The following is a 53,705-nucleotide window of genomic DNA, read 5'->3' on the forward strand; positions in this document are numbered from 1 at the left end:
TGAGGAGCCGCGGCCCGCGGGGCCGCGGGTGCCGGCGTGGCCGGCGCGGCGGTGGCGGCCGAGGGCCCGCTCACGTCGGCCTTGGTGGCCTTGGCCGGCGCCGCACCGTCAGTGCCAGGCCGGTAGTCGGCGAAAAAGTCCCACCAGGCACGGTCGACGGAGTTCGGGTCCTGGAGGTACTGCTGGTAGATCTCGTCGACGAGCCATTCGTTTGCACCGAAGCCGGCGGCAGGGTTCTTCTCTGCTGCTTGGTCGGTGTCGACGCTGGGGGTGTTCGGAGACTGTGGCGACACGGCGGCAACCGCCCTCTTCCGCTTCGCAAGGTGATTGGACAGCGGAAAACAAGGCTACGCCCCCGGGGCCGATCAGCGCAGTCCTGGCAGCTCAGACGTGGCCTACGCCACATTCCGAAGGGGGTTTCAGGGGCTGAATCCCCGGGAACGGCACCAAGTTCAGCTCAAAGAGGCAACGAAAAGGCAATGCCTGACCGCGACGACGCGGCGGCCGGCCGGACCCCTGGCCCGAGCTGCGTCGATCCCGGCGCGCGGCGCCCGGAGAACACGGGCAGCCGCCAGCGCCGGAGCAACCGGCGGAGCGATTCCAGACCGACCTTACGTCAACTGTTTGCCTTCGCGTTACCTGGAATGGTGAGCCGGATGCGACAACCGCGTCTCGATTCGGCCACGGCGATGGTCCCGCCGTGCAGATCCACCGCCCACCGGGCGATGGCGAGACCGAGCCCGGTGCCACCGTCGTGCGGGGTGACCCCGTCGATGGTGCCCCGGCCGAAGCGCTCGAAGACCAGCTCGCGCTGCTCGGGCGGGATGCCGGGGCCCTCGTCGAGCACCTCGATGACCAGGCCGCCCGGCAGCTGCCCTGGGCGGGCCACCACCGTGACCTGTCCGCCGTGCGGGCTGTGCTTCACGGCGTTGTCCACCAGGTTGGTGACCACCTGGTCGAGCCGCTCGCGATCCGCGTAGGCCCGCAGGGCCACCGGAGTGACGTCCAGCCGCAGCCGCACGTCGGTCCTGCCGTTGCCGCGCTTCTGTGCCACCGACGCGTCGCCGAGCACCGCCGAGAGATACGGCTCCACCTGGAAGAACCCGGCCTGTAGCGGCACCACGCCGTTCTCGAGACGCGACAGGTCGAGCAGCTGCTCCACCAGACGCCCGAGCCGCTCCGTCTGCCGCAGCGCGGTCGCCATGGTCCGCGGATCCGCCTCGGAGACGCCGTCCACCACGTTCTCCAGCACGGCGCGCAGCCCCGCGATGGGGGTGCGCAGCTCGTGGGAGACGTTGGCGACCAGCTCCTTGCGGTGCCGGTCGGCGGCCTGGAGGTCGGCGGCCATCCGGTTGAAGGCGTGCGCCAGGTCACCCAGCTCGTCCCGCCGGCTGACCGCGACCCGCCGGCCGTACTCGCCGCGCGCCATGGCCCGCGACGCGGACGTCATCTCCAGCACCGGCGTCGCCAGGCTGTGCGCCACGAACTGCGTGACCAGCAGCGAGGCGATGATCGCGAAGACGGCGATCAGCTGGAGCCCCACGTCCGAGCGGTAGGCCACCAGGATTATCAGGGTCGTGATGGTGACCGAGATGGTCACCAGCCAGCCGAGCGCCGCCTTCACGGAGCGCATCGGGTCGATCGGGCGCATCAGCCGCCAGACGGCGGGCCAGACCCGACGCCAGACCGGACCCCTGACCAGCTCTGACAGGGCGGACACCCGGCTCAGAGCTCGGACCCGCCCTGGCCCCTGGCCGCCGGTTCGCCCGCGAATCCTGGCGGGGTCTCCAGCGCGTAGCCGACGCCGTGCACCGTGCGGATCCGCTCGGCGCCGATCTTCCGGCGCAGCGCCTTGACGTGGCTGTCCACCGTGCGGGTGCCGGAGGCGTCCGCCCAGTCCCAGACCTCGGCCAGCAGCTGCTCGCGGGTGAGGACCGCGCGCGGCGAGCGGGCCAGGCACATCAGCAGGTCGAACTCGGTCGGTGTCAGGTGGATGTCCTTGCCGGCCGCGCGGACCCGCCGCTGGGTGCGGTCGATCTCCAGGTCGCCCAGGCGCACGCTCCCTGGCCTGGGCGTGGTGGCGGCGACCGCGGCCCGCTCGATGCGGCGGAGCAGCACGTGGGATCTCGCGACCAGCTCGCGCATCGAGAACGGCTTGGTCATGTAGTCGTCGGCGCCGACCCCGAGGCCGACGAGCATGTCGGTCTCGTCGTCTCTCGCGGTGAGCATCAGCACCGGCACCGGACGCTGGGCCTGGACCCGCCGGCAGACCTCGAGGCCGTCGAAGCCGGGCAGCATCACGTCGAGGATGAGGAGGTCGGGGTGCCAGGCGGCGGCGGTCTCCACGGCCGCCGGGCCGTCCGCCGCGGTCTGCACGAGGAAGCCCTCGGCGCGGAGCCTGGCGGCGATCGCCTCGACGATCGTCGGGTCGTCCTCGACCACCAGCACGCGGCGCTGTGCGCCCGGCGTGGTGGCCGTGGGGGTGTGGTGCCCGGCGCGTTCGGGTTCGGCGGCGGTGTGGCCGCCGAGGCCGTTGAGTTTGTGTGTCTTCTCCTGATGGGTGTGGTCCATCGGCTGAGTCCTGGTGTCCGTCTGATTCATCTATCCCGCCCCCGGGATCGTGGGTGCCAGTCGGCTGGCCGTGCTCTTTGCTGAGTTCTTCGCTGTGTACGGAGGTGCGTTCTTCGCGGTGTGCTTCGAAGTCATGTGGTGGACCACGCTCGGGGCGGTCCGTGGCTGTGCTGATTGCACAGAGCCTGTGAAGGTGCTGGTAAGCACTGGGCAGCAGCGTAGAGCGGATTGGAAGGCCCCGGCTACGCGGACTGACTGGCGAGATGATGGCTGGCGAGAAACAGCACGTCGGGAACGCCTCGGGCAACGGGCACTTCTCTGGTGCCAACTCCGGTGAATCCGGCCTTCCGCAGATTCTCCACGAAACGCTCGGAACCCCGCGCCGACCAGACCGCCAGGATCCCGCCGGGGCGCAGCGCGGCGCGGCAGGCCGCGAGGCCGGCGGGGGAGTAGAGGCCCTCGTTGTCCTCGGTGACCGTCCAGTCGGGGCCGTTGTCCACGTCCAGGCAGAGCGCGTCGTACCCGGCCTCGACCTCGTGGAGGTGGGCGAGCAGGTCGCCGTGGACCAGGCGCACCCTGGGGTCGGCCAGCGCGGCGGCGGTCAACTCGCCGAGCGGTCCTGCCCGGTGCCAGTCGATGATCGCGGACTCCCGCTCCAGCACCGTGATGCCGCCCCAGCCCGGCTCGGCCGCCGCGGCGACCAGCGAGAACCCGACGCCGAGGCCGCCGATCAGCACCTCGGGCGACGCCGTCGGCGTCGGTCGCGTCGCCGGCGGTCCTTCGGCCAGGGCCGCGAACGCCTCGGTGACGAGCAGCCGTTCCGAGCGGCCGTCCGAGGTGTCCATCAGGAAGCAGCCGTTGGCGATGATCTGGAGCAGCGCGCCGTGGCGGCGCAACACCACCTCGCCGTACGGCCCCTCGCCGCGGGCGAGGACGACGGGACGGTCGTCCTCCGCCGGGGCGGCGGAGTGGGGGAACGGAGCGGAGGCCATGCGCCCATCATCGCGCATGGCCTCGATTCGCTCGTTCGCGGTCCTTCGCTCCCCGCGGCGGTCAGCCGTTGGCGAGCGCCTGGAGCCGGTCGATGGCGCCGTTGAACACGTTGTGGTCGCCCACGGTCGGACCGGTGGAGGTGTACTGCCAGAAGGTGTAGAAGCCCCAGCCGGCCGGCAGGGTGCCGGGCGACGACGCGTAGCGGGCGACCCACAGCGGGTTGGTGGACCCGAAGGCGGCGGAGTTGCCGGTGCAGGTGGTCCACCAGCTGGTGGAGGTGTAGATCACGGCGTCGCGGCCGGTGCGGGCCCGGTAGGTGTTGGCGAAGTCCCGGATCCAGTTGACCATGGCGGACTGGCTCAGCCCGTAGCAGGTGGCGCCGTAGGGGTTGTACTCCATGTCGACCACGCCCGGCAGGGTCCTGCCGTCCCTGGACCAGCCGCCGCCGTGGTCGGCGAAGTAGTTGGCCTGGGCCGCGCCGCTCGAGGTGTTGGGCGTCGCGAAGTGGTAGGCGCCGCGGATCATGCCCACGTTGTAGGAGCCGTTGTACTGCTGGGCGAAGTACGGGTTCTGGTACGTGGTGCCCTCGGTCGCCTTCACGTAGGCGAAGCGGTTGCCGGCGTTCCAGAGGGTGCTCCAGGCGACGTTGCCCTGGTGGCTGGAGACGTCGACGCCCTCGACGGTGGCGAGCGGCGTGACGATCTCGTCCGCGGTGACGCGGGCGCCGCCCTCGTGGCGGCGGATCTCGGAACCCAGCGAGGCCGAGCCGAACGCGGGGGTGTCGTCGGCGCGGTGGTCGGCCGCGGTCGCGGTGTTCGGGGTGGCGATCAGCAGCGCCAGGGTGGCGAAGACCGTGCCGATCAGGGCGGGGATGCCGCGCCGGCGGACGCCGGGTCGCGGTCGTGCCTTACCGGAACCAAACATGGTCGGGCCTTTCGAGCCTGTGTGGGGGGATGAGCCTGCGGCTCGGCGCGCTCACATGGTGTGATCACGTCAAACGTGAAGGTAATGCGCGTGCCTGGTGAGGCGGAAGAGGGAGCCCGGCCTGCCGTTGGTCTACCCCGGTGGCGATCGCGAACGGGTCTGCCCCCGAGGTTGGTCCGACCACAACTTTCACGCCTGAAAGTCGGATCTACGCGCGGAGCGCGCCGCCCGACCCCCCGTCGGGCGGCGGTTCAGAGCTCCGCGAGCACCACCGACGCGTCGTCATGGGTCTTGCCGCGCGGGTGCTTCGCACCCTCCGGGTCGGCGGCCTCCGCCGCCCGCACCTCGTCGATGGCGGCCTGCGGCCCCTCGGCGATCAGCGACGCGAACAGGTCGGGCCAGCCGCCGAACCCGAACGTGTCGACCCAGCGGCCGAGCCCGTCGCTGAGCGCCACCAGCGAGCGCACCTCGGCCCGCGGCCGGGTGCCGGCGACGGCCAGCGCCGCCACCGCGGGATCGGCGGCCGCCGTGAAGAAGCCGCCAGGCGTGTTCCGCCGGCTCTCGACGAACGCCGCCCGCTCCTCCCGCGGCAACCGGCGGGCGGCCGGCCGGAGATCGTCGAGCCGCGTGTCAAGTACCGGGTGGACCGCGCCCTCCTGGCTCTCGATCAGCAGCACGGAATCGGAAAGCACCAGGTACTCGACGGTGTCGACCCCCCAGCGGGCGCAGACCACGGTGGCCTGCGGGGTGCGCTGGTGAGAAAGGTCACACGTGCCGCGGTGCGCGTCGGCCGTCCGCGCGACGGCCTCGGCCAGGCAGGCGGCGGGCGTCATCTCCGGCCGGCTGGCCAACAGTTCGAGCAGGGCCCCGCCGAGCCGCGCGGAGAACCATGCGACGCTGTGCCGACAGCCGACCGGTTCCGGTGGGGCCGTCACCCCGTCGAGCAACACCAACGCCCCGCCCTCGCCCGAGGCGGGCGTTGCCGCCGCCGCGAAGTCCTCGTTGGGCAGACCCTGGGTGCCTGGTTCGGTGGCCGACTGGATGCGCATGGCGACCAGTCTGCCGTAGGGTGGGATATGTCAGCGATTGTGTGGATAACAGTGGGTAGTTGACACGCGGACAGTGGATCTTGCCAGGAGTCGCGGCGGAATTCCAGTCGAATCCGGCCTGGCGGCAGGCCGGGTTCTGACATCGGCTTGTCCGCCAACTCCCCGGTGAGGTTCACTCCTTCGGGTGGCCGGTCGGGCGACACCGCTCTCCTGCCATGTCGGCGCTGGCAACGTTCGGTGCCTCAGTGACGAGAATGCGAGCACAGGTGCGGAAGAACACACTGCACGACCCCGCCGATCCGTCCCCTTCCGCTCCGTCAGGTTCCCGGACCCGGGCGGCGCGCAGGCGGGCGAGAGTGCGGACGCGGCTGGTGTTCGGCGTGCTCCTCACCGGTGTCGCGGTGCTCGGCGCCGCCTCCCCCGCCGTGCTCGGCGTGATGCAGGACTACGACTCGGCCCGGCTGCTGCACGAGCGCTCCCGGGTCGCCGAGGACGCCGTCGCCCTCGCCCACCTCGTGGCCGACGAACGTGACGCCCTGGTCGCCGCCGTCGCCGCCGGCAACCCCGCGGCGGCCCGCGGCGAGGAGGAGCTGGCCCACGTCGACACGGCCGCCGCCGAGCTGAGCGGCGGCCTCGACCAGCCCGCGCGGGCCGCGCTCGCCGGCCTGCCGGCCGCCCGCGAGTTCGCCCACTCGGAAGAGGCGACCGCCGCCGGCACCTTCGACGCCTACACCGTCATCGTCGAGGCCCTCGACGGCTTCCTGCGGACCACCGTCCTCGACACGCCGGACGAGGCCCGCGAGCCGTCCGCCGAGGCCCTCCCCTACCTGGCCCGCGCCGTCGACGCCTCGTCCGCCACCCGGGGGCTGCTGCTCGCGGCGCTCGCCGGCCCCGGCGAGCAGCGGGAGCTGACCACCCTGGCCCAGCGGCAGCGGGTCCGCGAGGACGCCGCCCTGGCCGACTTCAACGCCACCGCCGGCACCCCCGCGGTCGGCGCCTACGAGCACGCGCTCACCGGCGGCGAGGGCGAGGCCGCCGCCGGGCTGCTCCTCGTCCTCACCGACGCGCCCGTCCTGTCGCCGGAGGACCACGCGCTCGACGAGAGCGCCGTCCACGCCTCGCTGCTCGAACGCACCAGGCTCCAGCGCGGCGTGCTCACCACCCTCGCCGACGAGCACACCGACCAGGTCAGGGCGCTGCGCGACGCCGAGCTGATGAACCTCCAGCTCACCGGCGTCATCGTCCTCGTCGCGCTCGGCCTCGCCATCGGCGTGAGCATCCAGACCGCGCGCTCGCTGACCCGACCGCTGGCCGCCGTCCGGATCGGCACCGGCCGGGTCGCCGCCGACCCCACCGGGCAGGAGCCCGTCAGGTACTCGGGGCGGAACGACGAGTTCGCCGAGGTCGTCGCCTCCGTCAACGCGCTGCACTCCCGCGCCCTCAGCCTGCACCAGCACGCCACCGAGGCCGCCAAGCAGGCCGCCGAGATCGCCCAGGACACCGGCGGGCTGCGCGCCGAGCGCGACCGGCTCCTCACCGAGCAGAACGAGCTGCACGCCCGCCTCGCCGCCCTGCACGGCGCCGTGCACGGCATGTTCGCGCACCACGCCCAGCGCCTGCTGATCCTCACCGGCGAGCAACTCGCCGTCATCGAGGGCCTGGAGTCCCAGGAGGCCGACCCGGACCGGCTCGCGGTGCTCTTCACCGTCGACCACCTGGCCGCCAGGATGCGCAGGCACGGCGAGAACCTGCTGCTCCTCGCCGGCGCCGAGCCGCCACGCCAACTCGGCGAGCCCATGCCGCTGATCGACGTGGCCCGCGCCGCCGTCAGCGAGATAGAGCGGTACGAGCTGGTGGAGACGGCCCCCGCGCCGCCACCGGTGTGGGTCACCGGCTTCGTCGCCCGCGACCTCAGCCACCTGCTCGCCGAACTGCTCGACAACGCCACCGCCTACTCGCCGGCCGGCGCCCGGGTCAGGCTCACCGGCCGCTGGGCGGACGGCGAGCTGCTGATGACCGTCGAGGACGAGGGCCAGGGCCTGACCCCCGAGCGGCTGGCCGAACTCAACGCCAGGATCGCCGACCCGGTGACCCCGCCGCCGGGCGCCGGCTCGGCACCGGGGCCCGACGGCGGCATCGGCATGGGCCTCTACACGGTCGCCAGGCTGGCCGCCAGGCACGGGCTGCGCTGCTGGCTGCGGCACCGGCCGACCGGCGGCACGGTGGCCGAGGTCGCCGTACCTGCCGTCCTGGTCGAGGAGGGCACCGAGCCCTACCCGACGCACGACGCCGGGTACCAGCAGGCCGCCCCCGCGCGGGACCCGCTGCCCGTCCGCGACCCGGCCGGCACCGGTCCCGTGCCCATCCCCGACCCGCGCACCGCCGAGCACGTGCGCACCGCGGAGCACGCCGAGCACGCCCGCACGGCCGACACCGCACCCCGCTTCCAGCCGCAGCCCCCGCCGCCACACGCCATCACGGACAGCGGCCTCCCGCGGCGCACCAGGGGCGTGACCACGCCCTACGACGATACCGGCGGCGGCCGTCCGGCCGTCGACCCCGAGGAGCTGCGCCGTCGGCTCGGCGGCTTCCAGCGTGGCGCGCGCGACGGCCACCGGGACGCCGCCCAGGCCCGTGGCGGCTACCCGAACGACTTCCGCGACTCCGCAGCGACCGGAGAGGAGATGCCGTCATGACCTCGCAGATCCAGGTCCCGCCCGGCGCCAGCCGCAGTGGAGGGCAGGACCTGCGCTGGATGCTCACCCGTCTGGTGGAGGAGGTGCCGGGGGCCGTGTCGGTCGCGGTCGTCTCGGCCGACGGCCTGCCCCTGCTGTCCTCCGAGCCACCCGAGGACCCCAACGCGGGCCCCGGGCGCCGGCGTCGGTCCCTCACCGGCCCGTTGGGCGCCGCGGCCGACCTGGCCACGGTCGTCTCCGGGCTCGGCAGCCTCACCAACGGCGCCGCCGCGCTGATGGAGGGCGGCCAGGTGAAGCAGACCCTGGTGGCCATGGCCGGGGGCAACCTGCTGGTCATGGCCATCAGCGACGGCTCGCTGCTCGGCGTCTTCACCGAACCCGAGGCCGACATGGGCGCGGTGACGTACCACATGGCGCTGTTCGTCGGCCGGGCCGGACACCTGCTCACCCCGGAACTCCGGGCCGAACTGCGGCAGGCGACGCCCAGGCCGCACTGACGGTTGACCCTCACACCGGTGTGAGGGTCTAGGGTCCGTGGCTATGGAGCTGCACGCCGTCCTTCCCGACGCCGACCCCCATAGCCTGACCGTTCTCGCCCAGGAGGCGGAGCGGTTGGGCTACGGCGGCGTCTGGCTGCCCGACCACCTGCTGCCGCCGGTGGCCTACGGCCCGGTCTACGGCGGCGTCGACGACCCCCTGATCACCCTCGCCGCGGTGGCGGCCGTCACCAGCCGGCTGACGCTCGGCACCTCGGTGCTCGTGCTGCCGCTGCGGAACCCGTTCGTGGTCGCGAAGCAGGCCGCGAGCCTCGCCCGCCTCTCGCGCGGCCGGTTCGTGCTGGGGGTGGGCGCGGGCTGGGAGCGCCACGAGTTCGACGCCACCGGCTCCGACTACCGGACCAGGGGCGCCCGCACCACGTCGGCCCTCCGGCTCGTCCGCCACCTCCACACCACGGGCGGCGCGCCGTTCGACGACCCGCACTACGGCTTCGCCGGCGGCGTCTTCGCGCCGGTGCCTGAGCGGCCCGTGCCGCTGCTGGTAGGCGGCGTCTCGGACCCCGCGTTGCGGCGGGCCGCCGAGACGGCCGACTGGTGGCAGGCGGTCCGCCTCGACCCGGCCGCCTTCGCGGCCCACGTGGCCCGGCTGCGGTCCATGACCGACCGGCCGATCGGGGTCGCCAACCGGGCCGACTGGGGCGACGGGCAGCCGGTCGCCGAGATCGTCGAGGAACTCGCCGCCAACGAGGCCGCCGGCGCGGACCAGGTCGCGGTGTCCCTCATCCCCACCTTCGCCGGTCTCGCCCCGGCCCTCGGCCGCCTCCGCCAACTGGCCGCCGAGCCGTCACTGACCCCCTACCTGGCGCCTCCGGCGCGGGTCTAGCGAGGCCGCGGGAGCGGGTTTCGCGGACCGCGCGGGTTGTGGGGCAGCGGTGCGGGCCGGGCTGCGGCCGGCCACCGCGCGGCTCCGCCGGGTCAGGCGGATTCCGGCGCGGGCCCGGGTGACGCCGATGGCCAGGGCCGGGGGCCCGTCGGCCCGGCACGGGTTCCGCAGGCGAGTCCCTGCCGGGGCTGGGCGAGGCCCCGTTTCCGTCCAAGGGGCCGGCCGGGGGCGGTTCCGGCATCCGCTCAGACGGAGACCCGGGCTCGGCCCTCGCTCTCGCGCGTGGGTTGCGGTGCTGGCGATGCGGGCGCGGCCGTGGCTGGCCGCCGCCTGCGGCTCCGCCGGGGCAGACGGGCCCCGGGCGGAGGTTCGGCTCTCTCGGGTGGGTGGCGGCGCTGGCCGCCGGCGGCGCCTCCGATTCGGGTTCGCCCTGCGGCACGGCCGAGTCGGGCGGGTTCCGACCTCGGGGCGTTCCGGCTCACGCGTCGGTACCCGGTACCGGGTACCGACTCCCGTTCCGGCGTCGGCTCCGCGGGATTCCGGCGCCGAGGCGGCAGGCAGGCGCCGGCGTTGCCCCGGCACGGGGCGCGCTTTTCGGATACCGGTTCCGAGGGGGGCCGGCTCAGGCGCCGGGCTCGGGCCCGGCTTCCCGAGCTGCCCCCGGCACGGGTTCCGGCACCGGCGCGGCCGGTACGGCGTCAGGCACCGGGGGCGGCGGTGCCTCCGGCGAGGGGGTTGGCTCCGGCGTGACCTCGGGGGCCGGTTCCCGGGACGCCCCCGGCCAGGGATCCGGCCCGGGGCCCGCCTCGGCTTCCTGGCGGCGGGTGAGTTCGGTCAGTTCGTCGGGGGAGAGGCCGGCCAGCAGGCCGGCCACCTCGTCGAGGCGGCGGTGGACGTCGTCCCGGCGGCGGCGTTCCTCGTCGGCCGCCGCCTGTTCGGCGTCCAACGCGGCGCGGGCCGCCGTGGCCAGTTCGTCGGCCGCGCGTTCGCCGGTGCCCAGCCGGTCGATCTCGGCCGCCTCGGCGGCCGCGACCCGCGCCGCCACCGTCTGGTCGTGGAGCGCCCGCCCCGGGTCCTCGCCGAGCAACATGCTGAGCGCGGCGGGCAGTTGGAGCCCGCCGCCGCGGTACTGGGCGCGGGCCACCGCGCCCGCCGCGTCGCGGGCCGCGGTCAGCTCGGTGCGGGTCGCGGCCAGCCGGTCCTGGACGCGGCGGGTCTCCTCCCGCCGCTCGGCCAGCCGGTCGGCCGCCTCGTGGTACGCCTCGGTCGCCCGCCCGGTCTCCTGGTACAGGGTGCGCAGCTCGGCGAGCAGTGCTGGAATGGACTCGGCCGTATCGGCCCCGGCCGGGCCCGCGGCCAGAGTGGTCGTGGTCGTGGTCAGGGCCACGACGGCCAGGGCCGCCGCCGGCCACCCGCGTCGTCGGGTCACGGTCCCCGAAAAGCGCATGGGCGTACCTCCGTCGTGCTCGCGCGCGTCTCCGCACGCATGGTGTGCACGAACCGGGGCGTCGCGCCCGCCGGGCGGGTGCGAACGGGTGGTCAGTCCCCGGCGTCCGGGTCATAGACGTAGCTCCAGCCGCGCGGCAGCCGCAGCAGCCGGGTGTACCCGGTCGGGGTGAGCCGGTAGACGTAGACCCGGTCGGGCTGCACGTCGTCGCCCGGCACCGGCACCCGGTAGACGGCGGGCGGCTTGCCGGTCGGGCCCACCAGCACCGGAAGCACCCGGCCGTCGAGCGGGCCGCCGACGAAGGGCGTGCGTTCGCTGCGCATCCGTGCCGCTCGCCTACATGCCCGCGGGCGTCATCATCGCGATGGTCCGTTCGAAGAGCCGGTCGATCCGGCCGCCCGGCTCCTCGAACTCGGCCGCGGCGCGCAGGAAGCGCGCGGTGGTCTTGTCCCGCCCCGCGGTGACCACCAGCTGGGCGACGAACTGGTCGACCAGCCAGTCCCGGAGCTCGTCGAGCGGCTGTTCCTTGTCCTCGTCGAGCCAGATCAGCGAGGCGGCCTCCACCGTGGTGATCCAGGTGCGCACCACGAGCCGCAGCGGCGCGCTCGGCTCCGGCACCCGCATGTGCCGCAGCACCTGGGTGGCCGCGGCCCGCCGCACCCGGTCCACGATGGCCGTGGTGCGGTTGGTCTCCACCACGCTGCCGCCCTTGAGCAGCGCGGTGAAGCCCTCGCCGTGCTGGTCCACGAAGGCCAGGTAGCGGTCGAGACCGGCCGCCAGACGGAGGCTCAGCGCGCCCGACTCCGTTACGGCGAAGCAGAGTTCGAGCTGGTCGGCGGCGCTGATCAGCGCCGCCTCGTACAACTGCTGCTTGCCGCCGGGAAAGTAGCGGTAGACCAGCGGCCTGGAGACCCCGGCCTCGCGGGCGACGTCGTCCAGCGAGACCTCCTCCGGCACGCTGCGGGCGAACAACGCCTGCGCCGTGGCGATCAGCTGGCCACGGCGCTCCTCCACGCTCAGTCTGCGGTAGGCCGGACCGGGCGGGACAGGACGGCTGCTCATGCCCCGAAGCGTAACGGTCCTGGCCGGTCCGAGGGGGAACCGGAGCGTCACTGTCCGGATAACCTCGGGCCCTGGCTGCCTCATCCGTGACCGCCGCTGGCCCGATTCACGCCACTTGTTCACTTCACGGCCACGGGTATCGGAGCCGCCGGTAACCACGTGACGGTGTGCTGTGTGGCTATGACGCGTGTGTCGAGGACGCGGCGACGGAGGGAACTGCGGACCCGGCGGCCGGCCGGGTGGCGGATCCTGACCGGCTGGCTGCCGCGCTGGAGCACCATCCGCGGCCGGGTGGCGATCGTCCTTGCCGTGCCCACCTGCCTGCTGCTCGTCCTCACCGGGGTCGCCGTGGCCGACCGGGCCGAGGACTGGTCGGCGGCCAGGGAGAGCGGGGAACGGGTCCAGGTCGCCCTGGACGTGCAGAACCTCGTCCGCGAGCTGCAGCGTGAACACGGCCTCACCAGCGGCCTGCTCGGCGGCGCCGGCCGCTACCGGCCCGAACTGGCCGATACCCGCCGCCGGGTGGACGCGATCCACGCCGAACTCCAGCGCCGAGTGGATCGGACCTTCGAGGAGAACCCAGCGCCGGCGTTCGAGGAGGCGCTCGGCTCGCTCGACCAACTCCCCAGCATCCGGGAGCGGGTGGACGACGAGTCGATCGACCGCGACGAGGCGCTCGGCTTCTTCGCCACCGCCATGGCCGAGCTCAACGACGCCCAGCTGGCCGAGGGTTCGCCCCACGGCGACCAGCGGCTCAGCGACGGGCTCGCCGCGCTCCAGGCGCTGGCCGGCGCCACCGAGGCGCTGGCCGAGGAACGCGGCCTGATGAACGGCGTGTTCGTGGCGGGGCGGTTCGCCGACGGGCAGTACCTGGAGTTCGCCGGCACCCGGGCCGCCCGCGACTCCGCGGTGCGCACCTACGAGCAGCTGGCCACCGGCCCCCAACGGGCCGCGCTCGACACGGCGTTCGAGACCGACGAGGCCGGGCAGGTCGCTGCCTTCGAGCGGCTGGCCGACGGCGGCGCCGACGGTTCGCCGCTCGACGCCACGGCCGACGACTGGTGGACCGCCAGCACCGCGCTCACCGACGGGCTGCACGAGGCGCAGCGGCTGGTGGGCGAGGACGTCACCGAGCGCGCCGACCAACTGAGCGCCGACGCCACCCGGCAGCTCGCCGGCTTCGTCGCCCTCGGCCTGCTGATCCTCGGCGTGGCCGTCGCCCTGGCGATCCTGGCCGCCCGCTCCATCGCCAGGCCGCTCGACGAGCTGACCCGGCAGGCCGAGTCCGTCGCCGGCCACCGGCTCCCCGAGACCGTCCGCTCCATCCAGGAGGCCGAGCCCGAGGAGGCCGAGCAGCTGCTGCCGCCCGAACCCGACCCGGCGCTGGCCAGGGGCGCCGAGGAGGTCACCCGGCTGGCCGCGGCCCTGCACGACGTGGAGCGCACCGCCGTCGGCCTGGCCGCCCAGCAGACGGTGCTGCGCCGCAACGGCACCGAGTCGCTGGCCAACCTGGGCCACCGCAACCAGGGCCTGGTGCGCCGTCAGCTGCGGCTGATCACCGCGCTGGAGAGCAAGGAGCTCGACCCGGACGCGCTCGGCGACCTGTTCGAGCTCGACCATCTGGCCACCCGCATGCGGCGGAACGCCGACTCGCTGCTGATCCTGACCGGTCAGCAGCTGCCGCCCCGGGTCTGGACGGGCACCGCGGAGATCGCCGAGGTGGTCCACTCGGCCGTCTCGGAGGTGGAGGACTACCGCCGGGTCACGCTGGTGGAGGCCGAGCCCTGCTCGGTGCACGGCGGGGCCTTCTACGAACTCTCGCACCTGCTCGCCGAGTTGATCGAGAACGCGCTCACCGCCTCGCCGCCGGCCCGCCCGGTCGAGGTCTACGGCTGGTGGGACGGCGCCGAGTACTGCCTGGCCATCGTGGACCGCGGCAACGGCATGACCGAGGAGGAGCTGGACCTCGCCAACGCCCGGCTGCGCGGCGAGGACTCGTTCCTGGTGGCGCCCACCCGCTTCCTCGGCCACTTCGTCGTCGGCACCATCGCCGCCCGCCTCGGCGTCCAGGTCGAGGTCCGGCACACCCAGAGCGCTCCGACCACGGCGGCCGCCCGCGGCGCCGGCGTCTCCGCCTACGTGGCGCTGCCGCCCCGTCTCGTGCACCCGCGCGCCGGCGGCCAGGCCGAGCACGCCGAGCTCCCCTCGGCCTCCGCCGGGCGGATCCCCCAGCCGCCGGCGCGGATGATCAGCGGCGGCTGAGCCGCTGACGTTCCGTCAGCAGAGGTGGTTGATCTGGAGGACCGTCATGGTCTTGAAGCGGTGTCCGGCGAGCACCACCGCGAACGCCTGCTCGGTCACCACCATCCGCATCACCGGGTCGTCGTGCCCGTAGGGCTCGGTGGCACGCAACGGATCCTCACAGGCCCCGGCCATCCTCAACGTGAGACGCTCGCTGACGTCCGGCGGCAGGGCGTCGTGGACGGCCTCCACCGCTGGGTCGTACCTGAGGCGGTAGGTCACGTCCATGTGGGTCCTCGCGGCGGCGGATGGTGGTGCCTCCCGGCGTGAGCCGGGGGAGTGTCGTCCTGGCGGTCCTGGCGCGTGTCATGCAGCGTAGCTGATCTGGGGCGGAGCGTGACCTGATAGTCCGACCACGGCCCGTGCCGACCGGGGACGACCCGGGCGGCTCACGGAGGAAGTCCTCGACACCGACGCCGACTTCACGATATATCCAGTCAACCGCCGCCCGGTTGCCGGGCCGGGCGCGGCCCGGGGCCCTTCCGGCCTGGACCTTTTCGCGATTCCCCCGGAAGGCGGAATGAACCAACGGCTCCTTCCCGACGTGAATACATTGGGCGCACTCGACCCGGCCGTCGGCCGGCGGTCGTGAAGGAGCTGACGAGATGGACCGCGGTATCCAGGAGGAGCAGCCGGGACCGCCCGAAGTGGGCAGCATGGTCCGGGACGTCGGACGCGGCAGGATCGGTCGCGTCATGGCACTCGACGGTGAGCGCGTCTGGCTCCGCCCCCCGGCGGGTGGCCGCGAGTGGACGGCGCTGCCGTGCGACGTCCGCCCGGTGAGCCTCAGCGAGTCCCTGAGCCCGCTGGTCGCCGAGGTCAACCGTCGCTCGTCCGGCACCCGTTGACGGTCCGTGGCGGGTTCGGCGGGTTCGGCGGGTTCGGCGGGTTCGGCGGGTTCGGCGGGTTCAGCGGGTGAGGTGTCGCCCGCCCGCCACGGAGAGGATCTCGCCGTTCGCGTGGCCGTTGGCGGCCGAGCCGAGATAGGCCACCGCGGAGGCCACGTCCTCGGGGGTGCAGATCCGGCCGGTGGGCGTCTTCGCCCCCTCCGCGTCGACGGCGCGCTGGCCGAGCCAGTCGGCCGTGAGCGCCCGCGGGGTGCGGGTGAACCCGGGGCGGACGACGTTGGTGAGCACACCCTGCGGGGCCTCCCTGACCAGGCCCTGTCCGGGCGATCTTCTTCGGGCCCGCGACGCCAGCTACGGCACCTCGCCGCGTTACCGAATCGCGCGAATACGGCCAAGTATGAGCTGCGATCCGGCGCCTTGCGCGAAGCGAATGGGGGCACCTCCCGGACGAAGTCTGGGGGAGCACCGCATCTGACGCCGCGGGCTGATCCTTGAAGGCCGCCCGGACAGGGCCTCGCACCCTGGCCGCCGTCTCCAGCGCGCCCTTGGCGGCCGGGTAGCCGAGTGACGCCGGTATCGGCTGCTCGACCACGTCGGACGAGACCAGCACCACCCGGCCCCAACCGGCCCGCCGCATCCCGGGCAGCACCGCCTCGACCAGCGCGAGCGTGCCGGCCACGTTGGCGGTGAGCGCCGCGGCGAGCGCCTCCGGGCTCTCGGGGCCGAGTTCCGGCCAGGCCACCGCGTTGCCGACCAGCACCGCGACCGGGCCCAACTCCCACTCGACGGCCCGCACCGCCGCGTCGATCGACGCCGGGTCGCGCTGGTCGATCCGCACCGCGAGGGCCCGGCCGCCCGCCGCGGTGACGTGCTCGACGACCTCTGCGGCCCGCGCCTGCGCGCGATGCCAGCCCACCGCGACCAGCGCGACCCGACCGTTCAACCCCAGATCCATGATCCGTCCTCCAGCGATGCGTATAGTCGGCTATCTGTTAGCCGACTATGCATAGGTGGGATCGGGGCGTGGAAGCCAGTGAGGTCAGACGCGTCAACCGGGCGCTGAACAAGATGAGCCAGCTCTACCGGGCGGCCAAGGCGCGCCGACTCGCGGCCCTCGGGCTGCATCCGGGCCAGGACGTGCTGCTCTGGGTCCTGGCCCAGGAGCCGGCCGGCATGACCGTCTCCCAACTGGCCGCCCGCCTCGGGATCGAGCAGCCGACCGCGACCCGCAGCCTGGCCCGCCTGGAGTCCGGCGGCTGGTTCCGCCGCGAGCCCGTCCCCACCGACCGCCGTCAGGTGCGCGTCGTCGTCACCGAGGCCGGGCACCGGCTGCTCCCCGACATCGAGCGTGCCTGGGCCGAGTTGGCCGAGCTGACCATGGGCGCCGTCGAGCCGGCGCGGCGCGAGCTCGCCATCGCCGCCCTCGAGGAGGCCAACGAGCGGCTGCGCGAACTCGTCGGCGAGGAGCCGCTGACCCAGGGATGACCGCTGGCGGGCGGCGGTGGCAGCCTCGTGGTGCTGCCCAGGCTGCTCGGGCCCGGCCACTGGGCCGCCGAACCGGAGCTCGGCTACCGGCTGCTCAGGGCCGCCTGGGGCCGCGGCTACGCGACCGAGGGCGCGCGGGCCCTCGTCGCGAACCGCGAGGTCGCGTACGCCCTCACCCGCGAGGAACGGGAAGGCGCCCGGGGCTGTGACCCGGGCGCCGGACGTGCTTCGATGGCCGGATGATGTCTACCGACCGGGTGCTCGCCTTCGCGGCCATGTCGTTCCTGCTGATCGTCGTGCCGGGTCCGAGCGTGCTCTTCGTCATCGGCCGGGCGCTGGCCCACGGCCGCCGCATCGCGCTGACCTCGGTGCTCGGCAACACGCTCGGCGCCTACACGCTGGTGCTCGCCGTGGCCCTCGGTGTCGGCTCCGTCGTCGAGCGCTCGGTCCTCGTCTTCACGGCCCTGAAGCTGGCCGGCGCCGCCTACCTCGTCTACCTCGGCGTCCGGGCGGTGCGCGAACGCCGCTCGCTGCGCGCCGAGTTCGCCGGGGACGGCGGCGGCGACGCCGCCGGATCGCACGGCCTGCGCACCCTCTGGGAGGGGTATCTGGTCGGGGTCGCCAACCCCAAGACCATCGTCTTCTTCGCCGCCGTGCTGCCGCAGTTCGTCGACCGCGAGCACGGTCATGTGGTGCTCCAGATGCTGCTGCTCGGCCTGGTGTTCAACGTCATCGCGGTGGCCTCCGACAGCGTCTGGGGCCTGGTCGCCGCCGGCGCCCGCGGCTGGTTCGCCCGTTCCCCGCGCCGGCTGTCCATGATCGGCGGCGTGGGCGGCCTCACCATGATCGGCCTCGGTGTCACGGTGGCCGCCACCGGCCGCTCGGAGTGACGCGGGTTTCTCGGGCCACCAGAGTGCCTCCGTGCGTCCCCCGTGCCTCCCCGTGAGCCAGCCGTGCGCCAGCCAAGGCCGACCAACGACCGCAAGACCGGGGTCCCGGACGGCATGACGTGGTGTCATGGAGACGTCGCGAACGCGACGCCCGCGTAGGACTGTTGTGCGAGCCAGGCGATCGAGCGAGAGTGAAGTTGTTCCCATGGACCCCATGGACGAGGAGCCGTTGTCCGACTGGGCGGACCGGCGCAGCCGGCGCCGCGCCGACCGCTACCGTGTCGTGACGCTCACCCCAGGGCCGGCCTCGGGCAGCCACGTGGACCCGCAGGCCCCTCGTCTGGTGAGCCGCTGGAACGGCTACGAGTGGGAGGCGGTCGCCGTCGTCGCCAACCTGGCCGAGGCCAAGCGGATCCTCTACCCGGAAACCGCCGGCACCGACCCGATGCCGGCGGTGCCGCAGGCGATCAGCCGACGCGCCACGCGGAAGCGCGGCGACGGGAGTTGAGCGCGTGACCCGCCACCGGGACCGGGAGGCGCCGACCGTGCGCGAGCTCGCCGAGCAGGCGCTGTCCTCCGTGGAGCGCGGCTACGACCTGCTCGCCCCGAAGTTCGACCTGACCTCGTACCGGACACCTGACCCGGTGCTCGACGCGCTCACCGAGGCGCTGCGGCCGTACGGCCCGTTCGCCAGCGCCCTCGACGTCTGCTGCGGCACCGGCGCCGGCATCGGCGTGCTCCGGCGGGCCGGCGCGGCGCACGTCGTCGGCGTCGACTTCAGCGCCGGCATGCTCGACCAGGCCCGCGCCGCCTTCCCCGAAGGGGTGGAACTGGTGCGCGCCGACGCCCGCGCGCTGCCGTTCGCGCCCGCCACGTTCGATCTGGCCATCAGCCTCGGCGCGTTCGGCCACTTCCTGCCCCGCGAACGCCCCGCGCTCTTCGCCGGCATCCGCGCCACGCTCGGCCCCGGCGGCCGGTTCGTCTTCCCGATGGCCGCGCCGCCCCGCGTCGGATCCCTGCCCTACTGGGCCCTGTGGGGCTTCGACGCCGCCATGCGGCTGCGGAACGCGGTCTGGCGGCCCCCGTTCGTGATGTACTACCGCACCTTCCGACTACCCGACGTGCGCCGCGAGTTGACCGCCGCCGGCTTCACCGTCCGGATCGAGCCGCTGCCGACCCTGGGCCGCCGCGCCGACGGCACGGTGCGCTGCGCGCTGGTGGTCGCCGAGACGGGCGGGGAGACGCCGGCCTGAACGGCCGTCAGGTGGGCGGCAGTAGCCCCCTCCGCAGGGCCACCACGACGGCGTGGGTGCGGTCGCTGACATCCAACTTGGCGAAGACCCTCAGCAGATGGGTTTTCACGGTGGCCTCCGTGATGAACAGCCGCCTGCCGATCTCGGCGTTGTTGAGCCCGTCGGCCACCCCGCGGAGCACCTCGGTCTCCCGCGCGGTGAGGCTCACCGGCGCGGGCTCCCGCATCCTGGCCACCAGCCGCTGTGCCACCCGGGGCGCGAGCACCGTCTCGCCCCGGGAGGCCGCGTGGATGGCGTCGACCAGCTGCTCGCGGCTGGCGTCCTTCAGCAGGTAGCCCGTGGCGCCGGCCTCCACCGCGCGCTCGATGTCGGCGTCGGTGTCGTAGGTGGTCAGGATCAGCACCCGGGTGCGCCAGGGGCCCGTGACGATCTCCGCCGTGGCGGTCACCCCGTCCAGGACCGGCATCCGCAGGTCGAGCAGTGCCACGTCGGGTTCGACCCTCCGCACCAACTCGACGGCGGCCCGCCCGTTCTCCGCCTCGCCGACGATCTCGATGGTGGGCTCCGAGGACAGCAGGGCCACCAGGCCGGCCCGCATCACGGTGTGATCGTCGACCACGACGATCCGGAGCACGGCTGCCGTCATCTCACACCTGACCGTTCAAGGGCTCGCCGCGGGGAGCAGCGAGGGGAACATCGACGGGAGCGTCGAGGGGAAGGCTGGCCGACACCCGGGTGCCGTCGCCGACGGAGCTGGTGACGGTGAGCACACCGCCGAGCTCGGCGAGGCGCCGGCGCATGCCGTCCAGGCCGAAGCCGTGCGCCTCGGCGACGACGAAGCCGCGCCCGTCATCGGTGATCTCCAACTCCACCCCGTTCGGCCGCCGGCTGAGAACGACGCCGACCGTGGACGCCGCCGCGTGCTTGCGTACGTTGGCCAGAGACTCCTGGGTACAGCGCAGCAGCGCGATCCGGGTCGGTTGGTCGCACTCGACGTCCGGCAGCTCCGCCTCCACGACCAGGCCGGTGTCCTGGTGGAACCGGTCCAGCGTGCGGCGCAGGGTCTGGGCCACGGTGCCGGGCGCCACCCCGCCGCTCGGGGCCGAACCGACCAGGACCCGGGCCTCGGCGAGGTTCTCGCGGGCGGTCCGCTCGATCGACAGCAATTGCCTTCCGCTGCGCCCGGCGTCGGCCGCCAGGCCGGTGCGGGCCGCTTCGGCCAGCACGATGATGGACGCGAAGCCCTGCGCCAGGGTGTCGTGGATCTCGCGGGCCAGCCGTTCACGCTCCTCCGCCGCGCCCTGTCGCTTGAGCGCCTCCGCCAGCCGCCCCTGGGTCTCCGCCAACTCCGCCCGCAGCCGCGCGCGTTCGGCGGCCAGCGCCACCGCCTTCGGTGTCAGCATGGCGATCAGGACGCCGACCGCGTAGACCCCGAGGGAGGAGACGGAGTTGGTGGCCAGCACGTCGGCCGTCCAGCCGAGCCGGACGGCGGCGCCGAGCGTGATCGCCACGGCGCCGAGAGCACCGAGAACGACGGCCCGCCGCGGGCTCCTGGACAGGACGGTGAACTGCGGCAGCATCACGAAGTAGAGGACGCCGAAGCCGTCCCGCAGGGCGGAGAGTCCGAACAGCGCGAGGATCAGCACCACCAGGTAGCGCTCCGGGGTGAGCGCCGGGTTGCCGAGCCGCCCGCGCACCGCCGTGCGGGCCAGCGCGAGCACGGCCATCAGCGCGAGCGACCCGTAGCGCTGGCCGGTGGGGACGTCCCCCACCAGCGTGAGCAGCGCGAGCAGGGCGAGCAGCGCCCAGGAGAAGACATCCCACCAGTGGAGTGCCCACATCCAGATCGGGTCGCCGCGCCGTGGCCGTCGCCTCATGTCCCTCAGCCTACGGACTCGTGAGCGGCCAGGACCCGGGGCCGCCCGGCCGAGGCCCGCCGTGGGCGCCGCGGCCACCAGGCGCGGTCGCCGAGGAGCAGCAGGATCGAAGGCAGCACCATCATCCGGACCACCAGGGCGTCGAGCAGCACGGCCAGCGCCAGACAGAAGCCCATCTGCTTCATCTCCGTGAGGTGCAGGGCGACGAAGGCGGCGAAGACGGTGACCATCACCACGGCCGCGCTGGTGACCACCTTGGCGGAGCGGGAGATGCCGTCGATCACGGCCTCGCGGGCCGTCATCCCGCTGTCCAGGGCCTCCTTGACGCGGCTGATCACGAACACCTGGTAGTCCATCGACAGGCCGAAGAGGATCACGAAGAGGAACAGCGGCACCCGGGAGGCGATGGCGCCCAGCGAGTCGAAGTCGAGCAGCCCCTCGGCCCAGGTGCCCTGGAAGACCAGGACCAGGGCGCCGAGCGCGGAGGCGGCCGACAGCAGGTTGAGCAGGACGCTGATCAGGCCGATGACGACCGAGCGGAACGCCATCCACGTCATGCCGAACGTCAGCAGCAGCAGGGCGCCCACCATCAGCGGCAGCTTGGCGCGCTCGTCGGCCACGTAGTCCTGGCCGCGCGCGACGTCGCCGCTGACGGCCGTCCGCACGTCGGGCAGCGCGCCGACCGTGGCCGGGATGTGGTCCTGACGGAGGTGGGCGAGCGAGGCGATGGCCTCCTGGGCCGGCGCGGGGTGCGGGACGGCCAGTTCCAGGACGCTGGTCCGCCCGTCGTCCGAGGTACGCGGCACGGACGCGATCCCCTGGGCGAACAGCGGGTCGGCCTGGGCGCGGTCGCGCAGCTCGATCAGCGCCTGCCGCACCTCGTCGGCGCGTTCCGGGTCCTCGGTGTGGACCACGACCTCGTGCCTGACCAGGAGTTCGGGAAAGGCGGCGGTCAGCCGGTCGTAGACCTGCATGGCGGGGATGTCGCGGGAGAAGGTGTCCTTGCCCGGGTCGACGAGCCGCATGCCGAGCGCGGGGGCCGCGAGGCCGAGCATCACGAGGACCGACAGACACAGCGTGGCCACCGGGCGCCGGCGGGCGGGCCGGAGCAGCGCCTCGAAGACTCGGCCGTTCTCGGACTTCGCCGGCTTCTCGGTAGCCGGCCGGCCGCACCTGACTCGGCGGGCCGCCTTCCTGGCCGCCCGACGCTCGGACCTGCGGCCGATCGTCACCAGCAGCGCGGGCAGCGCCGTCAGGGAGCTGCACATGGCGACCACCACCACCAGGATGGTGCCCGTGGCGAGGGAGGAGAAGATGACGTCGGTGGCCAGGTAGAGGGTCGCGGTGGAGACGATCACGGCCAGCCCGGAGACCACGATGGCCCGGCCCGCGGTCGCCGAGGCCAACTCGACGATGGCCTCGGAGCTGAGCCGGCCGCCGGCCCGGTCCCGTTCCTCGCGCTCCCGCTTCATGTAGAAGAGGGCGTAGTCGACGCCGACCGCCAAGCCGATCAGCAGGATCATGTTGGTGCCGACCCCGGCGTCCGGGAACAGGTGCGAGGCCACCATGGACAGGCCGAGGGCGGCGGTTATCGAGGAGAGCGCGAGCAGCAGCGGGACGCCGGCCATCATGACCGAGCCGAAGACCACCAGCAGCGTGACGAGGGTGACCGGCAGCGAGATCCGCTCCGACAGGGCGAGGTCCTCCCCGCGCTGGTCGTTGACCCCCTTGCTGATGGCGGGCGAGCCGGTCTCCTCGATGACCAGGTCCGGGTACGCGGCGGCCACCAGCGAGGTCTGCTCCAGCAGCGGGGCGACGTGCTGTCTCCCCTCGAGCTCCGGCCCTTCGAGGACGACGGCGACCCGCAGCATCCGGCCGTCCCGGGAGAGCACGGGGTCGGCCACGTTCTCGACCTCGGGCAGCGCCCGCATCCGCGCGGTGACGTCCTCGGCCGCGACGCGGGCCGCCGCCTCGTCCAGGGGGCCGGACTCGGCATAGATCATGACGTGCTCGGTCGGCTCACGCTCGAGACCGACCTCGGCGGCCATGGCCTCGGCCCGGCCGGCCTCGCCGACCCAGAAGTCCTCGGTGCCGGCCTGGTTGGTGCCGACCGCGAGGCCGGCGGCCAGGCACAGTACGACGCACCCGAGCCAGCCGGCGACGGCACGCCACGGATGCCGGGCGCTCCAGCGCGCCACACGAACAGGGAGGTTTCTCATACCGACGATGCTGGTCGTCGCGGCCCTCCAGGCGGCAGGCCCGACCGGTCGACCCGCGTGTCAACCGATCGGTTGACACGCAGGTCGACCGGTCCACGGCGGCAGGCTTCGAGCAGCGCGCCGTGGACGAGGGCGGCCCTGGCCGGAGCGGGCACGTAACGGACAACCCCGCCCTATGCTGGCCGGTGCGCCGGCTTCACCGTCCGGATCGAGCCGCTCCCGACCCTCGGCCGCCGCGCCGACGGCACCGTGCGCTGCGCGCTGGTGGCGGCCGGGGCCTGAGGGCGCCGCCAGGACGCGGTCACTCGCAGTAGACCCGCACCGTGGCGCTGGGGTCGTCGATGTCGACGTCGATGTCGCCGAGTTGGTCGATGAGGTCCTCGATGTGCTGCGGCTTGAGCTCCTTGAGGTCGACCGGCACGCCCACCCTGTCCAGCTCCGCGTTGACCTTGGTCAGCGCCTGCGGCGGGATCAGCGTGGTCAGCCGGACCCCGGCGCGCAGCAGCTGGAGCGGGACCCGGACGTTGATCCGGCTCGGCCCGTCGTCGAACTCGTCCAGCGAGTTCACCACCACCCGCAGGTACTTGGGGCGGGACTTCGAGCGGGGCGCGGCTCCGGGCGGCGCCTTCGGCTGTTCCCGTTCGAGGGCGTCGATCAGCGACTCCGCCTCGTCCGCGGTGATCCTGCCCTCGGCCAGCAGCTGCAGGATCTGGCGGCGCTGCTCGTTCATCGGTGCGCTCCCTCTCGGATCGTTCGAACTCATCTGACGCTGATCAGGAAGGCCATCCGGCCGTCCTCGATCTCGAACCGGGTGCCGGGCAGCGCCCACAGCACCCGCCCGGCGCCGCGCAGCGCGCCGAGCGGGCTCACCCGGGTGGCGAGGCAGGCGATCACCCCGCCCAGCACGGCGAGCACCAGCAGCGGCGAGAGCAGCAGCGCCGCCGGCAGCACCGGGACGAACAACCGCCGCCAGCGGCCGTCGGACCGGCGCCAGCGCGCCGTCACCAACTGCGGGATCACCGCGACCGCTCCAGCTCGGTCAGCGCCTCCTGGGCGCTGATCTCCCCCCGCCGCAGGCGGTCGATGACGTCGGCGCCGGACGGAGCCGGGTCGGTGTCGACGAAGTCGAGCTGCTCGGCGATCCGGTTCAGCCGGGACTTGATCGTCGGGTAGCTCACCCCGAAGATCCGCTCCATCTCCTTGATCGAGCCGTGCGCCCGCACGAACGCCGCGACGAACACCTGGTCGTCGACGCCGAGCCGAGCCAGCTGCGGCGGCTCGAACTCCCCCTCGATCGCGACACCGCTCTCGGCGAGGCGGACCCGCTCGACCACGAACGGCCGTCCCTGCGTCAGGTCCGTCAGTTCCTGCCAGTCCACCCTCGGCTTCCTCCCGCTCGCCCACGCGCCTGCCGTTTATTTGTACCTTGATTTTCTTAAGCCAGCAACGTGGGGGCCTTAATTTTTTCAATCCCAGGCTTCGGGTGTCACTCCCCGGATCGCGGAAGGTGGCTCCTGGCCTCCTCGTAGCCGCCGCTGCCGGCGGACTCGGCGGGGCCGTAGACCAGGTGGAGCACGCCGGTGGCGAAGGCGCGGGACGAGAGCAGCCGCAGCGGCAGCGTCGTGTCCGCCTCCTCGAACAGCCGCATGCCGTGCCGCACCGCGATCGGGTGCACGAAGAGGTGCAGCTCGTCCAGCAGCCCGTGTGCCAGCAGCTGGCGGACGATCGAGACCGAGCCGCTGAGGGCGATGTCGCCGCCCGGCTCGTTTCTCAGGGCGGTGACGGCCTCGACGAAGTCGCCCTCCAGCCGCTCGGAGTTGCGCCAGCTGAACTCCAGTCGCTGCCGCGACACCACGACCTTGCGGACGTCGCCGAGCCGCCGCGCGAAGTCGGCGTCCTCGCCGCCGGCCGCCTCGCGCTCCGGCCAGGCCCCGGCGAAGCTGTCGTAGGTCTTCCGGCCGAGGAGCACCGTCTCGGCCGCGCCGAGCGTCGCGCCGACGGCGGCGCCCATCTCGTCGTCGAAGTACGGGAAGTGCCACTGGTCGGGGGCCTCGACGACCCCGTCGAGCGAGACGAACAGGCCGGCGCTGGTCTTCCGCATGGTGATCTCCTGGCTGGATGGTCGGTTGGTCGCTTCGCCTCTGGGGACCGCGGCCGGCCGGAGAACTCATCGGTGGTCGAGGGCGCGGCGGCTTCGCCCGTCACCGGCCGGAGCGGTCGGCGCCGCGTCGCGCGGGGTGGGTTGACATGTAATTGACAGGCTGGCCTGATGGGGTTTGGGAGCGCTCCCGCACATTCGGAGTCCCACGGGACGGACCCCCGCGAGGAGTAGCCAGTGAAACTTCGTACGCGCTTAGGCGCCCTGGTATCGGCCGCGTTCGCGGCCCTGTTGGCGTTGGGGCCGGCCGCCCAGGCCGGTGCCGACGCCGTCGACGCGCAGGCCGTCGGCCTGCGGATCAGCAACGGCCGGCTGGTGGAGTCGACCGGCAACGACTTCGTGATGCGCGGGGTGAACCACGCGCACACCTGGTTCAGGACCCAGACCGGTTCGTTCGCGAACATCAAGCGGCTCGGCGCCAACACGGTGCGCGTGGTGCTGTCCACCGGCGACCGGTGGACGCGCAACGACGCCGCCGACGTGACCAACGTGATCAACCTCTGCAAGAGCAACCGGATGATCTGCGTGCTGGAGGCGCACGACACCACCGGGTACGGCGAGCAGTCGGGCGCCGTCTCGCTCAGCCGCGCCGTGGACTACTGGATCAGCGTGCAGAGCGCGCTCGCCGGCCAGGAGAACTACGTCGTCCTCAACATCGGCAACGAGCCCTACGGCAACAACAACGCCGGCGCCTGGACGGCCGACACCAGGAGCGCGATCAGCCGGCTGCGCGACGCCGGCTTCGACCACACGCTGATGGTGGACGCGCCGAACTGGGGCCAGGACTGGTCGGGGACGATGCGGTCCAACGCCCAGGCGGTGTTCAACTCGGACCCGGACCGCAACACGCTGTTCTCGGTGCACATGTACGGCGTGTACGACACGGCCGCCGAGGTGCGGGACTACCTCAACGCCTTCGTCAACGCCCGACTCCCCATCGTGGTGGGCGAGTTCGGGCACAACCACTCGGACGGCAACCCGGACGAGGACGCCATCATGGCGACCGCGCAGCAGTTGGGGGTCGGCTATCTGGGCTGGTCGTGGTCGGGGAACAGCGGCGGGGTCGAGTACCTGGACCTGGTCACCAACTTCAACGCCGGCCAGCTGACCTCGTGGGGGCAGCGGCTCTTCAACGGGGCCAACGGGATCGCCGCCACCTCCCGCGAGGCCGACATCTACTGAGGCCGGCCGGGCAGTTCGCCGCACCGCCGTTCCAGGGCGGCGCGGCGGACTTCCGGGGCGCCCGGGAACGGTGGCGCGGTTGACTTCACGTCGACATGAAGCGACACCGTGGCCGGCATGTCCAAGCAGAGCTCCAGAACGACGGCACAGCCGGACGAGACCGCGGAACTGATCGCCAGGCTCGACGAGGTGGACGCGCTGCCGGCCGCCCGCGCGCTGCGGGCCCGCGGCCACGAACTGCTCGACCTCACGCCCGGCTCGGTGGTCGCCGACGTCGGCTGCGGCAGCGGTCTCGCCGTCGGCGAGCTGGCCGAACGAGGTGCCGCCGCCGTCGGGTTCGACGTCGACGAGCGGATGCTGGCGGCCGCCAGGGCGCGCCGCCCCGACGCCGACCTGCGGCGCGGGGAAGCGGGCGCGCTGCCGTTCGCCGACGGCGCGTTGGCCGGCTACCGCGCCGAGCGGCTGCTGCACGCGCTCCCCGAGCCGGCGCGCGCGGTGCGCGAGGCGCGCCGGGTGCTGGCGCCCGGCGGCCGGATCGTGCTGGTGGGGCAGGACTGGGAGGCGCTGGTGATCGACGCGGCGGACCCCGCGGTGACCCGGCGCGTCGTCCAGGCCAGGGCGGCGACCATCCCCAGCCCGTGCGCCGCCCGCGCGCACCGGCGGCTGCTGCTCGACGCCGGCTTCCGGCTGGTGGCGGTCGAGGCGCACACCCCGCTGTTCACCGGGCAGGGCGCGCTGCCGCTGCTGACCGGGCTGGTCACGGCGGCCCTGGCGAGCGGCGCTGTCGACCCCGCCGAGGCCCACGGCTGGCTGGCCGACCAGCGCGAACGGGCGGCCGCCGACCGGCTGTTGATGGCGGTGCCGCACTTCCTGGCGGCTGGCGTGCGGGACTGAACGGCCGGGGGGCGGTCTCGTCAGGGCGCGGTGGGTGGGCCTTCGAGCCCCGGCAGCAGGCCGCGGACCGCCTCGCGCTGCGCCGGGCCCATGGCCTCGGCGAGGGCGCACGTGACGGTGTCGGCGAGGGCGGTCGACGCCTCGTCGAGCAGCCGCCGGCCCTTCTCCGTGAGCACGACCTCGACGCCACGCCGGTCGCCGCAGACCGACCGCCGGCCGACCAGGCCGGCGTGCTGGAGGCAGGCGATCTGGTAGGTGAGCCGGGTCTTCGGCCGGCCGAGGGCCTCGGCGATCCGGGTCATCCGGAGGGCGCCCTCCGGCTGGTCGGCCAGCAGACAGAGCACCAGGAACTCGTCGTGCGAGACGTTGAGCCTGGCCTTCACCACAGAGCGCAGCCGTTGTTCGACGGCGCCGGTCGCGGCGAGCAGCAGCATCCAGGCCCGGAGCTCGGTGCGCAACGCGCCGCACGCGCCGCCGGGTTCGGCGCCTTCCGGCAGGTCGGCGGCGTGCTCGTCGGGTGAGGCCATGGCCTCCAGTCTATGTGGGACCAGGATTCTTCCGCCGTCGGTTGTCCAAAAATGGAGAAGTTGCTACCGTGGCCCCCGCCTCACTCATCCAAATTTGTACGATCAAATTTGTGCGATCACCTCTCTGGAGCGAGCCCATGACCGTCGCCGTCCGAACCGGAACGTGGCAACTCGACCCGGCCGCCTCCCGCGTGGGCATCAGCCACCGCACGATGTGGGGCCTGGTCAACGTCAAGGGCGCCTTCGCCACCGTCGGCGGGCGCGGCGAGGTCACGGCGGACGGCTCGGCCGCCGGCGTCGTCACCCTGGACGCGGCCTCGCTCGACACCGGGCACGCCAAGCGGGACGAGCACCTGCGGTCGGCCGACTTCTTCGACGCCGAGCAGCACCCCGAGATCACCCTCGCCGTCGACGGCGCCGAGCGCACCGGCGACGACACGGTGCGGGCCACCGGGCAGCTCACCGTGCGCGGCGTCTCCCGGCCGATCACCGTGACGGCCACCCTCGCCGACGTGGCCGACGACGCGCTCACGCTGAACACCGAGTTCATCGTGGACCGTGGCGAGTTCGGGATGGTCTGGAACCAGCTCGGCATGATGCGCGGCCTCACCACGGTGACGGCCGCCCTCCGCTTCACCCGCGCCGCCGGCTGACGTCCGGCGTCGGTGCGGGCGGGCCTCAGCGCCGCTGCTGCCCGCCGTGGTCCGCGGTGACCCGCTCCACGGTGCGGTTGATGTCCGAGGGGGCGACGATGCCGACCGGGTGCCCCTCGTCGTCCAGCACCAGCAGCCGGTGCTCGGGGCCCGGCGTCATCCTGGTGACCGCCTCGGAGAGCGGCTCGTCCGGGCGGCTCACCTGGGTCTGGTCGAGCGGCAGCATGATCTCGCCGACCGTGATCCGCCGCTGGTCGTCCTGGCCCACCCGCTCGGCCCGGTCCATGGTCAGCAGCCCCACCGCGTGGTGGTCGTCGCGCTCCGCCTCGCCGTTCCCGTCGTCCCTGGTGACCGGGAACGCCGAGTGCCGGCCGGCCCGCGCCTCCCCGGAGAGGAAGTCGCCGACCGTCTCCCTGGACGGCACCGTCACCGGGTCGCGGGTCATGGTGTCCCGGACCGCGACGCCGGACAGCAGCTCCCGCAGCCTGGCCTGGCGGCCCTCCTCCGTGGCCGCCAGGACCAGGAACCAGCCGATCAGCGCCAGCCAGAGCGCCGAGAACGCGGCGCTCCAGATGAACGCCCAGATCCCGAAGCCGACCAGCAGCCAACCGAAGACCTGCCCGGCCCGCGCCGCGCCGGTCGTCGCCCGCAGCCGGTCGCCGGTGCGCCACCACAGGAACGAGCGGAGCAGCCGGCCGCCGTCCAGCGGTGCGGCCGGGATCACGTTGAACACGGCGAGCAGCAGGTTGATGGTGGCCAGCCAGGCCGCCGACTCGACGAGCAGCCCGGAGGCCCCGGCCACGTGGAACAGCCACGTCAGCACCACGAAGAGGCCACCGAGCAGCAGGCTGACCAGCGGCCCGACCCCGGCGATCCGCCACTCGGCGCCCGGCGTCGGCGCCTCGGACCGCATCCGCGTCGCCCCGCCGAGCAGCCACAGCACGATGTCCTCCACCTCGACACCGTTGCGCTTGGCCACGACGGCGTGCGCCAGCTCGTGCGCGAGCAGCGACGCGAAGAAGACCAGCGCCGTCCCGATGCCCACCAGGGTGTACAACACCCAGCCGCGCCCCGGGTAGTCGTGCGGCAGCCGACCGGCGGCCAGCACGGCGGCGATCAGCGCGAAGATGACCAGGACGCTCCAGTTGACGCCGATCCGGACACCGGCGATCCGCCCCAGCATGAAGGTCGCGCGCACGGGTCACCACCTCGCCTCGGCCCGCTGTCAGTGCCCACGGTGAGACTGACCGGCGCCGAGTACCCCGCGCCGGCCGAACCATTCCCGTTCGCCCCGTCCTGCCGAAGTCCTGCCGAAACGGGGCGGACGCGGCAGACTGGACGCATGGCTCGGCCGAACGAGGAGGTCGAGGCGCTGCTCCAGGAGTACGCCGACCTCCTCGCCATCAGCGGCGGCGACGCGTTCAAGCAGCGCGCCTACGAGCGGGCCGCGCGCGCGATCGGCGGCTACCCGCAGGACGTCTCCCGGCTGGACGCCAAGGCCCTCAAGGGGATCCCGGGCGTCGGCAAGTCCATCGCCGACAAGATCGCCGAGTATCTGAGCACCGGCCACGTCGCCGCGATCGACGAGCGGCGGTCGACGGTGCCGCCCGGCGTCCGCGAGCTGATGACCATCCCGACGCTCGGCCCCAAGCGGGCGATGCTGCTCTACCGCGAACTCGACGTGGCCTCCGTCGACGACCTCGTCACCGCCGTGCACGAGGACCGGCTCAGCGAGCTCAAGGGCTTCGGCCCCAAGGCGGCCGACAACATCCTGCACGGCGTGGAGCTGATGCGGGCCGCCGGCGGCCGGATCCTGCTCGGCGAGGCGCTGCGGATCGCCGAGGAGACGGTCGCCGGCCTCGTCGCCGCGACCGGCGTCGAACGGTGCGAGTACGCGGGCTCGGTGCGGCGGATGAAGGAGACCATCGGCGACATCGACGTGCTGGTCGCCGCCCGGGACGAGGACGCCGAGGCCATCATGCGGGCCTTCACCGAACTGCCGGGCACGGCCGAGATCATCGTGCACGGCCGGAAGAAGACGTCGGTGCGCACCGCCAAGGGCCTCCAGATCGACCTGCGGGTGCTGCCGCCGGTGTCCTGGGGCGCCGGACTCCAGTACTTCACCGGCGCCCAGCCGCACAACATCCGCACCCGGTCGATCGCGGTGCGGAAGGGGCTCAAGCTCTCCGAGTACGGGATCTTCGACGCCGAGACGGGGGAGCAACTGGACGCCAGTACCGAGGAGGAGGTCTACGGCCGCCTCGACCTGCCGTGGATCCCGCCCACCCTGCGCGAGGACCGCGGCGAGGTGGACGCGGCGCAGCGGGGCGAACTCCCGGACCTGGTGACGCGGGACGACATCCGCGGCGACCTGCACACCCACACCGACCTGACGGACGGCCTCGCCACCCTGGAGCAGATGGTCGAGGCCGCGGCGGCGCGCGGTTACGCGTACTACGCCGTCACGGACCACGCGCCCGAGCTGAAGATGCAGCGGATGACGAGCGAGAAGATGCTCGCCCAACGCGACCGGGTCCGGGCCCTCGCCGACCGCTACGGGCGCCGGCTCCGGCTGCTGCACGGCACGGAACTCAACATCGACCCGGAGGGCGGGGTGGACTGGCCGGCCGACTTCCTGGCCGGCTTCGACGTCTGCGTCGCCTCCGTCCACTCCCACTTCGGCCTCGACCGCGCCGCCCAGACCCGGCGGCTGATCACGGCCATCGAGAACCCGCACGTCAACATCATCGGCCACCCGACGACGCGGAAGCTGGGCAAGCGTGCCGGCATCGACGTCGACCTGGACGCCGTCTTCGCGGCCTGCGCCCGCACCGGCACGGCCGTCGAGGTCAACGGCCACCCGGAGCGGCTCGACCTCCGCGACGAACACATCCTGCTGGCGCGCCGCCACGGGGTGCGCTTCGCGATCGACAGCGACGCGCACGCGGTCTCGGAACTCGGCCACCTGCGGTTCGGGGTGGCGACGGCGCAGCGGGGGTGGTTGACGGCGGACGAGGTCATCAACACGTGGCCGCTGACGCGACTGCGGAAGTTCCTGCGAGGCCCCGGCCGACGCTGACGGGTTTTTTCCCCCTGTTCGCGCCGTATCCGCCTGTCGGTTGGGCCGGCGGGCAACCTCCGGGGGGTCTCGGCGGTCCAACCAGGCGGCCTTCGCCCGCCTCAGTAGGAGGACACATGCCCGCTCGCCGGCTCCTTGTCATGGTTTTCAGTGCGGCCTCTGCCTTGGCCGCCGCCCTCACCGTCTCCGACGTCGCCCCGATCCTCATCGGCGGCGTTCTGATCGGGGCCTGAGCTTCCCAAGCTCCGAGCGCGAGTTCGATTCTCGTCGCCCGCTCCAACGGTTAAGGCCCAGGTCAGGGACATGATCCCGAACCTGGGCCGTTGTGTTGTCCAGACGGAGTCACCGCGCACGTGCCAAATCGCCCGGCAGTGGGTCAGTTCGGCTCCCCATCCGCGGGCAGCCGAAGCGGTTCGTGGTGATGCCACAACAGGTGTTTGTCGTCATGACGCAGTTCCGCGTCGCCCCACTCGAGGCGTACCACACCCCGTTCAATCGAACAGGCGTAGGCGAGGAGAACCAGCCTGGTGTCCGGGCTGATCCGGAGAAGATCCCGGTGAACCTCGGCCTCCTGAAGCTCCTCCAGCCCCAGATCCAACTCCGCCTGCACAGGCTCCGGGCCATGCCGGCGAATCAGGTCGGCCCGGAACCCTGTCGCGCGGCGGAGATGCGCCTCCGTCACGGGCACGTCCTTCTTCGCATATCGGAGGGGGTAGAGGAGATAGCCCGCAACGATCATGACCGTTCGCCCCTGGAGACGGACAGGGGCTGCCTCCGGCAGATTCTCCAGGCCAGCGGTCAACTCTTCGTACTGCGCGGCGTACAGGCCGTGCCCGTATGCCTCCAGAGTCTGTGTCCCCACTCCCTGGTGTCCGTGCTTGGCCCGCTGGTGAGCTCGGACCAGACATCGCGGTATTTCGCGCGCCAGCGGTTCCGTCAAATCGTTGAAGATCTTGCGCGCCCACGTCACAGCAGGGCCTTGGTCCACATCGGCCTTCCCTCCCGCGCATACGACACTGTCAGGGAAATACCACTTCATGTATGACTTTGACGGTCGGCGCCGCCAACGACAAGAGCGTGCCTCTCGACCTCGAAGTAGAGATATGGTTCGGGTACCATAACCATATGGCTCTGAAGAAGACGACCGTCATGGTCGACGAGGAAGATCTCGCGCTGATCAAGGAAGCCGCCGCGCGCGAGGGCCGGCCCGAGTCGGAGTACTTCCGGGAGGCCTTTCACGTCGCGGCCCTGCGTACCCGGCGCTGGGACGACGACTGGGACATCCCCCGCCTGGACTTCGGCGGTCCGGTCACCGACGAGGACATCGACCGAGCGGTCTCGGACGGCGTGGCGGACGCCGAATGATCGTCGTCGGCGACACGTCCGGACTGGTCGCCGCTCTCAACACCTCAGACCCCGAGCACAAGTCGGCCCGCACCGCCTTGCGCCAAGCCGCGCTCACCGTCGTGTCGCCGCTGGTAATCCTGGAGATCGAACACATCACCACGCGCAACGTCGACCGCAAGACAGCGCATACCGTCAACGACTGGTTGTTGGCACAGGAGCGGACCGGCCGGGTTGCCGTTCCCGGGCTGTCCGCCGGCGCCCTACGCAAGGCCCGCAAGGTCCAGAACCGCTACGCGGCCCTGCGACTCGACCTCACCGACGCGGTGAACGTCATCCTGGCCGAGGCTTACGAGACCGAGACCATTCTGACCCTCGACCGCCGCGACTTCAGGGCCATCACCCCGCTCACCGGCAACCACGCCTTCCGGCTGCTGCCCGACGACCTGTAGCTGTCCGGAGCCTCCGTGCCAGACGTGTGCCAGAACATTCAGGGAGCCTCGGTCAATCACGCCACGCCCAAGCCCGCGGAGCGCCTGATTGAGGTCGAGTTTATGCAGGTCAGGTGGTACGCCCGGGCCGTTACGCACCGTGATTCCCACGCTCGGAGCGCGAGTTCGATTCTCGTCGCCCGCTCCAACGGTTAAGGCCCAGTTCAGGGACATGATCCCGAACCTGGGCCGTCGTGTTGCCGGGCGGTCAGAGCGTTTCGAAGATGCTGTGCTCCTCGAAGTCTGATGCGTGCCGTGCGACCACGCGGTAGTCGGCGTCGTCGTGCAGCACGACGAGGCCGTGGTGTGCCGCGGTCGCGGCGATCATCAGGTCCACGGGTGAGGCGCTGCGGTGTTCTCCGGCCTGGGCCATGCGGTGTTGCACCGCACTCACCCAGCGCCCCGCGTTCTTGGGCACCGACGCGTCGGGGTAGAGGTCCGTGAACATCTCCGAGATCTCGTTGTACTCGCGCATGCTCCGAGCGCTGTACAGAAACTCGGTGCGCTGCGGGTAGCACGACGCGACGGTGCCCGCGTCGATCGCGTCGTGCCAGGCCGCCTGCAACTTCGGCTCACGGAGCAACCGGATGAGGCCCGAAGTGTCGAGCAGGTACATCATCGGCTCTGCTTCTCCTCCTCGTGCAGCGTCTCGGCGTCATCGACGGCACCCCACTCGCGCGCCCGCTCGAAGTGCCGGGTGATGCGAGCTGCACGTTCCTGCTGCTCGGCGTAGAAGTGGAGAGCGAGGTTGACCGCCTCCTTCTTCGTTCTCACCTTGGAGAGCGCCATGGCTCGTCGCAGGGCGTCATCGTCGATGTCGATCTGCGTCACGGTCACTGCCGCACCTCCCAGAATGTTGGTGATGTACATTGCATTGTATGCTACCCACATCTCCACCGGGAGCTGGCGCGGTACCGACCGTTCGTGCCCCTGTCTACACGAGAGTGCCCGTGCCAGATGCGTGCCAGAACGGGCGGGGAACCACGGTCGACGACGGATACGCGCTCCAACGGTTCAAGGCAAGGGCCCAAAGGGGGCCTTCGCGTCCGGGGCGTTGCCGGGCCTTGACGCACCTCGACCTTCACCCTGTGGCACGTCCCCGTCGGGGCATGTCGAGGGCGGGGTAATGGGGGAGGGGTCACGAGCATGTGGGATTGAAGAAGACGACCGTCATGGTCGACGAGGAGGATCTCGCGCTGATCAAGGAAGCGGCAGCGCGGGAGGGGCGGCTGGAGTCGGAGTGCTTCCGGGAGGCGTTCCATCTCGTGGCGCTGCGCAGTCGGCGTTGGGGCGAGGAGGGGGACATCCCTCGCCTGGACTTTCGTGGTCCGGTCACCGGCGAGGAGATCGACCGAGCGGTCTCGGAGGGTGTGGCGGACGCCGAGTGATCGTCGTCGGCGACACCTCCGGGCTGGTGGCCGCCCTCAACACCCCGGCCCCGAGCACGAAGCCGCCCGCAGCGCCATGTATCAGGCGGCGTTCACCGTGGTGTCACCGCTGGTGATGCTGGAGATTGAACGCGTCACCACGCGCGACATCGGCCGCAGGGCCGCGCGCGCGGTGACCGACGTGGCGTTCGCGCGGTAGCCCCGCTGCCGGTCGCCCGGGGGCGGGCGGTCAGCCGCCGCCGACGGCGAAGTCGGGGTCGGTCGGTTTCGGGGGGACCGCGAGGCGGAGGCCGGTTTCGATCAGGGCCCAGCCGAGGCGGGTTCGCAGTGTGGGGTAGCGGCGGGGGATGGGGTGGGTGGGCGGGGGAGTCCGCTGGTCGAGGCGGTGGATGGCCAGGTGGATGTCGGGATGCATGGGCCCGCTCCTCTCACGCGTCGCGGAACGGGAAGCCGTACAGGTGGAGGGCCACGCTCTCTCGGCCCTCGGTGTCGCCGGCGTCGACGGCTGCCCGGGCGTGGGCTTCCCAACGGGCGGTCAGCTCTCGCAACTCCTCGCCGAACCGGCGCAGTTCGTCGGGGGTGAGGCGCGGCAGGGACTCCCGGTCGAAGGCGGCCCGCAGCCAGTCCGGGCCCCAGCTCTGCCGCTCGTCGAGGAAGCGCTCCCGCATGCCGGCCTGTTGGTGCGCCATGGTGCGGAGGAGGGCGGCGTGGGCCGCGGCGCTCTCGGGGGCGTCCTCGAAGGTGTCGTGGATGCTGATGTGCTCGGAGACGCGGCGCCACCAGCGCTCGCGCCCGTCGGCGCGAGGGCCGTCGGTCTCCTCGATCAGGCCGTGTGCGGCCAGCTTCCTGAGGTGGTAGCTGACGAGCGAGGCCGCCTCGTCCACCTGCTCGGCGAGTTGTGAGGCCGTGGCGGAGTCGACCACGCAGAGCGCCCGGTAGAGGCGGAGCCGCAGCGGGTGGCCGAAGGCCTTCAGTGCGCCGAGGTCGGTGAGGTAGCGGGTGTCCCGGGATGCCATGCGGCGAGCGTACGATAGGAAAGGAATGTTGTGCAATATTTCTTTCGGAAGAGGGTCCGGGGTACGGCTACCGTCGCAGCACCTCGTTCAGGCGCGCCGCCTGCCGCGTCAGGTGGTCGCGTTCGGCGAGGTTGGGGGCCTGGTGGGCGGCCTCCGCCGCGGCCTCCGCGTAGAGCTGGGCGGCCGTCGTGAGGTCGCCGTCGCGTTCGTGGAGGTGGGCGGCGACCGCCGTGTGGCGGGGGAGGGCCGGGTCCAGGGTGGCGAGGGCGGCCAGGCCGGCGCGGGGGCCGTCGGCTTCGCCGATGGCGACGGCGCGGTTGAGGCGGACGATCGGGCTGTCGGTGAGGCGGACGAGTTCGTCGTACCACTCGACGATCTGCGCCCAGTCGGTCTCGGCGGCGGTGGGCGCGTCGGCGTGGAGCGCGGCGATGGCGGCCTGGGTCTGGTACTCGCCGAGACGGTCGCGGGCGAGGGCGGCCTGGAGGATGTCGACGCCCTCGGCGATCAACGTGGTGTCCCACGGGCCGCGGTCCTGTTCGGCGAGCGGCACCAGGCTGCCGTCGGGCGCGGTGCGGGCGGCGCGCCTGGCGTGGTGGAGCAGCATCAGGGCGAGGAGGCCGGCGGCCTCGGGGTGGTCGACGGCGGCGGCGCGTTCGTAGGTGTCGACGTCGATCACCATCCAGCCGGCGATCAGGTCCTTGGTCTCGGCGAACGGGCCGTCGGTGACGGGCGGGCGGCCCTCGCCGTCGTAGCGGCACGAACGTCCCCTCGGGGGCGAGCGCCTGGCCGTCGACGAACTCGCCGGTCTGCTCAAGACGGTCGGCGAAGTCCCGCATGTACGTCACGTGGGCCGAGATCTCCTCGGGCGTCCACCGGTCCATCGGGACGTTGTTCACCGCGTCCGGTGCGCCGCGGTAGTGCTTGAGCAGCAGGTACTTGGCCATGACGGGTCTCCTCGGGGGCGGTGCGACCTTCCCCCAGCTAACGCTGGGAGGTGCCCCCAGTCGCGCTCACCACGGGGACGGAGCCGGACCCCGGTTCTCGACATCGTCGGCGACATCCACGGGAAAAATCTTCGCGGGGCCTCAGCCGCGCGGGGGGAGGTGGTCGCGGAACCAGTCGCGGGCCAGCTCCGCGACCTCGGAGAGCGCGCCCGGCTCCTCGAAGAGGTGGGTGGCGCCTGGCACCACCGACAGGTGGTTCTCGCAGGTGAGCGACCGTTGGGCGGAGCGGTTGAGGTCGAGGACCTGGGGGTCTGAGCCGCCCACGACGAGGAGGGTGGGGGCGGTGACGTCAGGGAGGCGGGGGCCTGCCAGGTCGGGGCGGCCGCCGCGGGAGACGACGGCGGTGGCGCGGGAGTCGGGTTCGGCGGCCGCCCGGAGGGCGGCGGCCGCGCCGGTGCTGGCGCCGAAGTAGCCGACGGCCAGGTCGCGCGGCACCGCCTCGGTGGCGCGGCGCAGCCGGGTGGCGAGCAGCTCGATGTCGAAGACGTTGGTCCGGTCGGGTTCCTCGGCCGGCGTGAGCAGGTCGAAGAGCAGGGTGCCGAGGCCGGCGGCGTTGAGCGCGTCGGCGACGAAGCGGTTGCGCGGGCTGTGGCGGCCGCTGCCGCTGCCGTGGGCGAAGACGACGACGGCCGCGGTGCCCTCGGGGAGGGTCAGCTCGCCGGGGAGCCGCACGCCCCCGCCGGCGTCGACGGTGACCTCGCGGCGCTCGCCGCCGCGCAGGCAGTCGACCACCTCGGCGTCCTGGGTCTGCTCGAAGGACCGGTAGAACTGGCCGACCGAGAGGAAGTCGGACGGGGTCTCGGGGGCGACGAACTCGTCCGCGTCGGGGCCGATCCGGCGCCGCCAGTCGTGTGGCGCGACCGGGACGGCGAGCACCACCCGTTCCGCGCCGCGGGCCCGCGCGGACCGGCAGGCGGCGCGGGCGGTGGCGCCGGTGGCGATGCCGTCGTCCACCACGACCGCGGTGCGGCCGGCCAACGAGACGCGGCCCCGGTCGCCCCGGTACTCCCTGGCCCGCCGGTCGAGCTCGGTCCGCTCCGCCGCCTCGACCTCCGTCAGCTCGGCCTCCGAGACGTGGACGGTGCGCACCACGTCCTCGTTGAGCACCCGGGCGCCGTCCTCGCCGATGGCGCCCATGGCCAGCTCCGGCTGGAACGGCACGCCCAGCTTGCGGACCACGGCGACGTCCAGCGGGACGCCGAGCGCCCGCGCCACCTCGGCGGCGACCGGCACCCCGCCCCTGGGCAGCCCGAGCACCACGACGTCGCGCTTCCGCAGCCCGGCCAGTTCGCGCGCCAGCCGGCGCCCCGCCGTGATCCGGTCGTCGTACAACATCCCGGGGCCTCCTCCCGGTCGGCGGTCCACCGGAACCATGGAACCGCGATCGGCGGGCGTCGGCATCCGAGCCGGTGGCACGAACATGAAGGGTAACGACTGTTACCCTTATCCGTCGTGGCCCTCACCCGTCCCGTCACCCTGAACGGCACCCCGCTCTCGTACGTCGACTTCGGCGGCCCAGGCGCCCCGCTGCTCGCGCTGCACGGCCACTTCGGCCGGGCCCGCGGCTGGGCCGCGCTCGCCGCCGAGCTGGCCCAGGCCCACCGGGTCATCGCGCTGGAGCAGCGCGCCCACGGCCGGGCCGAGCCGGTCGCCGACGTCCGGCCCGACGCGTACCTCGCGGACGCCGCCGCCTTCCTCGACCATCTGGGGCTCGGCCCGCTGCCGGTGCTCGGCCACTCGATGGGCGGCGCCGTCGCCTACCGGCTGGCCGCCCGCCGCCCCGACCTGGTGACCCGCCTCGTCGTGCTCGACAGCCCGGCCCACAACGCGCCGCCCGTCCTCGACCCGCGGCCCTGGCCGCGCCGGGCCGCCACCCTGGCCGAGCTGAACCGGCTGCTGGCCGAGCGGGTCGGCCCGGTCGCCGGCTACTTCCTGGAGAGCGCCGCCGAACACCCCGACGGCTGGGGGCTGTTGTTCGACGCCGACACCCTGCTGCGCTCCCAGCGGGCGCTGCTCGGCGACTGGTGGCCGGACTGGCTGGGCGGCGCCGCCCGCCCCGCGCTGCTGCTGCACGGCGAGGAGTCGACCGTGCTGCCCACCGCGCGGGCGAGGGAGATGGCCGCGCGCCGGCCGAACACCGAACTCGTCACGTTCCCCGGGCTCGGCCACTGGCTCCACGACGAGAACCCGGCCGGGGTGGCCGGGGCGATCGGCGCCTTCCTCGCCGGGCAGGACGGGACCTAGTGGCCAGGACCGCCGACCCGGCGCGGCGCCGCCGGCTCACGGACGAGATCATCGACCGGCTCGCCGAGACCGGCGTCGCCACCTTCTCGCTGCGCACCCTGGCCGCCGCCCTCGGCCGCTCCACCCGCGTGCTCACCCACCACTTCGCCGACAAGGACGCCCTGCTCCGGGCCGTCCTCGACCGGCTCGACGAGCGGCAGCACCAGGCCCTGGCCGCCACCCCCGGCTGGGCCGACCCGGCCGTCGGCGTCGGCTCGATCGTCCGCGACGCCTGGGACCGGCACCTCAGCGAGGACGAACTCCCCAGAACCCGCCTGGTGCAGGAGATCGAGGGCCTGGCGGCGGCCGGCCGGCTCGCCGGCCACGTGCCGGCGTTCGTCGCCGGCCGGGCCCGCTTCGTCGCCCGGGCCCTGGAACTGCGCGGCCTCGACCCGGCCGACGCCCTGGTCAAGGCCACCCTGCTCAACAACGCCTACGCCGGCCTCCAGGCCGACCGGCTCACCACCGGCGAGGCCGACCGCACCAGGGCCGCGCTCGACGCGCTCTGCCGGCTCGCCGACTCCTGGACCGCCGGGAGGTAGCCGTCCGTTCGGGTGGATCCCCGCGCGTGGTCGCCGGGGCACCACCGGCCGGCCCAACATGCTGGTCCCCATGCCCGACCTGGCCTACGTCGCCCTGACCATCGTCTCCTTCGCCCTGCTGGCGGCGGTCGTCAAGGGGGTGGGGCGCCGGTGAACGTCGAGAACCTGGTCGGCCTCGTCATCGCCGTCGCGCTCGGCGGCTACCTGGTGGTGGCGCTGCTCTTCCCCGAGTGGTTCTCATGAGCGACGCGCTCGCCGGCCTGCTGACCATCGGCGTCCTGGTGCTGGCGCTCGCCGCCGTCCACGTGCCGCTCGGCGACTACCTGGCCCGGGTCTACCGCTCCGAACGCCACCTGCGCGTCGAACGGTTCGTCTACCGGCTGTGCCGCGTCGATCCCGGGGCCCAGCAGCGTTGGACGGTCTACGCTCTCTCGCTGCTCGGCTTCGCCGCCGTCTCGGTGCTGGCGCTCTACGTCCTGCTGCGGCTGCAACGCGTCCTGCCGCTCTCCCTCGGCCACTCGGGCGTGCCGCCGTCCGGCGCCTTCAACACCGCGGTCTCCTTCGTCACCAACACCGACTGGCAGTGGTACGCGGGCGAGGCCGTGATGGGCCAGATCGCCCAACTCGCCGGCCTGGCCGTGCAGAACTTCCTCTCCGCCGCCACCGGCCTCGCCGTCGCCGTCGCCCTGATCCGCGGCTTCGTCCGCGAGGGGACCGACGAGGTCGGCAACTTCTGGGTGGACCTGGTCAGGTCCGTGATCCGGGTGCTGCTGCCGCTCGCCTTCCTGAGCGCGCTGCTGCTCGCCGCCTGCGGCGCGGTGCAGGACTTCGCCGGCGCCCACACCTTCACCACCCTGGAAGGCGGCGACCAGACCATCCTCCGCGGCCCCGTCGCCTCCCAGCAGGCCATCAGCGTGCTCGGCACCAACGGCGGCGGCTACTTCAACGCCAACGCCGCCCACCCGTACGAGAACCCGACGGCGCTCAGCAACCTGCTCCAGATCTTCCTGATGCTGCTGATCCCCTCCGTGCTGCCCCGCACCTTCGGCCGGCTGGTCGGCTCCACCCGGCACGGCTGGGTGCTGTTCGCCGTGATGGCCGTGCTGTGGACCGCCGGACTCACCCTCACCACGGTCTTCGAGACCACGCACCACGGGGCGGTGCCCCGCGAGGTCGGCGCCGCCCTGGAGGGCAAGGAGGTCCGGTTCGGCGTCTGGAACTCGGCGCTGTTCGGGCACTCCGCCACCGCCACCGGGGCCGGCGCGGGCGGCGCGTCCTACGACAGCTTCACCCCGCTCGGCGGCGGCGTGCTCCTCCTCAACATGCTGCTCGGCGAGATCTCGCCCGGCGGCATCGGCGGCGGACTCATCGGGATGCTGGTGCTCGCGGTGCTCGCCGTGTTCATCGCCGGCCTGATGGTCGGCCGCACCCCCGAGTACCTCGGCCGGAAGATCCGGCAGCGCGAGATCACCCTGGTCGCCCTCTACGTGCTGGCCATGCCGTTCGCGGTGCTCGTCGGCGTCGGCCTGGCCCTCGCCTTCCCCGGGCCGCGAGAAGCCATCCTCAACCCCGGGCCGCACGGCCTGACCGAGGTGCTCTACGCCTTCGTCTCCGCCGCCAACAACAACGGCAGCGCCTTCGCCGGCCTCACCTCGGGCACCACCTTCTACAACACCGCCCTCGCCCTCGCCATGCTCTTCGGCCGCTTCCTGCCCATGGTCCTGGTGCTCGCCCTCGCCGGCTCGCTCGCCGCCCAGCAGCGGGTGCCGGTCTCCAGCGGCACCCTCCCCACCCACCAGCCGATGTTCGCCGGGCTGCTCACCGGCGTCGCCGTCATCGTCACCGGGCTGACGTTCTTCCCCGCGCTGGCCCTCGGACCGCTCGCGGAGGGGCTGAAGTGACCGCCCGCCACCCCACGGGACACGGCTTCTCGCCGCGCCAGCTCGCCGCGGCCCTCCCGGACGCGCTGCGCAAGTTCGACCCCCGGCACACCGTCCGCGCGCCCGTCATCTTCGTCGTCTGGATCGGCTCCCTCGTCACCACCGTCTCCGCCGTCGTCAACCCGAGCGTCTTCGGCTTCGCCATCGCCGGCTGGCTGTGGGCCACCGTGCTCTTCGCCAACCTCGCCGAGGCCGTCGCCGAGGGCCGCGGCCGGGCCCAGGCCGAGGCGCTGCGCCGCACCAAGAAGGAGACCGTGGCCCGCCGGCTGCGCTCCGACGGCGGCGAGGAGCAGGTGCCCGGCGCCCAACTCGTCGTCGGCGACCGGGTGGTGGTCGAGGCCGGGCAGCTGATCCCCGGCGACGGCGAGGTGATCGACGGTGTGGCTTCGGTGGACGAGTCCACCATGACCGGCGAGTCCGCGCCCGTGATCCGTGAGTCGGGCGGCGACCGCAGCTCCGTCACCGGCGGCACCACCGTGCTCTCCGACCGGATCGTCGTCCGGATCACCACCTGCCCGGGCGAGGGCTTCCTCGACCGGATGATCTCGCTGGTCGAGGGCGCCAGCCGGCAGAAGACCCCCAACGAGATCGCCCTCAACATCCTGCTGGCCAGCCTCACCATCGTCTTCCTGCTCGCCGTCGCCACCCTCCAGCCGATGGCCGCCTACTCCGGACGCCAGCAGACCCTGATCGTGCTCACCGCGCTGCTGGTCTGCCTCATCCCCACCACCATCGGCGCCCTGCTCTCCGCGATCGGCATCGCCGGCATGGACCGCCTCGTGCAGCGCAACGTCATCGCCGTCTCCGGGCGCGCCGTCGAGGCCGCCGGCGACGTCAACACGCTGCTGCTCGACAAGACCGGCACCATCACCCTCGGCGCCCGGCACGCCACCGAGTTCATCCCCGCCCCCGACGTCGAGGAACGCGAACTCGCCGAGGCCGCCCAGCTGTCCAGCCTCGCCGACGAGACGCCCGAGGGCCGCTCCATCGTGGTGCTCGCCAAGAACGAGTACGGGCTGCGCGGCCGCGAGGAGGGCCGGGTCACCGGCGTCACGTTCGTGCCGTTCACCGCGCACACCAGGATGTCGGGCGTCGACCTCGACGACGGCCGCCGGATCCGCAAGGGCGCCTCCACCGCCGTCATGAAGTGGGTACGCGACCAGGGCAGTCGCCCGGCGGACGACACCGGGCCGTTGGTGGAGGCCATCAGCGGCGAGGGCGGCACCCCGCTGCTGGTCGCCGAGCGGCTGCCCGACCGGCCGGCCAGGGTGCTCGGCGTGATCCGGCTGCGCGACATCGTCAAGGCCGGCATCAGCGAACGCTTCGCCGAGCTGCACCGGATGGGCATCTCCACCGTGATGATCACCGGCGACAACCCGGCCACCGCCGCAGCCATCGCCCGCGAGGCCGGCGTCGACCGCTACCTCGCCGAGGCCACCCCCGAGGACAAGATGGACCTGATCCGCCGCGAGCAGGCCGGCGGCCGGCTGGTCGCCATGACCGGCGACGGCACCAACGACGCCCCGGCCCTCGCGCAGGCCGACGTCGGCGTCGCCATGAACGCCGGCACCATGGCCGCCAAGGAGGCCGGCAACATGGTGGACCTCGACTCCAACCCCACCAAGCTCATCGAGATCGTCGCCATCGGCAAGCAACTGCTCATCACCCGGGGCGCGTTGACCACCTTCTCGATCGCCAACGACGTCGCCAAGTACTTCGCGATCATCCCCGCCATGTTCACCGGCGTCTACCCGCAGCTCGGCCACCTCGACGTGATGAACCTGGGCAGCGCCCAGTCGGCCGTGCTCTCCGCCGTCATCTTCAACGCCGTCGTCATCGTCGCCCTGATCCCCATCGCGCTGCGCGGCGTCCGCTACCGGCCCACCAGCGCCGCCACCATGCTCCGCCGCAACCTCGCCGTCTACGGCCTCGGCGGCCTGGTGACCCCCTTCGTCGGCATCAAGCTGATCGACCTCGTCGTCCACCTGCTGCCTGGGATCCGGTGAGCCGTCGCCATGACAAGACAGCTGCTCAGACAGGCCGCCGCGGGGCTGCGACTGCTGCTGGTCCTCACCGTGCTGCTCGGCGCCCTCTACCCGCTCGCCGTCTGGGGCGTCGCCCAACTCGCCTTCCACCACCGGGCCGAGGGCTCGCTGATCCACCACGAAGGGCGCGTCGTCGGCTCCTCGCTGATCGGCCAGCGCTTCACAGGCCGTGAGTGGTTCCACCCCCGCCCCTCGGCCGCCGGCGCCGAGGGATACGACCCACGCGCCTCGGGCGCCTCCAACCTCGGCCCCGACAACCCGGAACTCCTCGACCAGGTCCGCCGCAGGCGCGACGCCGCGGCCCACGCCGACGGCGTGCCCGCCGCCGAGGTGCCGCCCGACGCGCTCACCGCGTCGGCCAGCGGCCTCGACCCGCACATCTCGCCCGACTACGCCCACCGCCAGGCCGCCCGCGTCGCCGACGCCCGCGGCCTCGACGTCCGGCGGGTCACCCAGCTCGTCGACGACCACCGGGGCGGCCGCGTCCTCGGCTTCGTCGGCGCCGAACGCGTCAACGTCCTCGAACTCAACCTGGCCCTCCTGGCGGCCTCCTGATGGGCCACGGCACCCTCCGCGTCTACCTCGGCGCCGCGCCGGGCGTCGGCAAGACCTACGCCATGCTCGCCGAGGGCCGCCGGCAGCGCCGCCGCGGCGCCGACGTCGTCATCGGCTTCATGGAGGACTACGGCCGCCGGATGACCCGGCTGATGGCCGAGGGCCTGGAGACCGTGCCCCGCCGCCGACTGGTCTACCGCGACACCCCGTTCACCGAGATGGACCTGGACGCCGTCCTCGCCCGCCGCCCCGACATCGCGCTGGTCGACGAGATCGCCCACACCAACATCCCTGGCTCGCGCAACAACAAGCGCTGGCAGGACATCGAGGAGCTGCGGGCCGCCGGCGTCGACGTCCTCACCACCGTCAACATCCAGCACCTGGAGTCGCTCAACGAGGCGGTGGAGCGGATCACCGGCGTCCGGCAGCGCGAGACGGTGCCCGACGGGGTGGTCCGCGCCGCCGACCAGATCGAGGTCGTCGACATGTCGGCCGACGCGCTGCGCCGCCGGATGAGCGACGGCTTCGTCTACGGCCCCGAGAAGGTCGAGGACGCCCTCACCCACTACTTCCGGGTCGGCAACCTCACCGCGCTCCGCGAACTCGCCCTGCTGTGGGCCGCCGACCGGGTCGACGAGGCGCTGCTGCGCTACCGCACCGACGCGCACATCCACCGCCCCTGGGCCGCCAGGGAACGGGTGGTCGTCGCCCTCTCCGGCGGCCCCGAGGGCGAGACCCTGATCCGCCGCGCCGAACGGCTGATCTCGCACGGCGCCGGCGGCGAACTGCTCGCCGTCCACGTCGCCCCCGCCGACGGCCTGGCCGGCGCCGAACCCGAACTGCTGACCCGCCAGCGTGCCCTGGTGGAGCGTGCCGGCGGCCGCTACCACGAGGTGGCGGGCGAGGACCCGGCCGCCGGCGTGCTGGACTTCGCCCGCGCGCACAACGCCACCCAGATCGTCATCGGCGCCACCCGCCGCGGCCGGCTCGGCTCGCTGTTCCACGCCAGCGCCGCCACCGCCATCATCCAGGGCTCGGGCGAGGACTTCGACTGCTACGTGGTGACCCACGAGGAGGCCGCCCACGGCCGGTTCTTCCGCCACCGGGGATCGTCGGACAGGCCCTAGCCGGGCGGGCGCTCGATCCGGACGGCGAGGTCGTTGTCCACCGTGTAGTACGGCCGGCAGGCCGCGCCCGCCACCTCGCACGCCGGGAACGCGAACACGTTCTTCTTGTCCGTCACGTCGTCGAGCAGCCGCGCCACCTTCACCCGGGTCGCCTTGGCCGCCGGGCGCACCGACACGTCCCAGACGGCCGCCAGGTCCGCCGCCGGCGTCTCGGCCACCAGCTCACCGAACGACACCGTGAACGAGAACGCCCCGCCCCCCTCGTCCCGCAGCTCGAACTCCCGGCGCGGCCCCCGCCGGCCGCCACCGCGCAGCTTCACCTGCCCCACGGCGCCCGGCGCCGGCTCGACGCCGAACAGCCGGCCCCGCACCGTCATCGTCCCCTCGCCCGGCGCCACCGTGAGCGCGCCGGCCTCGGCGAGCGCCGGCCGCAGCCAGGCCCGGACCGCGAACCAGCCGTCCCTGGTGCGGTACGGCACCCGCACCGCCAACCCGTCGGCCAGCGCGTCGGGATCGCGGCCGATCAGCGCCCTGGTGTCCCGCACCCCGGGCGCCACCCGCCGCCACTCGTCGTCCGGCGAGGGCCGCAGCTGGACGTCCCACCGGCCCTCACCGAGCGCCGGCTCGGCGGCCAGCACCGCCCGCCAGCGGCCGGCAGGACCCGCGGCGACCAGCCGCAGCGGGCGGACCGCCGCCTCGTCCGGCTCCTCGCCCTTGTTCTTCGGGCGCGGCAGCAACCGGAGTTCGGGCGCGACGGCCGACACCGGCAGCGCCAGCTCCACCGTCAACGCCCCGTCCGCCGCCGCCCGGCAGTCGGCGCGCGGGGTCTCCGTCACCACGTCCGTCAGGGTCTCGCTCATCGCCGCACCTTCCGCAGCCCACGCACCGTGGTGATCGCCGCCGCCATCGCCAGATCCCGCACCGTGTGGACGCCGGCCCGCACCGTGTCCGTCAGCCGGACCGGGGCCGGGGCCCTGAGACGCAGCCGGGAGCGGAGCGACCGCTTCCGCTCGACCAGCTCCGCCATCAGCCGCTCGGCCTGCTCCACCACCGGCACCGGGTCGAAGCGCCGCGAGTTCTCCAACGCCGCCGCGCCCATCGTCCGCCGCAGCTCGTCGTCGCGGATCAGCTCCAACAGGGCCCCGGCCAGCGCGTCCTCGTCGCCGACCGGCACCAGCCGGCCGTCGACGCCGTCCTCGATGATCTCCCGCGGCCCGTACTCGCAGTCCGTGCTGATCACCGGCAGGCCGCTGCGCATGGCCTCCACGATCGTCATCCCGAACGGCTCGAACACCGAGGTCACCGTCGCGATCGACCCCTTGACCCACTCGCCGTCCATCGGCGTCGCCTTCCCCATCAGGAACGCGTTGTTGTAGAGCCCGAGTTCGTGGATCAGGTCGCGCAGCGGCTCCTCCTGGTCGCCGTTGCCGTAGATCCGCAGCTGCCAGTCGGGACGTTCGGCCACCACCCGGGCGAACGCCCTGATCAGCAGCGCGTGCCGCTTGGAGGTGACCAGCCGGCCGGCGGCCACCACGATCCGGCCCGTGGAGTCGGCCGGCGGAATCCCCGGCTCCGGCACGCTGTTGGGCAGTGCCGCCACCCGCACCCCTGGCAGCCGCATCCGCCGCCGGTACTCGTTGGCGTCCGCCTCGCTGACCGTGGTCAGCCCGTCGAGCCGCGGATAGGCGCGGCGCAGCGCGTTGCGGAGCGCCGGCGGGTGGGTCTTGAGCGTCAGGTGCTCCTGGCCGATCCGCACCGCGGAGCGCGGTGCCTGGAGGGCCAGGTGGACGTTGAGTCCGGGGCGGGTGCCGATGATCACGTCGGAGGTGAGCGAGGCCAGGCACTCCTGGATCCGCTCGTCGGTCAACTCGCTGTACTGCGGGTACCGGTACTCGGAGGCGGGGAACACCCTGGCCGGCCGCACGTGCCGCGGATGCTCCTTCTCCGTGCGCAGATCGACCAGATGGCGCATCGGTACGCGTGGGTCCAGCGTGAAGTTGGCCACCTTCCGGTGCCGGAACACGGAGACGATCTCCACATCGTGGCGCTCGGCCAGCGCCTCGGCCAGGTTGAAGGTGGTCTTGATGGTTCCCCCGATCCCATAGCCGTTATGGAGGAGGAAGGTGATCTTCATGCCGTCATAGACCTTCGGAGCTGATGCGCGGTTCCCCGCGCGGACGCGCCGCGACGACCCCCCACGGCCGGTGCCGGGGGGTGCCCCCGGCAGGGGGTTGGCGGTGCGCACACATTACCGCCACGCCCTGTGCCCGCGCGATTACCGGAGCGGAGTACCGTCTCAGGCGTTTCGCGGGCTCAGGCGTTTCGCGGGCTCAGGAGTCGAGGTAGCGCAGCACCGCGAGCACCCGGCGGCTGTGACCTGTGCCCCCCGGCAGCTCCAACTTGTCGAAGATCGCGTTGATGTGCTTCTCGACGGCGCTCCGGGAGACGAACAGCCGGGCGGCGATGGCCGCGTTGGTGTGCCCCTCGGCCATCTCCCGCAACACGTCGCGCTCGCGCGGCGTCAGCCGGCCCAGCGGATGCGTGTGCGAGCTGCGGGCCAGCAACCGCCGCACCACCTCGGGGTCGAACGCGGTCCTGCCGGCCCCCACCCGGGCCAGCGCGTCGAGGAACTCGTCGACCTCCACCACCCGGTCCTTCAGCAGATAGCCGACCCCGCCGTCCGGCTCGCCGCCCAACAGCTCGGCCGCGTACCGGCGTTCGACGTACTGCGAGAGCACCAGCACTCCGACGCCCGGGTGGCGTGCGCGGAGGGTCAGCGCGGCGCGCAGCCCCTCGTCGGTGTGGGTCGGCGGCATCCTGACGTCCACCACCGCCACGTCGGGCGGATCCCGGTCGACGGCCGCGAGGAGCGCGTCGGCGTCCCCCACCGAGGCCGTCACCTCGTGCCCCTCCTCGGTCAGCAGCCGCACCAGGCCCTCGCGCAGCAGCGTCGAGTCGTCCGCCAGCATCACCCGCACGGCAGCTCCGCCCTGACCGTTGTCGGACCGCCAGGCGGGCTGTCCACGCCGAGCCGCCCGTCCAGCGCGGCCACCCGCCGGGCGAGCCCGGTCAGCCCGCCGCCGCCCGGATCGGCGCCGCCCCGCCCGTCGTCCGTCACCGTGACCGTCAGCCGGCCCCCGGCGCCGGCCAGCCGGACCGTCACGCGCCGGGCGCCCGAGTGCTTGACGGCGTTGGTCACCGCCTCCGAGACCACGAAGTACGCCACCGCCTCCACCGTGCGCGCCGCCGGCTCCGGCACGTCGTACGCCAGGTCCACCGGCAGCGCCGCCCGCTCCGCGACCGACTCAAGGGCGGCCGCGAGACCCGCCTCGTCGAGTACCGCCGGATACACCCGCCAGGCCACCTCGCGCAGCTCACCGAGCGCCTGCCTGGTCTCGCCCACCGCCTGCGCGAGCAGCGCGTCCGCGTTCCCGTGCCGACGGGCCCGGCCGAGCAGCATGCCGAGCGCCACCAGGCGCTGCTGGACGCCGTCGTGCAGGTCGCGCTCGATCCGCCGCCGCTCCTCGTGCACGGCCTCCACGACGCCCGCCCGGCTCGCTGCCAGCTCGTCGATCCTGCGCTGCATCACCTCGTGCCTGCGCTGCCCGAAGAACCGCCGCGCCAGGCCGAGTTCCAGCGCCGCCACGGCCGAGACGCCGTGCGCGGCGAGGAAGAGCAGCAGCACCCCGCCGATCCCCGAGGCGAGCACCGCCCAGGGGTCGTCCGGCGCCAGGAACCAGAGCCAGAGCAGCACCGATGCGTACCCGACGCCGGCCAGCAGCGCCGCGAGCACCAGCACGCCGAGCACGGCGGGGCCGAGCCGGGCCGCGACATAGCCGAAGGCCTTCGGGCCCGCGGTCATGTCCCGCGTTTCCGGATCATCCGGCGGCCGCGAGCCGTCGAGGAACCTGGCCAGCCGCGCCCGCTCGAACGCCGCGAGCCGGCCGGCGGCCACCAGCACCCGGCGCCGCCAGGCGGGCACCGGCGGCAGCAGACTCACCGCGGCGAGCGGCACGACGGGCAGCGCGGCGAGCCCGGTCGCCCCGCCCACGGCCAACCCGGCCACCGTCCGCAGCCAGTGCCGTACCGTCTCGTCCATGCCGCCACGCTAGCCCGCCGGGCCGGCGAAGCGGACTGAGGTTTTCCGCACCCCGGTTTTGAGGTGGCCCGCATCAAACCCCACCTCCGAGATTTTGTACGGTCTTTACCGTGATCTATTCGACCGCATCCGTGTTACTGGCCGCCACGGACGAGACGGCAGAGTCGGCCGAGGAGCTCGGCGGCATAGCCGGCTGGGCCACCGACATGATGGAGACGCTGGGCGCGCCCGGCGCCGGGGCCGCCATCGCCCTGGAGAACCTGTTCCCCCCGCTGCCCAGCGAGGTGATCCTGCCGCTGGCCGGATTCACCGCCAGCCAGGGCGACATGAGCCTGTGGGCCGCCCTGCTGTGGACCACCATCGGCTCGGTGGTGGGCGCCATCGCCCTCTACTGGGTCGGCGCCCTCCTCGGCCGCGACCGGCTGATCGCCATCGCGGCCAAGCTGCCGCTGGTGAAGGTCGCCGACATCGAGAAGACGGAGGCGTGGTTCGCCAAACACGGCGCCAAGGCCGTCTTCTTCGGCCGGATGATCCCCATCTTCCGCAGCCTGATCTCGATCCCGGCCGGGGTCGAGCGGATGAAGGTCTCGACGTTCCTGCTGCTCACGACGTTGGGCAGCGCCATCTGGAACTCGCTGTTCGTGCTCGCCGGCTACCGGCTCGGCGAGGACTGGGAGCGGGTCACCGACCTGGTCTCCGTCTACTCGAAGGTGGTCCTGGTGGTCGTCGTGCTGGCGCTGCTGGCGTTCGTCGCCTACCGCACGATGCGGCCGGGGGCGGGCAAACGCCGAGCCTAACCGGGCGTGGCCGCCCTACCCGTCCCGGCCGCAGGCCGGGTTGCGACCGTGGGGCGTGCTGCCGCTGCGCGGCGGGCTCTGGCCGTTCCGGCCGGGGGTGTGGGTTCCGGCCGTTGCGCGGCCGTGCCGGACCCTGCGGGCCGCGGGCCTGCCGCCGCTGTGCGGCGGGGCCTTGCCCGGCTTCGCGGGGTGGGTTGTGCCGGTGGTGGCTCGTCCGGACTTCGCCGGCCGGGGGCCGGGGCAGCTGTGTGGCCGTGCCGGGTCGTTCGGGGAAGGGGGTGGGTTCCGGCCGTTGCGCGGCCGTGCCGGGCCTTGCCGGTCGCGGGCCTGCCCGCCGCTGTGCGGCACGCTTTGGCCGTTCCGGCCAGGGGGTGGGTTCCGGCCGCTGTGCGGCGGTGCTGGGTCCTGCGGGCCGCGGGCCTGCCGTCGCTGTGCGGCGGGGTCTTGTCCGGCTTCGCGGGGTGGGTTGTGCCGGTGGTGGCTTGGTCCGGGCTTCGCCGGCCGGGGGCCGGGTCCGCTGTGCGGCCGTGCCGGGCCCTGCGGGCCGCAGGGCCAGTCGCCGCTGTGCGGCGGGGCCTTGCCCGGCTCCGCCGGGTGGCCTGTATCGGCGGTGGCTCGTCCGGGCTTCGCCGGCCGGGGGCCGGGGCAGCAGTGCGGCCGTGCCGGGCCTTGCCGGTCGCGGGCCTGCCCGTCGCTGTGCGGCGCGCTTTGGCCGTTCCGGCCGGGGGGTGGGTTCCGGCTGCTGTGCGGCGGTGCCGGGCCCTGCGGGCCGCGGGCCTGCCGCCGCTGTGCGGCGGGGGCTTGCTCGGCTTCGCCGGGTGGGCTGTGTTGGCGGTGGCTCGGTCCGGCTTCGCCGGTCAGGGGCCGGGGCTGTTGTGCGGCGGGCTCTGGCCGTTCGGGCCACGGTGCGGCTCACCGCTGGGCGTGGTGCCGATGCCGCTGCGCGGCCGGGCCGGTGCGGCTCAGGCCTGCGGTTGCCGCCGCTGCGCGGCAGGGGGCTCGGTCGGCTTCGCCGGCCGGGGTAGCTGTGCGGCCGTGCCGGGTCGTTCGGGCTGTCGCCGCTCCGGCTTTGCCGGGTAGCCATGGGCCGGGTTCTGGCGTGGGCGTTCCGCCGCCGCGCGGCCCTGCCGTGGCCGGCCCGGGGCGTGGCGTAACCCGGCCGGCAGTGCCAACGCGGCGCGCTGTCCGACACCGACCGCTCCCGACCTACGGCGGCCGCCGGCAAGGCCGGGCCAAGCCAGCGCCGCGCAGCGGCTACCTGCCCGGCGGTGCCGGGCTACGCGTCGGCCGCCAGGATCTGCCGTAGCGCGTGGGAGGTCTGGCGGATCATGCCGGGGTTGGTGTCCCAGTAGTACGGCATGGCGATCACCGCCTGGGCCAGCGCCCAGCCCCGGCCGCGTAGCCAGGAGGCGTCGTCCGCGCCGAGTTCCTCGCGGAACCGTCGGCGGCTGGCGCCGGCGAAGCTGTTCCACGCCGGCTGGAGGTCGCAGGCCGGGTCGCCGACGTGCAGGGTGCCGAAGTCGATGACGGCGGACAGCCGGCCGTCGACCACCAGCAGGTTGCCCGGCAGCAGGTCGCCGTGCAGCCACACCTCGGGGCCGTCCCAGGCCGGGGCGGACAGGGACTCCGCCCAGGACCGCAGTGCCAGCGGTCCTTCGATCCGGTCGCCGAGTTCGGCGATCGCGGCCCGCACCCCCTCGTCGAGCTCGGCCAGCGGCGCGCCACGGCTGCCCTTGGGGCGCGGGTGCGCGCCCGTGGTGTCGATCCGGCGCAGCGCGTGGATGAACGCGGCGAGGTCGACGGCGGCCCGCTCCAGGTCGTCGATCGTGCCGTTGGCGTTGTCGCCTGGCAGCCACTCGCACACCGACCAGGTGAACGGATAGTCCTCGGCCGGCTGCCCGAGCCCCAGCGGCATCGGCACGGTGAGCGGCAGCCGAGGGGCGAACCTCGGCAGCCACTCGGCCTCCCGCTCCGCCTGGCCGGTCGCCCCTGGGGTGCGGGGCAGCCGCACGGAGAGCCGGTCGCCGACGCGGTAGATGTCGTTGTCGGTGCCGTACGAATCCACCAGCTCGATCGGCAGCCCGGCCCACTGCGGGAACTGCCCGGCCAGCAGCCGGCGCACCAGCGTGGGGTCGGTCTCGATCTCGTCGGCGTGCATCCTGGTCCTTGCCACGGCGCCGATCATCGGGGCTCGCCCGGCCGGCGGCAAGCCCTTTTCGGCGGCGGGTTCGGTCAGCCGCGCAGCTCGGTCAGCCGTTCCAGCTCGCCCCTGACGGACTCCCGCTCCGCCGCGGTGAGCGCGACCGCCGCCGCCCGGTCGAGGGCGGCCGTGGCCGTCGCGTCGTCGCCGAGCCGGCCGGCCGCCTCGGCGCGCAGCACCAGGAGCCGCAGCAGCTGGGTGGGCGTGGGGTGTTCTTCGGTCAGGCCGAGCACCCGGTCGATGATCTTCGCGCCCGCCGCCGGATCCTCCTTGGAGTCCACGAACAGGGTGGCGTGGTGGAGGGCCCGCGCGAAGGTCTCCCGCGGTGCCGGCCGGTGCCGCGGATCGTCGCTGATCGGCTGTCCGACCCGGAGGCAGTTGCCGGCCGGATCGGTCATCAGGAACTGCCGCACGCCGTACGACATGTCCTTGAGCTGACCGATGCGGGGCAGCCCCCGCGTCGGTATCCGCCCGTAGGCGGCCCGCAGCCCGGTGCGGAACGCCTCGTAGAGCGTGTCGACGTCGTCGGTCAGCACGTAGCAGTTGCTGAGCGAGGCCGCCGGGTCGTACTGCTTCGTCCCGAAGAACTGCAGCTCGACGTCGCCCCGCTCGACGACCGCGAAGGGATAGGGGCTCCGCTGCAGGAAGGTGGTCTCGAACCCGAGGGCGGTGTAGAAGTCCAGCACCGGCTGGAGGGTCTGGCACGGCAGGATCGGAATCGTTCGCTCGGTCATGCCGGGCAGTCTAGTCAAATTTGACTAGGCTATGCCTCGTGCGAGTTCGAGCAGCTCGTCGACCGACCACTGGTCGTACGCGTGCTCGCCGTACTTCACGGCGACGACGCGCCCGTCGCCCGCGATCAGGAAGTCGGCCGGCAGGCCGAGCCTGCCGCCCGGCTGCCTGCGTGCCGGCAGGCGTTCCCGGCCGCGCAGCACCGCCGCGGTGCCGCTGCCGATCGCTCGTGCGATCGGCCACCAGGCGCGCGGGTTCAGCAGCGCGCGGGGTGCCGACTCCACGCCGAACTCGACGTACAGCCGCTTCGTCGGGTCGGCCACCACGGCGAACGGCAGCTCGGCCGCGTAGGGCAGCAGTTCGGCGGCGGGGGAGTGGAAGAGGGCGACCTCGAGGACGCCGGCCGCCTCGATCTCCGCGTGCCGGCGGACCACGGACCGCAGGTGCAGGTTGCAGACCGGGCAGCCGGCGAACCGCCGGAACTGGAGGTGGACCAGCCGGTCGGGGGTCGGGACCGCCACCGGCGGGCCCTGGACGGGGGTGAGCTCGCGGGCGGTGACGGTCTCGCCGGCCGCCGTCGGGCGTCGGTCGCTGGTCGTGGGCACGATCGTTCCTCCAGGTGTAGGCGTACGGTATACGCTCTCCCAGCGTAGG

General features: G+C 73.2%; 58 protein-coding genes and 4 pseudogenes. 26 read left to right on the plus strand and 36 right to left on the minus strand.

The genetic code is table 11. From position 1 onward, the window contains the following. The 6 genes from ACYVPE_RS21340 to ACYVPE_RS21365 form a co-directional block, all read right to left on the minus strand. Window positions 1-293 (minus strand): 2-oxoglutarate dehydrogenase E1 subunit family protein (locus ACYVPE_RS21340; protein WP_461035264.1); only part of this gene is annotated, 293 nt, incomplete at its 3' end. Between the two features lie 323 nt (window positions 294-616). Beyond that, the gene (locus tag ACYVPE_RS21345) at window positions 617-1,651 is read right to left on the minus strand and encodes a sensor histidine kinase (RefSeq protein ID WP_461035317.1); all 1,035 of its coding nucleotides are present in this window, start codon (window positions 1,649-1,651) and stop codon (window positions 617-619) included. A gap of 74 nt (window positions 1,652-1,725) precedes the next feature. Next, a complete protein-coding gene (locus ACYVPE_RS21350; RefSeq protein WP_461035265.1) occupies window positions 1,726-2,571 on the minus strand; it encodes a response regulator transcription factor in 846 nt (281 codons plus the stop codon). A gap of 242 nt (window positions 2,572-2,813) precedes the next feature. Then, window positions 2,814-3,563 (minus strand): spermidine synthase family protein, encoded by a 750-nt coding sequence (locus tag ACYVPE_RS21355; protein WP_461035266.1) that lies wholly within the window; start codon window positions 3,561-3,563, stop codon window positions 2,814-2,816. Between the two features lie 61 nt (window positions 3,564-3,624). Further along, window positions 3,625-4,488, minus strand: a complete 864-nt coding sequence (locus ACYVPE_RS21360) for a lysozyme (protein ID WP_461035267.1) — start codon at window positions 4,486-4,488, stop codon at window positions 3,625-3,627. Between the two features lie 251 nt (window positions 4,489-4,739). After that, window positions 4,740-5,537 (minus strand): hypothetical protein, encoded by a 798-nt coding sequence (locus tag ACYVPE_RS21365; protein ID WP_461035268.1) that lies wholly within the window; start codon window positions 5,535-5,537, stop codon window positions 4,740-4,742. A gap of 356 nt (window positions 5,538-5,893) precedes the next feature. On the opposite strand from ACYVPE_RS21365, the gene ACYVPE_RS21370 reads away from it, so the two are divergent. From ACYVPE_RS21370 to ACYVPE_RS21380, 3 genes are read left to right on the plus strand one after another with little or no spacing between them, the layout of a single operon-like run. Next, entirely contained in the window at window positions 5,894-8,233 is a 2,340-nt protein-coding gene (locus ACYVPE_RS21370) for a sensor histidine kinase (protein WP_461035269.1), read from the plus strand. After that, on the plus strand, window positions 8,230-8,730 hold the full coding sequence (locus ACYVPE_RS21375; RefSeq protein ID WP_461035270.1) for a roadblock/LC7 domain-containing protein: 501 nt from the start codon (window positions 8,230-8,232) through the stop codon (window positions 8,728-8,730). The genes ACYVPE_RS21370 and ACYVPE_RS21375 overlap by 4 nt, the downstream gene beginning before the upstream one ends. Window positions 8,731-8,773: 43 nt before the next feature. After that, window positions 8,774-9,613, plus strand: a complete 840-nt coding sequence (locus ACYVPE_RS21380) for a TIGR03619 family F420-dependent LLM class oxidoreductase (protein WP_461035271.1) — start codon at window positions 8,774-8,776, stop codon at window positions 9,611-9,613. Between the two features lie 622 nt (window positions 9,614-10,235). Here ACYVPE_RS21380 and ACYVPE_RS21385 read toward each other — a convergent pair. From ACYVPE_RS21385 to ACYVPE_RS21395, 3 genes are all read right to left on the minus strand, one after another. Continuing rightward, entirely contained in the window at window positions 10,236-11,060 is an 825-nt protein-coding gene (locus ACYVPE_RS21385) for a hypothetical protein (protein ID WP_461035272.1), read from the minus strand. Between the two features lie 92 nt (window positions 11,061-11,152). Then, a complete protein-coding gene (locus ACYVPE_RS21390) occupies window positions 11,153-11,383 on the minus strand; it encodes a hypothetical protein (protein WP_132819482.1) in 231 nt (76 codons plus the stop codon). 13 nt (window positions 11,384-11,396) lie between these two features. Continuing rightward, window positions 11,397-12,122: a TetR/AcrR family transcriptional regulator gene (locus ACYVPE_RS21395; RefSeq protein WP_461035273.1), complete on the minus strand. Its 726-nt coding sequence runs from the start codon at window positions 12,120-12,122 to the stop codon at window positions 11,397-11,399. Window positions 12,123-12,302: 180 nt separating this feature from the next. Between ACYVPE_RS21395 and ACYVPE_RS21400 the strand changes: the two genes are divergently transcribed. After that, on the plus strand, window positions 12,303-14,384 hold the full coding sequence (locus tag ACYVPE_RS21400; protein ID WP_461035274.1) for a sensor histidine kinase: 2,082 nt from the start codon (window positions 12,303-12,305) through the stop codon (window positions 14,382-14,384). Window positions 14,385-14,399: 15 nt separating this feature from the next. On the opposite strand, the gene ACYVPE_RS21405 is transcribed toward ACYVPE_RS21400, so the two are convergent. Then, entirely contained in the window at window positions 14,400-14,651 is a 252-nt protein-coding gene (locus ACYVPE_RS21405) for a hypothetical protein (RefSeq protein WP_461035275.1), read from the minus strand. A gap of 377 nt (window positions 14,652-15,028) precedes the next feature. Here ACYVPE_RS21405 and ACYVPE_RS21410 point away from each other — a divergent pair, with 377 nt between their 5' ends. Continuing rightward, on the plus strand, window positions 15,029-15,271 hold the full coding sequence (locus tag ACYVPE_RS21410) for a hypothetical protein (RefSeq protein WP_461035276.1): 243 nt from the start codon (window positions 15,029-15,031) through the stop codon (window positions 15,269-15,271). Window positions 15,272-15,331: 60 nt separating this feature from the next. On the opposite strand, the gene ACYVPE_RS21415 is transcribed toward ACYVPE_RS21410, so the two are convergent. Next, window positions 15,332-15,559, minus strand: coding sequence for an SDR family oxidoreductase (locus ACYVPE_RS21415; RefSeq protein ID WP_461035277.1), 228 nt, complete (start codon window positions 15,557-15,559; stop codon window positions 15,332-15,334). Window positions 15,560-15,803: 244 nt separating this feature from the next. Beyond that, window positions 15,804-16,226 (minus strand): annotated as a pseudogene (locus ACYVPE_RS21420) (SDR family NAD(P)-dependent oxidoreductase); the annotation flags it as partial. Window positions 16,227-16,294: 68 nt separating this feature from the next. On the opposite strand from ACYVPE_RS21420, the gene ACYVPE_RS21425 reads away from it, so the two are divergent. From ACYVPE_RS21425 to ACYVPE_RS21445, 5 genes and pseudogenes are all read left to right on the plus strand, one after another. Continuing rightward, window positions 16,295-16,756 (plus strand): MarR family winged helix-turn-helix transcriptional regulator, encoded by a 462-nt coding sequence (locus ACYVPE_RS21425; protein ID WP_461035278.1) that lies wholly within the window; start codon window positions 16,295-16,297, stop codon window positions 16,754-16,756. 57 nt (window positions 16,757-16,813) lie between these two features. Then, a pseudogene (locus tag ACYVPE_RS21430) lies at window positions 16,814-16,903 on the plus strand (GNAT family N-acetyltransferase); the annotation flags it as partial. A gap of 92 nt (window positions 16,904-16,995) precedes the next feature. After that, on the plus strand, window positions 16,996-17,646 hold the full coding sequence (locus tag ACYVPE_RS21435; protein ID WP_461035279.1) for a LysE family translocator: 651 nt from the start codon (window positions 16,996-16,998) through the stop codon (window positions 17,644-17,646). A 205-nt stretch (window positions 17,647-17,851) separates the two neighbouring features. Then, window positions 17,852-18,154 (plus strand): DUF6087 family protein, encoded by a 303-nt coding sequence (locus tag ACYVPE_RS21440; RefSeq protein WP_461035280.1) that lies wholly within the window; start codon window positions 17,852-17,854, stop codon window positions 18,152-18,154. A 4-nt stretch (window positions 18,155-18,158) separates the two neighbouring features. Next, on the plus strand, window positions 18,159-18,899 hold the full coding sequence (locus ACYVPE_RS21445; RefSeq protein ID WP_461035281.1) for a class I SAM-dependent methyltransferase: 741 nt from the start codon (window positions 18,159-18,161) through the stop codon (window positions 18,897-18,899). A gap of 7 nt (window positions 18,900-18,906) precedes the next feature. Here ACYVPE_RS21445 and ACYVPE_RS21450 read toward each other — a convergent pair whose 3' ends face one another. From ACYVPE_RS21450 to ACYVPE_RS21480, 7 genes are all read right to left on the minus strand, one after another. Further along, window positions 18,907-19,545, minus strand: coding sequence for a response regulator (locus tag ACYVPE_RS21450; RefSeq protein WP_461035282.1), 639 nt, complete (start codon window positions 19,543-19,545; stop codon window positions 18,907-18,909). A gap of 1 nt (window position 19,546) precedes the next feature. Next, window positions 19,547-20,776: a sensor histidine kinase gene (locus tag ACYVPE_RS21455; RefSeq protein ID WP_461035283.1), complete on the minus strand. Its 1,230-nt coding sequence runs from the start codon at window positions 20,774-20,776 to the stop codon at window positions 19,547-19,549. A gap of 5 nt (window positions 20,777-20,781) precedes the next feature. Then, a complete protein-coding gene (locus ACYVPE_RS21460; protein ID WP_461035284.1) occupies window positions 20,782-22,995 on the minus strand; it encodes an MMPL family transporter in 2,214 nt (737 codons plus the stop codon). A 301-nt stretch (window positions 22,996-23,296) separates the two neighbouring features. Then, window positions 23,297-23,725 carry an SHOCT-like domain-containing protein gene (locus ACYVPE_RS21465; protein WP_461035285.1) on the minus strand — a complete coding sequence of 143 codons (429 nt, stop codon included), beginning with the start codon at window positions 23,723-23,725 and terminating at the stop codon, window positions 23,297-23,299. Window positions 23,726-23,754: 29 nt separating this feature from the next. Further along, window positions 23,755-24,015, minus strand: coding sequence for a hypothetical protein (locus ACYVPE_RS21470; RefSeq protein WP_461035286.1), 261 nt, complete (start codon window positions 24,013-24,015; stop codon window positions 23,755-23,757). Then, a complete protein-coding gene (locus ACYVPE_RS21475; protein WP_461035287.1) occupies window positions 24,012-24,374 on the minus strand; it encodes a DUF2089 domain-containing protein in 363 nt (120 codons plus the stop codon). Before ACYVPE_RS21475 ends, ACYVPE_RS21470 begins: the two co-directional genes overlap by 4 nt. Window positions 24,375-24,481: 107 nt before the next feature. After that, the gene (locus ACYVPE_RS21480; protein WP_461035288.1) at window positions 24,482-25,096 is read right to left on the minus strand and encodes a dihydrofolate reductase family protein; all 615 of its coding nucleotides are present in this window, start codon (window positions 25,094-25,096) and stop codon (window positions 24,482-24,484) included. A gap of 234 nt (window positions 25,097-25,330) precedes the next feature. On the opposite strand from ACYVPE_RS21480, the gene ACYVPE_RS21485 reads away from it, so the two are divergent. Together ACYVPE_RS21485 and ACYVPE_RS21490 are read left to right on the plus strand one after the other, a co-directional pair. Continuing rightward, window positions 25,331-26,335, plus strand: a complete 1,005-nt coding sequence (locus ACYVPE_RS21485) for a glycoside hydrolase family 5 protein (RefSeq protein ID WP_461035289.1) — start codon at window positions 25,331-25,333, stop codon at window positions 26,333-26,335. A 117-nt stretch (window positions 26,336-26,452) separates the two neighbouring features. Next, window positions 26,453-27,229, plus strand: coding sequence for a methyltransferase domain-containing protein (locus ACYVPE_RS21490; RefSeq protein WP_461035290.1), 777 nt, complete (start codon window positions 26,453-26,455; stop codon window positions 27,227-27,229). Between the two features lie 20 nt (window positions 27,230-27,249). Here ACYVPE_RS21490 and ACYVPE_RS21495 read toward each other — a convergent pair whose 3' ends face one another. Continuing rightward, a complete protein-coding gene (locus ACYVPE_RS21495; RefSeq protein ID WP_461035291.1) occupies window positions 27,250-27,756 on the minus strand; it encodes a MarR family winged helix-turn-helix transcriptional regulator in 507 nt (168 codons plus the stop codon). A gap of 137 nt (window positions 27,757-27,893) precedes the next feature. Between ACYVPE_RS21495 and ACYVPE_RS21500 the strand changes: the two genes are divergently transcribed. Further along, entirely contained in the window at window positions 27,894-28,409 is a 516-nt protein-coding gene (locus tag ACYVPE_RS21500; RefSeq protein WP_461035318.1) for a YceI family protein, read from the plus strand. Window positions 28,410-28,434: 25 nt separating this feature from the next. On the opposite strand, the gene ACYVPE_RS21505 is transcribed toward ACYVPE_RS21500, so the two are convergent. Beyond that, window positions 28,435-29,607: a site-2 protease family protein gene (locus ACYVPE_RS21505; protein WP_461035292.1), complete on the minus strand. Its 1,173-nt coding sequence runs from the start codon at window positions 29,605-29,607 to the stop codon at window positions 28,435-28,437. A gap of 144 nt (window positions 29,608-29,751) precedes the next feature. Here ACYVPE_RS21505 and polX point away from each other — a divergent pair, with 144 nt between their 5' ends. Further along, window positions 29,752-31,488, plus strand: coding sequence for a DNA polymerase/3'-5' exonuclease PolX (polX, locus tag ACYVPE_RS21510; protein ID WP_461035293.1), 1,737 nt, complete (start codon window positions 29,752-29,754; stop codon window positions 31,486-31,488). Window positions 31,489-31,864: 376 nt separating this feature from the next. Here the strand turns inward: polX and ACYVPE_RS21515 are convergent, their stop codons facing one another. Beyond that, the gene (locus tag ACYVPE_RS21515; RefSeq protein WP_461035294.1) at window positions 31,865-32,458 is read right to left on the minus strand and encodes a hypothetical protein; all 594 of its coding nucleotides are present in this window, start codon (window positions 32,456-32,458) and stop codon (window positions 31,865-31,867) included. A gap of 155 nt (window positions 32,459-32,613) precedes the next feature. Between ACYVPE_RS21515 and ACYVPE_RS21520 the strand changes: the two genes are divergently transcribed. Further along, a complete protein-coding gene (locus ACYVPE_RS21520) occupies window positions 32,614-32,853 on the plus strand; it encodes a ribbon-helix-helix protein, CopG family (RefSeq protein WP_097230997.1) in 240 nt (79 codons plus the stop codon). Then, window positions 32,850-33,284, plus strand: coding sequence for a PIN domain-containing protein (locus ACYVPE_RS21525; protein WP_461035295.1), 435 nt, complete (start codon window positions 32,850-32,852; stop codon window positions 33,282-33,284). Before ACYVPE_RS21520 ends, ACYVPE_RS21525 begins: the two co-directional genes overlap by 4 nt. A gap of 247 nt (window positions 33,285-33,531) precedes the next feature. Here the strand turns inward: ACYVPE_RS21525 and ACYVPE_RS21530 are convergent, their stop codons facing one another. Together ACYVPE_RS21530 and ACYVPE_RS21535 are read right to left on the minus strand one after the other, a co-directional pair. Beyond that, complete coding sequence (locus tag ACYVPE_RS21530; RefSeq protein WP_461035296.1) at window positions 33,532-33,942, minus strand: PIN domain-containing protein; 411 nt, start codon at window positions 33,940-33,942, stop codon at window positions 33,532-33,534. After that, window positions 33,939-34,160 (minus strand): type II toxin-antitoxin system VapB family antitoxin, encoded by a 222-nt coding sequence (locus ACYVPE_RS21535; protein WP_461035319.1) that lies wholly within the window; start codon window positions 34,158-34,160, stop codon window positions 33,939-33,941. The genes ACYVPE_RS21530 and ACYVPE_RS21535 overlap by 4 nt, the downstream gene beginning before the upstream one ends. Before the next feature lie 311 nt (window positions 34,161-34,471). Between ACYVPE_RS21535 and ACYVPE_RS21540 the strand changes: the two genes are divergently transcribed. Together ACYVPE_RS21540 and ACYVPE_RS21545 are read left to right on the plus strand one after the other, a co-directional pair. Continuing rightward, window positions 34,472-34,711, plus strand: a complete 240-nt coding sequence (locus tag ACYVPE_RS21540; protein WP_461035297.1) for a CopG family transcriptional regulator — start codon at window positions 34,472-34,474, stop codon at window positions 34,709-34,711. A gap of 76 nt (window positions 34,712-34,787) precedes the next feature. Beyond that, window positions 34,788-34,910, plus strand: a complete 123-nt coding sequence (locus tag ACYVPE_RS21545; RefSeq protein WP_461035298.1) for a hypothetical protein — start codon at window positions 34,788-34,790, stop codon at window positions 34,908-34,910. 30 nt (window positions 34,911-34,940) lie between these two features. On the opposite strand, the gene ACYVPE_RS21550 is transcribed toward ACYVPE_RS21545, so the two are convergent. From ACYVPE_RS21550 to ACYVPE_RS21570, 5 genes and pseudogenes are all read right to left on the minus strand, one after another. Then, on the minus strand, window positions 34,941-35,126 hold the full coding sequence (locus tag ACYVPE_RS21550) for a hypothetical protein (protein ID WP_461035299.1): 186 nt from the start codon (window positions 35,124-35,126) through the stop codon (window positions 34,941-34,943). A 13-nt stretch (window positions 35,127-35,139) separates the two neighbouring features. Then, window positions 35,140-35,727 (minus strand): ArsR/SmtB family transcription factor, encoded by a 588-nt coding sequence (locus ACYVPE_RS21555; RefSeq protein ID WP_461035300.1) that lies wholly within the window; start codon window positions 35,725-35,727, stop codon window positions 35,140-35,142. Between the two features lie 67 nt (window positions 35,728-35,794). Continuing rightward, a pseudogene (locus tag ACYVPE_RS21560) lies at window positions 35,795-36,388 on the minus strand (DUF6596 domain-containing protein); the annotation flags it as partial. Next, window positions 36,374-36,671, minus strand: a pseudogene (locus ACYVPE_RS21565) (YciI family protein); the annotation flags it as partial. The pseudogenes ACYVPE_RS21560 and ACYVPE_RS21565, both read right to left, overlap by 15 nt. A gap of 141 nt (window positions 36,672-36,812) precedes the next feature. Next, window positions 36,813-38,066: an alpha/beta fold hydrolase gene (locus ACYVPE_RS21570; RefSeq protein ID WP_461035301.1), complete on the minus strand. Its 1,254-nt coding sequence runs from the start codon at window positions 38,064-38,066 to the stop codon at window positions 36,813-36,815. Window positions 38,067-38,183: 117 nt separating this feature from the next. On the opposite strand from ACYVPE_RS21570, the gene ACYVPE_RS21575 reads away from it, so the two are divergent. The 7 genes from ACYVPE_RS21575 to ACYVPE_RS21605 all read left to right on the plus strand — a co-directional run bounded on the left by ACYVPE_RS21575 (window position 38,184) and on the right by ACYVPE_RS21605 (window position 45,223). Next, the gene (locus ACYVPE_RS21575) at window positions 38,184-38,975 is read left to right on the plus strand and encodes an alpha/beta fold hydrolase (RefSeq protein WP_461035302.1); all 792 of its coding nucleotides are present in this window, start codon (window positions 38,184-38,186) and stop codon (window positions 38,973-38,975) included. After that, entirely contained in the window at window positions 38,975-39,556 is a 582-nt protein-coding gene (locus ACYVPE_RS21580; protein ID WP_461035303.1) for a TetR/AcrR family transcriptional regulator, read from the plus strand. Before ACYVPE_RS21575 ends, ACYVPE_RS21580 begins: the two co-directional genes overlap by 1 nt. 150 nt (window positions 39,557-39,706) lie before the next feature. Next, on the plus strand, window positions 39,707-39,799 hold the full coding sequence (gene kdpF, locus ACYVPE_RS21585) for a K(+)-transporting ATPase subunit F (protein WP_461035304.1): 93 nt from the start codon (window positions 39,707-39,709) through the stop codon (window positions 39,797-39,799). Beyond that, window positions 39,796-41,457: a potassium-transporting ATPase subunit KdpA gene (gene kdpA / locus ACYVPE_RS21590; RefSeq protein WP_461035305.1), complete on the plus strand. Its 1,662-nt coding sequence runs from the start codon at window positions 39,796-39,798 to the stop codon at window positions 41,455-41,457. The genes kdpF and kdpA overlap by 4 nt, the downstream gene beginning before the upstream one ends. Then, entirely contained in the window at window positions 41,454-43,502 is a 2,049-nt protein-coding gene (gene kdpB, locus ACYVPE_RS21595) for a potassium-transporting ATPase subunit KdpB (RefSeq protein ID WP_461035306.1), read from the plus strand. The genes kdpA and kdpB overlap by 4 nt, the downstream gene beginning before the upstream one ends. Window positions 43,503-43,511: 9 nt before the next feature. Beyond that, a complete protein-coding gene (gene kdpC / locus ACYVPE_RS21600) occupies window positions 43,512-44,096 on the plus strand; it encodes a potassium-transporting ATPase subunit KdpC (RefSeq protein ID WP_461035307.1) in 585 nt (194 codons plus the stop codon). After that, complete coding sequence (locus ACYVPE_RS21605; protein WP_461035308.1) at window positions 44,096-45,223, plus strand: universal stress protein; 1,128 nt, start codon at window positions 44,096-44,098, stop codon at window positions 45,221-45,223. The genes kdpC and ACYVPE_RS21605 overlap by 1 nt, the downstream gene beginning before the upstream one ends. Here the strand turns inward: ACYVPE_RS21605 and ACYVPE_RS21610 are convergent. The 4 genes from ACYVPE_RS21610 to ACYVPE_RS21625 all read right to left on the minus strand — a co-directional run bounded on the left by ACYVPE_RS21610 (window position 45,220) and on the right by ACYVPE_RS21625 (window position 49,322). After that, window positions 45,220-46,083 (minus strand): transferase, encoded by an 864-nt coding sequence (locus ACYVPE_RS21610; protein ID WP_461035309.1) that lies wholly within the window; start codon window positions 46,081-46,083, stop codon window positions 45,220-45,222. The two genes, ACYVPE_RS21605 and ACYVPE_RS21610, sit on opposite strands and share 4 nt — an antisense overlap. Continuing rightward, window positions 46,080-47,357, minus strand: coding sequence for a glycosyltransferase family 4 protein (locus tag ACYVPE_RS21615; RefSeq protein ID WP_461035310.1), 1,278 nt, complete (start codon window positions 47,355-47,357; stop codon window positions 46,080-46,082). The genes ACYVPE_RS21610 and ACYVPE_RS21615 overlap by 4 nt, the downstream gene beginning before the upstream one ends. Window positions 47,358-47,553: 196 nt before the next feature. Continuing rightward, a complete protein-coding gene (locus tag ACYVPE_RS21620; protein WP_461035320.1) occupies window positions 47,554-48,192 on the minus strand; it encodes a response regulator in 639 nt (212 codons plus the stop codon). Continuing rightward, complete coding sequence (locus ACYVPE_RS21625; RefSeq protein ID WP_461035311.1) at window positions 48,192-49,322, minus strand: sensor histidine kinase; 1,131 nt, start codon at window positions 49,320-49,322, stop codon at window positions 48,192-48,194. The genes ACYVPE_RS21620 and ACYVPE_RS21625 overlap by 1 nt, the downstream gene beginning before the upstream one ends. 206 nt (window positions 49,323-49,528) lie before the next feature. Here ACYVPE_RS21625 and ACYVPE_RS21630 point away from each other — a divergent pair, with 206 nt between their 5' ends. Next, a complete protein-coding gene (locus tag ACYVPE_RS21630; protein WP_461035321.1) occupies window positions 49,529-50,119 on the plus strand; it encodes a DedA family protein in 591 nt (196 codons plus the stop codon). A gap of 1,276 nt (window positions 50,120-51,395) precedes the next feature. Here the strand turns inward: ACYVPE_RS21630 and ACYVPE_RS21635 are convergent. From ACYVPE_RS21635 to ACYVPE_RS21645, 3 genes are read right to left on the minus strand one after another with little or no spacing between them, the layout of a single operon-like run. Continuing rightward, window positions 51,396-52,292 (minus strand): aminoglycoside phosphotransferase family protein, encoded by an 897-nt coding sequence (locus ACYVPE_RS21635; RefSeq protein WP_461035312.1) that lies wholly within the window; start codon window positions 52,290-52,292, stop codon window positions 51,396-51,398. Between the two features lie 59 nt (window positions 52,293-52,351). After that, complete coding sequence (locus ACYVPE_RS21640; RefSeq protein ID WP_461035313.1) at window positions 52,352-53,053, minus strand: bleomycin resistance protein; 702 nt, start codon at window positions 53,051-53,053, stop codon at window positions 52,352-52,354. A gap of 24 nt (window positions 53,054-53,077) precedes the next feature. After that, entirely contained in the window at window positions 53,078-53,656 is a 579-nt protein-coding gene (locus ACYVPE_RS21645; RefSeq protein ID WP_461035314.1) for a peroxiredoxin-like family protein, read from the minus strand. Between the last annotated feature and the right edge of the window lie 49 nt (window positions 53,657-53,705).

It is taken from the genome of Streptomyces mayteni (assembly GCF_054783955.1).

Excerpts from the sequence above, each read along its gene's own strand:
- ACYVPE_RS21345 (WP_461035317.1), bottom strand. The coding sequence starts at position 1,651 with ATGCGCCCGATCGACCCGATGCGCTCCGTGAAGGCGGCGCTCGGCTGG.
- ACYVPE_RS21350 (WP_461035265.1), bottom strand. The coding sequence starts at position 2,571 with ATGGACCACACCCATCAGGAGAAGACACACAAACTCAACGGCCTCGGC.
- ACYVPE_RS21355 (WP_461035266.1), bottom strand. The coding sequence starts at position 3,563 with ATGGCCTCCGCTCCGTTCCCCCACTCCGCCGCCCCGGCGGAGGACGAC.
- ACYVPE_RS21360 (WP_461035267.1), bottom strand. The coding sequence starts at position 4,488 with ATGTTTGGTTCCGGTAAGGCACGACCGCGACCCGGCGTCCGCCGGCGC.
- ACYVPE_RS21365 (WP_461035268.1), bottom strand. The coding sequence starts at position 5,537 with ATGCGCATCCAGTCGGCCACCGAACCAGGCACCCAGGGTCTGCCCAAC.
- ACYVPE_RS21375 (WP_461035270.1), top strand. The coding sequence starts at position 8,230 with ATGACCTCGCAGATCCAGGTCCCGCCCGGCGCCAGCCGCAGTGGAGGG.
- ACYVPE_RS21380 (WP_461035271.1), top strand. The coding sequence starts at position 8,774 with ATGGAGCTGCACGCCGTCCTTCCCGACGCCGACCCCCATAGCCTGACC.
- ACYVPE_RS21385 (WP_461035272.1), bottom strand. The coding sequence starts at position 11,060 with ATGCGCTTTTCGGGGACCGTGACCCGACGACGCGGGTGGCCGGCGGCG.
- ACYVPE_RS21390 (WP_132819482.1), bottom strand. The coding sequence starts at position 11,383 with ATGCGCAGCGAACGCACGCCCTTCGTCGGCGGCCCGCTCGACGGCCGG.
- ACYVPE_RS21395 (WP_461035273.1), bottom strand. The coding sequence starts at position 12,122 with ATGAGCAGCCGTCCTGTCCCGCCCGGTCCGGCCTACCGCAGACTGAGC.
- ACYVPE_RS21400 (WP_461035274.1), top strand. The coding sequence starts at position 12,303 with ATGACGCGTGTGTCGAGGACGCGGCGACGGAGGGAACTGCGGACCCGG.
- ACYVPE_RS21405 (WP_461035275.1), bottom strand. The coding sequence starts at position 14,651 with ATGGACGTGACCTACCGCCTCAGGTACGACCCAGCGGTGGAGGCCGTC.
- ACYVPE_RS21410 (WP_461035276.1), top strand. The coding sequence starts at position 15,029 with ATGGACCGCGGTATCCAGGAGGAGCAGCCGGGACCGCCCGAAGTGGGC.
- ACYVPE_RS21435 (WP_461035279.1), top strand. The coding sequence starts at position 16,996 with ATGATGTCTACCGACCGGGTGCTCGCCTTCGCGGCCATGTCGTTCCTG.
- ACYVPE_RS21440 (WP_461035280.1), top strand. The coding sequence starts at position 17,852 with ATGGACCCCATGGACGAGGAGCCGTTGTCCGACTGGGCGGACCGGCGC.
- ACYVPE_RS21450 (WP_461035282.1), bottom strand. The coding sequence starts at position 19,545 with ATGACGGCAGCCGTGCTCCGGATCGTCGTGGTCGACGATCACACCGTG.
- ACYVPE_RS21455 (WP_461035283.1), bottom strand. The coding sequence starts at position 20,776 with ATGAGGCGACGGCCACGGCGCGGCGACCCGATCTGGATGTGGGCACTC.
- ACYVPE_RS21460 (WP_461035284.1), bottom strand. The coding sequence starts at position 22,995 with ATGAGAAACCTCCCTGTTCGTGTGGCGCGCTGGAGCGCCCGGCATCCG.
- ACYVPE_RS21465 (WP_461035285.1), bottom strand. The coding sequence starts at position 23,725 with ATGAACGAGCAGCGCCGCCAGATCCTGCAGCTGCTGGCCGAGGGCAGG.
- ACYVPE_RS21480 (WP_461035288.1), bottom strand. The coding sequence starts at position 25,096 with ATGCGGAAGACCAGCGCCGGCCTGTTCGTCTCGCTCGACGGGGTCGTC.
- ACYVPE_RS21490 (WP_461035290.1), top strand. The coding sequence starts at position 26,453 with ATGTCCAAGCAGAGCTCCAGAACGACGGCACAGCCGGACGAGACCGCG.
- ACYVPE_RS21495 (WP_461035291.1), bottom strand. The coding sequence starts at position 27,756 with ATGGCCTCACCCGACGAGCACGCCGCCGACCTGCCGGAAGGCGCCGAA.
- ACYVPE_RS21500 (WP_461035318.1), top strand. The coding sequence starts at position 27,894 with ATGACCGTCGCCGTCCGAACCGGAACGTGGCAACTCGACCCGGCCGCC.
- polX (WP_461035293.1), top strand. The coding sequence starts at position 29,752 with ATGGCTCGGCCGAACGAGGAGGTCGAGGCGCTGCTCCAGGAGTACGCC.
- ACYVPE_RS21520 (WP_097230997.1), top strand. The coding sequence starts at position 32,614 with ATGGCTCTGAAGAAGACGACCGTCATGGTCGACGAGGAAGATCTCGCG.
- ACYVPE_RS21525 (WP_461035295.1), top strand. The coding sequence starts at position 32,850 with ATGATCGTCGTCGGCGACACGTCCGGACTGGTCGCCGCTCTCAACACC.
- ACYVPE_RS21530 (WP_461035296.1), bottom strand. The coding sequence starts at position 33,942 with ATGATGTACCTGCTCGACACTTCGGGCCTCATCCGGTTGCTCCGTGAG.
- ACYVPE_RS21545 (WP_461035298.1), top strand. The coding sequence starts at position 34,788 with ATGTATCAGGCGGCGTTCACCGTGGTGTCACCGCTGGTGATGCTGGAG.
- ACYVPE_RS21550 (WP_461035299.1), bottom strand. The coding sequence starts at position 35,126 with ATGCATCCCGACATCCACCTGGCCATCCACCGCCTCGACCAGCGGACT.
- ACYVPE_RS21555 (WP_461035300.1), bottom strand. The coding sequence starts at position 35,727 with ATGGCATCCCGGGACACCCGCTACCTCACCGACCTCGGCGCACTGAAG.
- ACYVPE_RS21570 (WP_461035301.1), bottom strand. The coding sequence starts at position 38,066 with ATGTTGTACGACGACCGGATCACGGCGGGGCGCCGGCTGGCGCGCGAA.
- kdpA (WP_461035305.1), top strand. The coding sequence starts at position 39,796 with ATGAGCGACGCGCTCGCCGGCCTGCTGACCATCGGCGTCCTGGTGCTG.
- kdpC (WP_461035307.1), top strand. The coding sequence starts at position 43,512 with ATGACAAGACAGCTGCTCAGACAGGCCGCCGCGGGGCTGCGACTGCTG.
- ACYVPE_RS21605 (WP_461035308.1), top strand. The coding sequence starts at position 44,096 with ATGGGCCACGGCACCCTCCGCGTCTACCTCGGCGCCGCGCCGGGCGTC.
- ACYVPE_RS21610 (WP_461035309.1), bottom strand. The coding sequence starts at position 46,083 with ATGAGCGAGACCCTGACGGACGTGGTGACGGAGACCCCGCGCGCCGAC.
- ACYVPE_RS21615 (WP_461035310.1), bottom strand. The coding sequence starts at position 47,357 with ATGAAGATCACCTTCCTCCTCCATAACGGCTATGGGATCGGGGGAACC.
- ACYVPE_RS21620 (WP_461035320.1), bottom strand. The coding sequence starts at position 48,192 with ATGCTGGCGGACGACTCGACGCTGCTGCGCGAGGGCCTGGTGCGGCTG.
- ACYVPE_RS21625 (WP_461035311.1), bottom strand. The coding sequence starts at position 49,322 with ATGGACGAGACGGTACGGCACTGGCTGCGGACGGTGGCCGGGTTGGCC.
- ACYVPE_RS21630 (WP_461035321.1), top strand. The coding sequence starts at position 49,529 with ATGATGGAGACGCTGGGCGCGCCCGGCGCCGGGGCCGCCATCGCCCTG.
- ACYVPE_RS21640 (WP_461035313.1), bottom strand. The coding sequence starts at position 53,053 with ATGACCGAGCGAACGATTCCGATCCTGCCGTGCCAGACCCTCCAGCCG.